We start from the raw sequence: 55,546 nt of genomic DNA, 5'->3' as shown, positions 1-55,546 counted from the left end.
CCGCGCACGCCGTCCGAACGCGTCGCGAAGGGCGAACTGCGGAAGGTCGCCGACCTGCGCGCCGGTTCCTGGGACCGCAGCACCGGGGAGTGGCGATGAGCAGCGCCGAACGCGTCCGGGCGGCCGCCGTGAAACTGTTCGCCACCAAAGGTTTCCACGGCACAGGCATTCGGGATCTGGCCCAGGAAGCCGAACTTTCTTCGGCGACGCTCTACCACTACATGGGCACCAAGGAAGATCTTCTTGTCGAGATCATGACGACCTCGCTGCACCGCCTGATCGACGCGGTCGCGAAGGCCACCGCGGGCAGCGACGATCCGGTGGCCCGGATGCGCACGCTGGTCGCGCTGCACGTCCTCGCGCACGCCGCCCAGCCGGGCGAAACCCGGGTGGTGGACAACGAAGTCGACGCGCTTTCGGCTCCGGCGCGTGCCCAGGTCGTCGCGCTGCGGGACGAATACGAGCAGTTCTGGGCGAAGGCGATCGAAGACGGCGCCGCGGCGAACGTGTTCCACACCGCACAACCGGCCGTGACGCGGCTCGCATTGCTGGAAATGTGCAGCGGCGTGGCCCGGTGGTATTCCCCGAAGGGCCCGCTCAAGCTCGAAGACCTGGCCACGCACTACGCGGAGCTGGCATTGCGGGCCCTCGGACATCCGGTCGCGGTGCGTGCGCACGACCTCCGGCAATGCCTCGAAGTGGTCGCCCAGGTGTGGGACTTGCCTGTCCAAGAGGGCTTTTAGCGCCGTACGCCTTGCTCAGACGGCGAACGTGGGGGACGCTCGAAGGGTGACTGAGCAAACGATCCAACTCGAACTGGACGACTCGGGTCTCTCTCCTGGCCTGCCCGCGCCTTCAAACCCGCGCGATCAGGTCCAGGACGTGCCGTATCGACCAGTCGAGTTTCGTGACGACGACCTGCCCAGCGCGCTCGAGCGCTGCGCAGTCTGGCTGCGCCAAGCGCAGGAGTGGCTGGGAGAACCGCTCGACGTCCTCGCGATCCACCTAGACTACGACGAGCGACAGGGTTCGCCCTACTACGACGTGAAATTGCTGTGCAACGAGGAGGACCTAGCCGGGGTCCCGATCGCGATGCGCGACAAGAACAAGTCTTAGCACTCGTCATCTCCGCCGCGAAGGCCCTCTCGGACTCCGAGGGGGCCTTCGCCGCGTTCGCCGGTAGGGGCATGACAAACCTCGGCGCGCCCGGGCAAGATCGGAGGCGGACGAGGGAGGGTATGCCGGTGACCGAAATCGTGGTGCGCTGGTCCGAACCGCTGCCCGCGGAGGACCGCTACCTGAAGCTGCTGGACGACCTGGAGAGAGGCCGCTACGACGCGTACCGGCTCGAAATCGACCAGCGCCGCTTTCTGACCGGCCGGGTGCTCGCGAAGACCCTCGTCGCGGAACGGCTCGGCGGCGGGGCGGAGTCCGTGCGCTTCGACGCGACCTGCGACGACTGCGGCAAACCGCACGGCCGTCCGCGCGTGCCGGGTTCGGACCTCGTGCTGTCGATCTCGCATTCGGGCAATCTGATCGGCCTCGCGGTCGCCGACGGCGTGCCGGTAGGCCTCGACGTCGAAACCGCCAGCCGCAAGGCGGACGCGTCGCTCGTGGAGTACGCGCTGAGCCCGGCCGAGCGGGAAGCGGTCGCGGGCCTGTCGGACGAGGAGCGTTCGGCAGCCTTCTTCATCTACTGGACGCGCAAGGAAGCGGTGATGAAGGCCACCGGCAAGGGGCTGAAGATCCCGCTGCAGAGCATCACGTTCTCCCGCTACGACGCTCCCGCCGAGCTGATGGCCTCCGGTGACGAGGCGCTGGACCCGGCGCGCACCCGGCTAGCCGACCTCAAGGCGGCGGACGGGCACCGGGCGGCGGTCGCGGCGCTGACCTCGGACAGCCTGAGCGTCACCGAGGAGCACTGGCTGCCGTAAGCTCACGACGCGCTGTCGTCCAGCCCCATCGCGCCGAGCAGCGTGCGGAACTTCGCGATCGTCTCCTGGTACTCGGTGTCCGGGTCCGACGCGGGCACGATGCCGCCGCCCGCGAAGAGCCGCATCGACTTCTCGGCCACCTCGGCGCAGCGGATCGCGACGGCCCACTCGCCGTCTCCCGCCGCGTCGACCCAGCCGACCGCGCCCGCGTAGTACCCGCGGTCGAACGGCTCCAGTTCCTGCACCAGGTCGCGCGCGGCGACGGTCGGGGTGCCGCAGACGGCCGGGGTCGGGTGCATCGCGGCAGCGAGGTCGAGAGCGGTCACCGAGCGGTCCGCCAGCTCGCCGGTGATGGACGTCCGCAGGTGCCAGATGGCGGGCGTGGAGACCAGCTCAGGGCCGGCCGGGACGTCGAGTTTGCGGCAGAACGGCCGCAGCGACTCGACGACGTAGTCGATCACCAGGTCGTGCTCTTCCCGGTCCTTCGCGGACGCGAGGAGGGCTTCGCCGTTGGCCCGGTCGGTCTCCGGGTCGGCCGAACGCGGCATCGACCCGGCGTGCGGGGTCGTGAACACGGAGTCGCCCGTTCGGGAAAGCAGCAGCTCAGGGGTGGCCCCGACGAGCGTGCGGCCGCCGGGCAGTTCGGCGGCATAAGTGAAGTGGCGCGGGTTGCCGCGCGCGAGGTTGCGCACGATCGCCTCGACCGGGATCGGCGCGTCGAATTCCAGCTCGAGCGCACGGGCCAGCACAGCTTTGCGCAGGTCACGGTCGCGCAGAGCGGCGACGGCGGCCCGCACGTTCTCGCGGTGGCCGTCGGCGGAAGGAAGCCGCCGGGTGGCCGCCGGAGCGGGCAGGTCGGCGGCGGGCGGCGCGGCCGAGGCCTCGCCTTGGGCGCGGTGCACCGTCCGGGGCAGCACGAGGTGCCCCGGCGAGGCAGCGCCGGGTCCGGTGTCGAACGGCAGCACGCCGACGGCGAGCGGCACGCCGGAACGGTCCAGCTCAGCGGCTGCCGAGCGGGCGAGGCGGCGTGGGTCGGCGTCGGTGACTGTCCCGAGCGCACCGCGGGCGAGCAGGGCACGCCGGGCGGTCGCGAACAAGAAGTCGCCACGCTGGTAGCGGACGGTGGTCTCGGCCGGGGTCGCCGGCGCGGTACTGGTCGTCACTTCACCAGCGTCTCAGGATCCGGGAGCGCCGCGGGGAAAGTGTCGCCGGTGCAACACCTCGCGCCACCTTCCCCGCGGCCGCCGGATCAGCGTTACTTGAGCGCGTCGATCAGCGCTTCGCGCTGCCGTTCGCCCAGGCCAGCGGCCCGGCGGTCGGGGTCGATCCCCGCCTGCTCGAGCAGCGCGGCGACCTTGACCGCGCCCAGGCCGGGCACCGCCTTGAGAAGCTGCGTGACCTTCGTCTTGCCGACGGTCTTGTTCTCCTTGGCCCGCTTGAGCACCGACTCGATGCTCTCCTTGCCGGACTTGATCGAAGCGAGCAGCTCCGAACGCGCCTTACGAGCCTCTGCCGCCTTGGCGAGGGCCTCGGCGCGCTGCTCCGGAGTCAACGTGGGCAGAGCCAACGTAATGTCCTTTCCTCTCAGGTCTCCGCTTTCGCGGCCGACGGTCTCAGCCGATGCTTGCAGCTGCAAGCGCTGGCCAGCCATCACTTACCACGGCCCCAGTAAACGCCACGTGCCCGCAGTACGCGCAACCGACACGCACTTATCACCCGTCGACGGGCGCGGCGGACCTGCGCGAGGGGACCCCTCGCGACCTGTGAAAACGGCCTCGATGGGCTCATTTCCACCCCCATTACCTCACCCGAACGAGAGTGTATTTCACCGCAGTTAACACAACGCATTTTCTTGTCCCGCAACGGGAATCGCGACAGAAGTGGATCATGGAAGCGCGGGGCCGCCACCCGATGGCGGGAGAGGGCCGACAAGCCGTGACCGAACTTGTTCGTGCCCGATCCGGCGGATCCGCATTAGAGTCGGGCGCACCCCAGTTCACCGGCGAACGAGCACCACGGGAGTCACCCATGTTGAGCACGATGCAGGACGGACAGCTGTCGCTCGCGAAGCTGCTGCGCCACGGCACGAAGGTGCACGCGAAGAGCGAAGTCGTCACCTGGACCGGTTCAGAAGCCCGCCGGGAGACCTATGCGGAGCTCGGCAAGCACGCCGCCCGGCTCGCGAACGCGCTGCGCGGTCTCGGCGTCACCGGCGACCAGCGGGTCGGCACGTTCATGTGGAACAACGCCGAGCACCTCGCGGCCTACCTGGCAGTGCCCGCCATGGGCGCGGTGCTGCACACGCTGAACATCCGGCTGTTCCCGGAGCAGCTGGTCTTCGTGGCGAACCACGCGGAAGACCACGTCATCATCGTCGACGGCACGCTCGTGCCGCTGCTGGCGAGCAACCTGCCGGGGATGAAGACGGTCAAGCACGTGATCGTGGCCAACGGCGACGCGTCCTCGCTGACCGCGCCCGAGGGCGTCACCGTGCACTCCTACGACGAGCTGCTGGCCGGGCAGTCCGACGAGTTCGACTGGCCGGAGATCGACGAGCGGGCCGCCGCCGCGATGTGTTACACCTCCGGCACCACGGGCGACCCGAAGGGCGTCGTCTACTCGCACCGGTCGATCTGGCTGCACTCGATGCAGGTCTGCATGACCGACAGCATGCGGCTCGCCCAGGAAGACCTGGCGCTGGCGATCGTGCCGATGTTCCACGCCATGTCGTGGGGCCTGCCGTACGCGGCGATGATGGTCGGCGCCTCGCTGCTGATGCCGGACCGGTTCCTGCAGCCCGCCCCGATCGCCGCGCTGCTGGCCGCGGAGAAGCCGACCTTCGCCGCCGCGGTGCCGACGATCTGGCAGGGCCTGCTCGCGCACCTGGACGCGAACCCGCAGGACATCAGCCACGTGCGCGAGGTGGTCGTCGGCGGGTCGGCCGCGCCGCCGTCGCTGATGCACGCCTTCGAGGAGCGCTACGACGTGCCGATCCTGCACGCGTGGGGCATGACCGAAACGTCGCCGCTCGGCAGCGTCGCGCGTCCGCCTGCCAGCGCGACCGGCGAGGAGCGCTGGGCCTACCGCTACACCCAGGGCCGCTTCCCGGCGTCCGTGGCGGCCCGGCTGATCGGCGACGACGGCGAGGAACTGCCGTGGGACAACGAGGCGGTCGGCGAACTGGAGGTGTCCGGTCCGTGGATCGCCGGCGCCTACCACGGCGGGTCGGACATCGACCCGGAGAAGTTCCACGACGGCTGGCTGCGCACCGGTGACGTCGGCAAGATCAGCCCGGACGGCTTCCTCACGCTCACCGACCGCGCCAAGGACGTGATCAAGTCCGGCGGCGAGTGGATCTCGTCGGTGGACCTGGAGAACGCGGTGATGGGCCATCCGGCGGTCGCCGAGGCGGCGGTCGTCGGCATCCCGGACGAGAAGTGGGACGAACGCCCGCTGGTCGCCGTCGTGGTCAAGGAGGGCCAGCAGGCCACCGCCGAGGAACTGCGCGAGTACCTGTCGGACAAGGTCGCGAAGTGGCAGCTGCCGGAGAACTGGACGTTCGTGGAGGAGGTGCCCAAGACGAGCGTCGGCAAGTTCGACAAGAAGCGGCTGCGCGCGTCCTACTCCGAGGGAAAGCTCGACATCTCACACCTCTGAGCGGTAAATCTCCGGCGAGTTGTCGGCCTGGGAAGGGCTTCGTGAGGGAATCTGTTGCAGGCAAGGAGCCCTTCCCAGCACGTCGGAGGAGAACTGGGGATGCAGCAGCGGAGCAGGAGGTCGTTCCTGTCGTTGGCGGGAACGGCGGCGGTGGGCGCGGTCGCGGCCGCGTGCGGGTCGAACACCGGGCGTCCGGGGGATCCGCCGCCGTCCACGGCGATGTCGGCGGGAGCCTCGACCCCGTCGCAGGCCCCGAAGGTCACGCTGCAGCAGTGGTACCACGCCTACGGCGAGGACGGCGTGCAGCAAGCCGTCAAGAACTACGCGGCCAGCTATCCGGGCGCGAAGGTCAACGTGGTGTGGAACCCCGGCGACTACGACTCGAAGATCGTCACCGCACTGCAGAACAGCCCGGTGCCGGACGTTTTCGAGGCGCAGGTGAAGATCGACTGGGTCCGGCAGAACCAGGTGGTGGCGCTCGACGACATCATCGGACCGGTCAAGAACGACTTCAGCCCCGCCGTGCTCGCCGCGCAGACCGTGGAGGGCAAGGTCTACGGCATTCCGCAGGCCACCGACACGCAGGTCCTCTTCTACCGCAAGAGCATGCTGCAGGCCGCAGGCGTGCAGCCGCCGCAGACCGTGGACGAGCTGATCGACACCGCGAGCAAGCTGTCGAAGGACGGCGTGAAGGGGTTCTTCGCGGGCAATGACGGCGGGGTCGGCACGCTCACCGGGCCGCTCATGTGGTCGGCTGGGCTCGACTACCTGAAGAACAACAACCGCGAGGTCGGCTTCGACGATCCGCGCGCGGCCGCCGCGTTCAGCAAGCTGCACACGTTGAACGCCAACGGTTCCCTGCTGCTCGGCGCGCCCGCCGACTGGTCGGATCCGGGCGCGTTCGTCGACGGGCTCTGCGCGATGCAGTGGACCGGGCTGTGGAACGTCCCGAAGATCCGCGACGCGCTCAACGACGACTTCGGCGTGCTGCCGTTCCCGAAGCTGGACGACAGCGGCAAGCCGTCGGTCCCGGTCGGCGCGTACGGCGCGATGGTCAACGCGAAGAGCGCGCACGTCAACGAGGCCAAGGCGTTCGTGAAGTGGCTGTGGATCGACCAGACCGACAGCCAGCTGGAGTTCGCCACCCGCTACGGCTTCCACGTGCCCGCCCGGCAGAGCCTCATCGACAAAGCGCAGACGCTGCAAAGCGGTCCGGCCGCGGACGTGGTGAAGTTCGTCAAGGAGAACAGCCACCTCATCGGCGGTCCGGTGTGGACGCAGACGTCGAACACCGCGTTGTCGGACGCGGTCGCGAAGATCGCCAAGGAGGGCGCGGACCCGGTGGCGCAGACGAAGGCCGCGGTCACCGTCGCGCAGGCCGAGCTGAAACGCCTGTTCGGATGAAGCTGTCCCGGAAAACCCGGGACACGCTGGCGTTCTGGGGGTTCGTGGGTCCGTTCCTGCTCGGCCTGGCGATCTTCGCCTACGTGCCGATCGGGTGGAGCCTGTACCTGTCGTTCTTCGACGCGCGCAACACGGTCACCCCCAGCGTCTTCGTCGGACTGGACAACTACGCGCACATGCTCTCCGACGGCCCGTTCGTCGCGAGCCTCGGCACGTTCAGCGTCTTCGCCCTGTTCATCGTCCCGCTGACGTTCGTGCTGTCGCTGGCCTTGGCGGTCGGCGTGAACCAGCTGCGGTTCGCGAAGGCGTTCTTCCGTTCGGTGTTCTTCCTGCCGTTCGCGTGTTCGTACGTGGTGGCGTCGCTGATCTGGAAGACGTCGCTGTTCTCCGGCGTCCGCTACGGTCTCGCGAACACCGTGCTCGGCGTCTTCGGCATCGACCCGGTGGCGTGGACCGGCACCGTGCACCCGCCGCTGTACTGGGTCGTGCTGGTGACCGCCCGGCTGTGGCTGCAGCTCGGCTTCTACATGATCCTTTTCCTCGCCGCGCTGCAGCGGATTCCGCAGCATCTGTACGAGGCGGCGTGGCTCGACGGCGCGAAGCCGGGATGGCAGGTTTTCCGGCACATCACGCTGCCGCAGCTGCGCGCGACGTCGGTGGCCGTGCTGCTGCTGAATCTGATCAACGCCTACCAGGCGTTCGACGAGTTCTACAACATCATGGGCGATTCCCGGGGTTATCCGCCGTTCGCGCGGCCGCCGCTGGTGTACCTCTACTACACCTCGCTCGGCTCCGGCGGCCAGGATCTGGGCCGCGGCAGCGCGGGCGCGATCATCCTGGCGCTGCTGATCGCCGTGGTCACCCTCCTCCAGGGCAAGCTCTTCCGGTTCGATCGGAGCGCGACATGATCCGCGCGGTGCTTCGCTGGACAGCGCTCACAGTGTCCGCGTTCCTCTTCCTGCTGCCGTTCTACCTGTTGCTGCGCAACGGTCTCGCGTCGCGCGCGGAGCTCACCGCGCCGGGCTGGACGCTGTGGCCGAAGGAGATCCACTGGGAGAACTTCACGAAGCTGTTCGACCAGCAGGACGTGCCGTTCGCGCGCAGCATCGTGAACTCGGTCGTCGTCGCGGTGCTGCAAACCGTGGGTTTGCTGGTGGTGTGCTCGCTCGCTGGCTACGGCCTGGCCCGGGTGCCGTACCGGTACTCGAAGCCGGTGTTCTACGCGGTGCTGGCGACGCTGATGATCCCGACGTCGGTGACGTTCGTGCCGAGTTTCGTCGTGGTCTCGACGCTCGGCTGGCTCTCGGATTTCCGCGGCCTGGTCATCCCTGGCCTGTTCAGCGCGTTCAGCGTTTTCCTGTTCCGGCAGTACTTCCTGGACTTCCCGAAGGAACTGGAAGACGCCGGCCGCGTCGACGGCCTGTCCCGCTGGGGCGTCTTCCGCAAGATCGTGGTGCCGAACTCGCGGGGCTTCTTCGCCGCGATCGCGGTGATCACCGTGATCGGCAGCTGGAACGCGTTCCTGTGGCCGCTGATCATCGCGCAGTCGCCGGACTCGTGGACGGTGCAGGTCGCCCTGTCCGGGCTGCTGACCGCGCAGAACCCGCAGCTGAACCTGCTGTTCCTGGCCGCGGTGCTGTCGATCGTGCCGATTGTCCTGCTCTTCGCGTTCCTCCAGCGATATCTGGTACGCGGGGTCACCGAATCCGGGTTGAAAGGCTGAAAACCGTCACATCGACCCGCGACCGCGCGTAACGTTTCGCCGTTAGCCGCCGACGACTCACCGTCGCGACAGTCGCAGCAGGAGTGCACCCATGACGGACCCGTATCAGCAGCAGCCTTACCCCGGCCAGGACCCGGCGCAGGGGCATCCCTCCGGACCGGTGCCCGCGCCGGGGTATCCGGCCACGCCTGGATACGGTCAGGCGCCGGTGCCCTACGGGGCGCCGATGTACGGGGCGCCGTACGCGGCTCCGTATCCCGGGGTCACGCCGTTGAAGACCAGCGGGCTCGCGATCGCCGGGATGGTGGTCGGGATTGTCGCGTTGATCTTCTTCTGGGTTCCGTTCTTCGACGTGGTCGCGGCGATTACGGCGATCGGGTTGTCGTGGGCCGGGATGGTGCAGGGCGGGAAGCCTGGGTGGACCGGGCAGGGGATGGGGATCGCCGGGCTGGTGTGCGGGATCTTGGCGGCTATTCCTGCGGTGATCTTTCTGGTTTGGTTCTTTGTGTCGTTGTCTGCGGTGGGGGCTACTTGCGCGTTTTACTGCTGAGGGGGTTCTTCGGCTCGTCGCCTGGCGGCGACATCGCTTGTGGTTGCGTGGGGCACCCCGAAGCTTGATTGTGATGACGGTCTGAGGGTGCTTGTCAAGGCGGGAAAGATGCCTTGACAAGCACCCTCAGACCGCATTTTGGCTTCGTATCGGGGTGCGGGGGTGGTGTGGGTGCAACGCTCGTTGGGTGCATCGGCGGCGGTTTCGTTCGGGGTGGGGCTTGCGCCCCAATGTGGCGTTGGGTGCATCTGACGCACCCAATGTGGCGTTCGGTGCGTGGGACGCAACCAATGCCGCATTGGGGCGCATCCGGGCGGCGGCGGGGCGAGCCGAGGGCCGTGAAGGGCCCCTTCGGGGAATCTAAGTCCCTCAAGGAGCCCCTCACGGACTGCCGGGCGTGGGTCGTGAGGGGAACCCTGGGGGAATCAGCGGCTGTGAGGGTGGCCCTCACGTACGACTGCCACCGTGATCTCGCCCTCCGTTCGGCGGTAGTGGCATGCCTCTCGGATGTGACAGAGTCTCCCGCATTGTCACGGCAAATGTGAGAGACCTTCGCGTTCTGCTTCGGCTTAGTTCACCGGCCCGTCATGGGCGTCCGGGAGCGTCGAGGGGCGGCGAGACGGGGAGTGAAAAACATGGCGGAACTGACCAGGCGGGCGTTCACCACCGCGGGGGCGGCTGGGGTGGGGTTGTTGCTGTGCACTCCCACGGCCAACGCGCTGGATCGGGCGTTGAGGCGGACCACGCAGCGGGCCGTGCGGACTGTGGGGACCACGCTTGACCAGGCTGCTTCCGGGGCGTCCACCGGGTACTCGCGGTTGTCCGCCGGGCCTGGGTGGCCGGTTGCGGTCCGGGCGGATCTCGTGGCGGGCAAGGCCGGGCGCGACGATCGGCGGACTGCGCTCGGGGCGTTCGTGCAGTTCACTGACCTGCATATCACCGACACCGAATCGCCTGCTCGGTTCGAGTATCTGCATCCGTTCATCGGGTCCGCGCATCGGCCGCAGGAAACGCTCGGGCCCGTCGCGACCAGTGCGCTCGTCAAGCGGGTCAACAGCCTTCGCGCGGGGCCGTTCACCGGGCGGCAGTTCGACTTCGTCATGACTACCGGCGACAACACCGACAACCACGAGCTGCTCGAGCTCGACTGGTTCCTCACCACGCTCAACGGTGGCGCGATCACGCCCAACTCCGGCGATCCGAACCGTTACGAGGGGGTTCAGGCGTCGGGCAATCCGGAGTTCTGGAATCCGGGCACGCGGCTCGCCGACGACTACACCAAGAAGGGCTTTCCCCAGGTCCCCGGGCTGCTCGAGGCCGGGATCGCACCGTTCACCGCGCCTGGGTTGAACTTGCCGTGGTACTGCACGTTCGGCAATCACGACGACAGCGTCGTCGGCACGTTGCCGGAGGGCATCCCGGGCATCGAGGGCTGGTACACCGGCAAATACAAGGTCATCGGCAAGGACGAGAGCAGCGCCCGCAAGCTCGGCACCGCCATCCAACAGGGCAAGAGTGTGCCGCTCGGCGAGTTGTTCGGCGGGGGCACCATTCGCGAGGTCACGCCGGATGCGCGGCGGCGTCCGTTCAGCACTTCGGAGTTCGTCAAGGCGCATCTGGCCGCGAAGAACACCGGGCCCGGGCCGGTCGGGCACGGCTTTACCGACGCCAACTCCGACGGGCGCAACGTCTACTACACCTTCCGGATCGCGCCTGGCGTCACCGGGATCAGCCTCGACACCACCACGCAGGGCGGGTTCGCCGACGGTTCGATCGGGCTCGCGCAGTTCAACTGGGTCGAGGCGACGCTGAAGCGCAACAGCTCGACGTACTACGACTTCTTCGGCCGCAAGGTCACCCACTCCGTCACCGACGAGCTGTTCGTCCTCTTCAGCCACCACACCAGCGGCACCATGGGCAACCTCCTGCCCGACGCGCGCCACCTGCTCGATCCGCGGCTGGGCGGCGACACGTTCGTCGCGATGCTGCAGCGCTTCCCGAACGTCGTGGCGTGGGTCAACGGGCACACCCACCTCAACAAGATCACCCCGCACGTCGGCAAAACCCCGGCGCAGAGCTTCTGGGAGATCAACACCGCCAGCCACATCGACTTCCCGCAGCACGCGCGGATCATCGAGCTGGCCGACAACCACGACGGCACGCTGTCGGTGTTCACCACGCTCATCGAGGCTGACGCGCCGTACGCCGTGGACTACTCCGCCCGCACCCCCGACGCGCTCGCCTCGATGTACCGCGAGTTCTCCTACAACGACATCCACGCGAACCTCAGCCACGTCGGCGAGGCGGGCGACCGCAACACCGAGTTGCTGCTGACTAACCCGCTCAGCTGATTACCTTCGAGGTAATCGACGCCACGCGCCCGGCTGCGGTTGACTGCTCGGCATGACCGACGTCGAAGGCACGCAGCTGTTCCACCAAACGATGCCGTTCAGCGAGCGGCTCGGCATCGAGGTGCTGGAGCACGGCCCGGACCTGGTCCGCAGCCGGCTCGCGTGGGACGAATCGCTGTGCACGCTCGGCGGCGTGCTGCACGGCGGGGCGCTGATGGCGCTGGCCGATTCGACCGGCGCGGTCTGCGCGTTCCTCAATCTTCCCGAGGGCGCGCAGGGCACGACGACGCTGGAGTCCAAGACGAACTTCCTGCGCGGCGTCCGTTCGGGGTACGCCACCGCGTCGTCCAGACCACTGCACGCCGGACGCCGCGTCGTGGTCGTCGAGACCGAAATCCGCGACGACGACGGCAAGCTCGCCGCGAAAATCACCCAGACGCAAGCAGTGTTGTAGCGGCGGCTCTTTACTTACCCGCTCCGGAAGGCGAAAATCTTTGGCTACCACTGGGGTCTGGGGACGGAGCCGGAATGCGGGTTCGCGGGTTGGTCACGTTACTGTCCATCGTCATGCTCACGGCTGGTGCGGCACAGGCCGCCGCGGAACCGCGGCACGCGCGTAACGACGAGGCCATCGACTACCACGAATGGTCGTCCGGCTCGTTCTTCGCGGGCAGGCTCGACGGGCTCGGCTTCGGCTACGGCGGCCTGCGGATCACGCATCCGGCCGGCAGCGTCGCGCACACCGAACCGGGGCTCGGCACCACGCGCACCTACGACTACGGCACCTGGACGTCGCCCAAGTACCGGCAGGGCTTCGACGCGACGCAGCTGATCGCGTCGTGGAACGCGCGCACCCCGGCCAAGACGTGGCTCGAGGTGCAGGCCCGCGGCCGGACTTCCGCCGGGGCCGAGACCACTTGGTACACGATGGGCCGCTGGGCCAGCGGGGACGCGGACATCCACCGCACCAGCGTCGACGGGCAGAGCGACGACAACGCCTCGGTCGACGTCGACACGCTCGCCACGAAGGCAGGCGTCACGCTGCGCTCGTACCAGCTGCGCGTGACGCTCTACCGCGAGCAGGGTTCGCCGACCACGCCGACCCTGTCCTCGCTCGGCGCGATGACCTCGAACGTTCCGGACCGGTTCGACGTACAGACCACCAAGCCCGGCCGGGCGCGCGGGATCGAGCTGAAGGTGCCGCCGTTCGCCCAGAACATCCACAAAGGACAGTTCCCGCAGTACGGCGGCGGCGGAGAAGCCTGGTGCAGCCCGACCTCGACCGAGATGGTCGCCGAGTACTGGGGCCGCAAGCCGACCGAGCAGCAGATGGACTGGATCCCGGCGGACTACCCGGACCGGTCGGTCGTCTACGCCGCGCGCGGCACCTACGACTACGCGTACGACGGCACCGGCAACTGGCCGTTCAACACCGCGTACGCCGCTTCGCTCGGACTGCGCGGGCACATCACGCGACTGCACGACCTCAACGAACTCGAGGACTACATCGCGCGCGGCATCCCGGTGATCACCTCGCAGTCGTTCCTGGCCAGCGAACTCGACGGCGCGGGCTACGGCACGGCCGGCCACCTGATGGTCGTCGTCGGCTTCACCCAGGCGGGCGACGTGATCGCGAACGACCCGGCGTCCAGCTCGGACGGCCGCGTGCGCACGGTGTACAAGCGGGACCAGTTCGAGAAGATCTGGCAGCGCACGAAGCGGCACACCGAAAGCGGCGCGGTGGCCGGCGGTCCGGGCGGGGTCGTTTACCTCATCACGCCCTGATTATTGGCTGGTTCGCCCGGCCGCCGCGGGGCTAAGGTGCCGTCCGTGACCGAGCCTCCGGACAGTCTGTCGGACCCCCGCGAGCTGCTGCTCGCTTACCTCGACTACTACCGCGACACGCTGCTGCGCAAGCTGGACGGCCTGTCCGACGACGAGTTGCGCACCAGCAGGCTGCCGTCGGGCTGGACCCCGCTCGAGCTGCTCAAGCACCTCGCGTTCGTGGAGCGCCGGTGGCTGCGCTGGGGATTCCTGGGCGAGCACATCGATCCGGTCTGGGGAGAGAACGACCCCGAGACCGGGAAGTGGTCGGTCGGCGCGGAGGAATCGGCGGACCAGATCCGGACGCTCTTCCTGGACGCGTGCGCGGACTCCCGGGCGATCGTGTCCGGTGCGCGGCTCCAGGACATCGCCCGCGGCGGCGGTCGCTTCGATTCGCCGGAGCGGCCCCCGGCGTTGAGTTGGATCCTCTTCCACGTGCTGCAGGAGTACGCACGGCATGTGGGGCAGTTGGATGTGGTCCGCGAGCTCGCCGACGGCGCGACTGGCGAGTAGTGGAACCGATCCGGGCTATGGCGATATGCGCATGATCCGTGATTAGCTGCGCTCGAGAACGCCGTCGCGGTGAAAGGTTGTGCGCATGCCGTACGAGGTCCAGGGAGTGGTGTCACGGGCCAAGGGTGAGCCGGTCACGCTCGAGACAGTGGTGGTGCCGGATCCCGGACCGGGCGAGGCGGTCGTCTCGGTGCAGGCGTGCGGGGTGTGCCACACCGACCTGCACTATCGCGAGGGCGGGATCAACGACGAGTTCCCCTTCCTGCTCGGGCACGAGGCCGCGGGGCGGGTCGACAAGGTCGGCGCGGGCGTCACCGATCTCGCGCCCGGCGACTACGTGATCCTCAACTGGCGTGCGGTCTGCGGCACCTGCCGGGCCTGCAAACGCGGCAAGCCCTGGTACTGCTTCTCGACTTTCAACGCCGAGCAGCCGATGACCCTCACCGACGGCACGAAGCTGTCCCCCGCGCTGGGCGTCGGCGCGTTCCTCGGGAAGACACTCGTCCACAGTGGACAGTGCACCAAGGTCGACGAGCGGGCCGAACCCGCCGTCGCCGGGTTGCTGGGCTGCGGCGTGATGGCCGGGCTCGGTGCGGCGATCAACACCGGCTCGGTCGGGCGCGGCGATTCGGTCGCGGTGATCGGGTGCGGCGGCGTCGGCGACGCGGCCATCGCGGGTGCGCAGCTGGCCGGGGCGACCACGATCGTCGCCATCGACACCGACGACCGGAAACTCCAGTGGGCCAAGGACTTCGGGGCCACGCACACGGTCAACAGCCGCGGCCTGAGCGAGGAGGACGTGGTCGCCGCGATGCAGGACGCGACGAACTCGTTCGGCCCGGACGTCGTGATCGACGCGGTCGGCCGCCCGGAGACCTGGCGGCAGGCGTTCTACGGCCGCGACCTCGCCGGCACCGTCGTGCTGGTCGGCGTGCCCACGCCGGACATGAAGCTCAACGACCTGCCGCTGATCGACTTCTTCTCGCGCGGCGGTTCGCTGAAGTCGTCGTGGTACGGCGACTGCCTGCCGTCGCGGGACTTCCCGATGCTGGTCGACCTGTACCTGCAGGGCAGGCTGCCGCTGGACAAGTTCGTCACGGAGCGGATCGGCGTCGACGGCGTGGAGCAGGCTTTCGAGCGAATGCACCACGGCGACGTGCTGCGCAGCGTGGTGGAGTTCTGATCCTTTTCGCCGACGCGGACTATCCGGCCGACCCGTACCCGGGAACCCGGCCGGATTGTTCGTTCGTGCACCTCGACGGCGCGGGCCACGCCTTGGACACCGCGCCGCCGGGGTGGCGTTCGCGCACGCCGGTGCTCGCGTACGGGTCGAACGCGTGCCCGTCGAAGATCACCTGGCTGCGCAGCCAGCTCGGCCTGACCGGGCCGGTCGTCGCGGCGCGCGTGCAGTGCACCGGGCTCGCCGCGGTGTGGGCCGCCGGGCTGCGGCAACGCGACGGCCAGCGCCCGGCAACGCTCACCGCGCTGCCGGGAGTTACGGAGGACCACTTCGTCTGGTTCGCGACGCCGGAACAGCTGGCGGTGCTGGACGTCTGCGAGGGCCGCGGCAATCGGTACGACCTGGCGATGCTGGACCACGCCGACATCCGGCTCGACGGCGTGCTGCTGTCCGGAGTGCACGCTTACGTCGGTGCCGCGCCAATCCGGTTTCCGTTGCTGGTCAACGGATCCCCGGTTCGCGTCGCCGACGTCGCCCAGGCGGACGCGGCCTCGCTTAGCGGCGAACCGGCGGCTGGACACGGTCTCGCCTGCACCGTCCTGCCGCCGGAGCGCACCTTTAGCTGACCCGCGGAATCGCGCGCACGGTGAGGAAGCCGAGCGGTTCCCGCGCCAGCCGGGCGTGCCGCTCCGGATCGACCAAGGCAGCCTCGTCGGACGGACGTCCCTCGCGCAGTTGCTCGATCAGGAACCCGGCCTCGCGCAACTCCTCGCAGGTGCGTTCCAGCGGAGCCAGCCAGTACCGCACCTTCCAGCCGCGGCTCCAGACCTCCTCGATCACCCGGACGTCGAAGTAGTTGCCGCCGTGCCGGAGCCAGTCGCCGGTCGGATGCTGCCTCGACAGCACCAGCGCGCCGCCCGGCCGCAGCACCCGGCGGAACTCGCGCAGGGCGCCGACCCGGTCGTCCACATACTCCAGCGCGAGGGCGAAGAGCACCTGGTCGACCGACGCGTCCGGCAGCCAGCTCAGCGGTTCGGCCAGGTCCTGGACGCGGAACTCGCCCGCCGGCACCCGCTCGCGGCTCAGCTCGACCATGCGCGGGCTGAGGTCGAAGCCGGTCACTCGTGCGCCGCGGGCGGTCAGTTCTTCGGCGTAGAGGCCGGGACCGCACGCGGCGTCGAGGACGTGCTGCCCGGCGACGTCGCCCAGTAATTCCAGGCAGGCCGGACGGTCGTAGTGCGCGTTGTAGAACCCGTTCTGCGCGTGGTCGAGGAATTCGTCGGCGAACACTTCGTATTGCGGAAAGGAACCCACTGCATCGCTCACCCGCGCCAGTCTGCCCGCGCGAGCGCGTTCAGCCGAGCAGTTTTCCGGGGTTCAGGATCCCGGTCGGGTCCACCGCGGACTTGGCCGCGCGCAGCACGTCCAGCCCGATCCGGCCGATCTCCGCCTCCAGGTACGGCGCGTGGTCGACCCCGACCGCGTGGTGGTGGCTGATCGTCCCGATGCCGGTGATCGCCTCGCACGCCGCCGCTTTCGCGCGCTGCCACTGTCCGACCGGATCGGTGTCGTCGCGCGAGGTCAGCACGGTGAAGTACAGCGACGCACCGGTTTCGTAAGCGTGCGAAACGTGGCACATCACGATCGACCGGCCCAGCGAGGCCACCAATGCCGCGCGCACCGCGTCGTGCAGTTCGTCCAAATTGGACCAATACGCCGCGGTCTCAAGGGTTTCCACGCACACGCCCAGATCCAGCAACGCGTCGCGCTGCCGAGGGCCGTTGAACCGGCCGTGCCGCCAGGATTCGCCGAGCACCTTGCCGATCCGCACGGCACCGCAACACTTCAGCATGGCTGACGTCCGGCGGCGGCGCCGAGCGACGTCGCCTTCCCAGCCGACGATCAGCAGGCACGGGTTCTTGATCCCGCGCGCCGCCAGGTACGTCTTGAGTGCCGTGGTCTTCAGCCCGGCGTTGAGCGAGAACGACACGTTCGTCTCGTCCACATCGGACAGCCGGGTGACGTCCGCCAGCGCGTGGTCCTGCGCGAGCTTCCGCACCGCCGCCGCTCCGGCCTCCCAGCCGTCGACGATCCAGCCCTCGTAATGCCGCTGCTCGGGCAACGGCCGGACCCGCAGCGCGACCTCGGTGATCACGCCGAGCGTGCCCTCGCTGCCGACCGCGAGCTGCCGCAGATCCGGTCCGGCCGCGGACGCCGGCGCGACGCCGAGCCGCCACTCGCCCTTCGGCGTGGCCAGCCGGACCCCGGCGACCATGTCCTCGAACCGGCCGTAACCGGACGACGCCTGCCCGGCCGACCGCGTGGCCGCGAAGCCGCCGATGGTCGCGCGCTCGAACGACTGCGGCACGTGGCCGAGCGTGTACCCGTGCGCCGCGAGCAGCCGCTCCGCCTCCGGGCCGCGCACGCCGGCCTGCAGCACCGCGATCCGCGACACCGGGTCCACCGACACCAGCTCGTCGAGCCGCACCAGGTCCAGCACCACCACCGCGGCCTTGTCGCCGCGCAGCGCCGCGACCCCGCCGACCACCGACGTGCCGCCGCCGAACGGGACCACCCCGATGTCGTGCCGCACGCAGACGTCCAGCACGGCCTGCACCTGGTCCGGGTCCGCGGGCAGCAGCACCGCGTCCGGCACCGGCACCTCGTCGCCTGCCCGCGCGTGCAGCAGGTCCAGATAGGACAGACCACCGGTGCGGCCGAGCCGCTCCTGAGGATCGACCAGCACGTGGTCCGCGCCGAGAAGTTCCTCGAACTCGGTACGGACGGGCACAGTCAGCGCGGAGTCCGCGACCGGCCTCGGAGCGCTGGTTTTCTCTCCTCGATCCGGGCCGACCTGGCCGATACGCTGGCCAAGCCACCGGACGGCGCGGTCGGGCAGACCGGCCGAGGCCGCGCCTTGTTCGGTCCACGAACGCCGGATGCGGTGGTTGATGAGATCGCTCACGACTACAGTGTGACACATGGACGTCAAACGTCACTCCCGCCCGGGAGCGGCCCCCTCCGCGCTCGCGGACGCCCGCAGCCGCCCGACCTCGGCTCGCGTCGCCGACGACGAGCTCCTCGACGCCGCGCGCCAGTGCGTGCTCGCGGTCGGCGTCCGGCGCACCACGCTGGCCGAAATCGCCCGAACCGCGCAGGTCAGCCGCATGACGGTGTACCGGCGGTTCCCCGATGTCCGCAGTGTCCTCGCCGCGCTGATGACGCGCGAGTTCAGCGGCCTGCTGCAACGGGTGACCGAGACCGGCGACCAGACCGCGCACGCGCGCGACCGCATCGTGCACCTGGCGGCGGCGAGCGTCGGCGCGCTGTCGGCCGATCCGCTGTTCCGGACGCTGCTGGACGTCGACGCCGAGCTGGTGCTGCCGTACATCGTCGAGCGGCTCGGTGCGACTCAGCACTTCGCCGAGCACGTGCTCCGAAGCCTGCTCGAAGAAGGGCACCGAGACGGCTCGGTGCGCGTCGCCGGGGTCGCCGCGCAGGCGCGATCGGTGCTGCTGGTCGTGCAGTCGTTCGCGTTCTCGCTGCGCCCGGCCACCGCCGACGTCGACGAGGCCGCGCTGCTCGCCGAATTCCGGCACCTGGTCGAATCGGGGTTGAAACCATGAGCACCGGATCCCTCAACGCGCGCCGCCGCGAGCGCGAACTGTCCCGGCTGGTCGACGGCGAACGCGTCGACATCCTGGTGGTCGGCGGCGGGGTCACCGGCGCGGGCATCGCGCTCGACGCGGCCGCGCGGGGGCTCTCCGTCGCGCTGGTGGAAGCGCACGACCTCGCGTTCGGCACGTCACGCTGGTCCAGCAAACTCGTGCACGGCGGATTGCGATACCTCGCGAAGGGCGAACTCGGGCTCGCCCACGAGAGCGCCGTGGAGCGCGGGATCCTCATGACGCGCACCGCGCCGCACCTCACGCGCGCGATGCCGCAGCTCTTTCCGCTCTACCCCGGCACTTCCGCTGCGCAGCAGGCATTGATCGCCGCCGGTCTCCGGGCAGGCGACGGGTTGCGGCGCGCCGCGCGTACCCCGTCGTCCGTGCTGCCCGGGCCGCGCCGGATCCCCGCTGCCGAGGCACTGGCCCTCTCCCCCGGCCTCGCCCCCGGCGGCCTTCGCGGCGCCCTGCTGGCGTACGACGGTGCTTTGGTTGACGACGCGCGCCTCGTGGTCAACATCGCCCGTACCGCGGCGTTGCTCGGTGCCCGGATTCTTCCGCGCTTGTCGGCGGTTTCCTTGTCTGGCAACGAGGCTCAGGTAAGTGACGGCACTTCGTCGTACACGCTGCGCGCGCGGCAGGTCATCAACGCTACCGGCGTCTGGGCGGACACCCTGACTGACTCTGTGCAGCTACGCCCGTCCCGCGGATCGCACCTGGTGCTCGCGCCGGACACCGTGCGGGTCGGAGCGACGTCGGTCAACATCCCGGTTCCCGGAGAGACCAACCGGTTCGTGTTCCTGCTGCCGCAGCTCGACGGACGGGTCTACTTAGGACTCACCGACGAGCCGGTATCCGGCGGAGTCCCGGACGTGCCGACGGTTCCCGAGTCCGATGTGGACTTCCTGCTGTCGACAGCGTCTTCGGTCCTGGACCGCCCGTTGACCGCTTCCGACGTGATCGGTTCCTACGCCGGATTGCGGCCGCTGGTCTCCGGTTCCGCCGGACGCAGCGCGGATCTCTCGCGGAAACACGCGGTAGTCACCGGTTCCGACGGCGTACTCACGGTGGTCGGCGGGAAGCTGACGACGTACCGACGCATGGCCGAGGACGCCGTCGATGCCGCCTTGACACATGCCGGATTGCCCGCTGGCCCGTCGCGGACCTCGAAGCTGCCGCTGCTCGGTGCCGCACCGCGCTCGCGACTGTCGCTTGTGGACGCTCCTGCGCGGCTGGTGGCCAAGTACGGCACCGAAGCACCCCGCGTGGCAGCGCTCGGCGAACTGGAGCCGGAATTCGCGGCCCCACTGTGCGCGTCGACGGAAATCACCGCGGCCGAGGTGGTGTGGGCTGTCCGCCACGAGGGCGCGACGACCGTCGAGGATGTCCTCGAACGCCGCACCCGCCTGGCCCTCGTCCCGGCCGACGCTGAAGCCGCTCGTGAGCGGGTGGCAGAACTGGTGGAGAAAACGCTGGCCGGACTGTCCTGACCCTCGCGGCGAGCGCAGCCCCAATGTGGCATTGGGTGCGTCAGATGCACCGAACGCCACATTGGGTGCGTCGCATGCACCCAATGCCACATTGGGGCCAGCAACCCGACCGGGTGGTTGTCGCGGTATTCACGCACGAGGGGACCGCTCGCGCGCGTTTTACTCGCGCATTTCTCAATGACCCCACAATCTGGACGGATGCGCAAAGGAAACTGGGAGCGGCACCCGGTGCTGCACGAAGCCGCGGGGAAGGTCGTCCGAACCGCCGAGCTTGAGGAGCTGGGCATGTCCAGGAGCAGCATTTATCGGCGCTGTCTCCCCGGCGGTCCCTGGCGACGGATCTTGCCTGGTGTCGTGCTGCTGCTCCCGTGCGAGCCGGATTCAGCACAGCAGATGGAAGCAGCGTTGTTGCGAGGCGGCCCTGGCTCGATGGTGACAGGCATGTGGGCGGCACGGATGCACGGACTCAGCCGGGTCCCCGAACCCGACCAGATTCACCTGCTGGTTCCGGACAGACGGGAAGTAAGCAGCGTGGGCTTCATGCTCGTGGAACGCACAACTCGACTTCCCCACCCCGTCGTCAGGAACGGGGTGCCGGTAGCGCCCGCGTACCGCGCGGTGCTGGACGCAGTCAGGCGAATCCGCGATTTCGATGCCGTCCGAGCGCTCTTGGCCGAGTCTGTCCAACGACGGCGTTGCACGTTAGAGCAACTGACTCGCGAGCTAAGCCGTGGAAGCCAGCGCGGGTCTGCGCTGCCACGCCGCGCACTGACCGCGCTTCTAGCAGGTACGCAGTCTGTCGCGGAGGCCGATGCTTGGGAAATCTGGAAAGCGACCGGCCTGCCCGAAGCCGAGTGGAACGTCGTAGTCACTACCGACGCGAGCGAGTTCGTCGCCAGACCCGATGCATGGTGGGACGACGTGGCATTCGCCTGGGAGATCGACTCACGAGCCTGGCACGAGAAATGGGACGACTACTCCGCCACCCTCGAGAGGAATGCGCGCTACGCAGCGTCGGGCATTGTCGTTCTCCAGACGCTTCCGATCAGGTTGCGCACCGAACCAGCCCAGGTAGCGGCAGAGCTCCGCGCCGCGCACGAAGCCGCGGCACGCCGCCCACGTCCATCCGTGATCCGCCATCACGCGGCCTGACCGGCAAGCGCCCCAATGTGGCATTGGGTGCGTCAGATGCACCGAACGCCACATTGGGTGCGTCGCATGCACCCAATGCCACATTGGGGCGGACAACTACCGGCAAGGCAGCTTGACGGGTCGTTGGGTTTTTGCAACAGTGCGGTCCATGAGCCCGGTGCGGCGTGGCAAGGTGCTGCCGATCCACAACCGGCTGGCGGGGTTGCGTGCGGAGCGCGGGATGAGCCGGGCGGAGCTCGCCGGGGCGGTCGAGGTCAATCCGCAGACGATCGGGGCGCTGGAGCGCGCGGACCATTACCCCAGTCTCGACCTGGCGTTGCGCATCTGCGCGGTGTTCGACCTGCCGGTGGAGGCCGTGTTCAGCCGTGCGCCGCTGGAGGGGAACGCGTGACGCTGGAGATCGACCGGATCAGCAAGCGGTTCGGCACGAAAACCGCGCTCGACGGCGTCAGTTTCACCGCGGCGCCCGGCGAGTTGTTCGGGTTCGTCGGCAGCAACGGGGCGGGCAAGACCACCACGATGCGGATCGCGCTCGGCGTGCTGGCCGCCGACTCCGGCGAGGTGCGGTTCGCCGGGCAGCCGGTCACGCACGACACCCGCGCGCAGATCGGGTACATGCCCGAAGAGCGCGGTCTGTACCCGAAAATGAAGGTCATCGACCAGCTCGTCTACCTCGCCGAACTGCACGGCCTCAGCACCAACGACGCACACCGCGCCGCCGAGTTGTGGATCGCGCGGCTTGGGCTCGGGCCGCGGCGCAAGGACGACATCCAGAAACTCAGCCTCGGCAATCAGCAACGCGTGCAGCTCGCCGCCGCGCTGGTGCACGACCCGGCGCTGCTCGTGCTCGACGAGCCGTTTTCCGGTCTCGACCCGCTCGCCGTCGACGTGCTGAGCGGCGTGTTGCGAGAGAAGGCGGCGACGGGCGTGCCGGTCGTGTTTTCCAGTCATCAGCTCGACCTCGTGGAGCGGCTGTGCGACCGGGTCGGCATCATCCGCGACGGCCGGATGGTCGCGGTCGGCACCGTGGACGAGCTGACCCGCGACGCCGCGCGCCGGTTGGTGGTCACCGCGCCCAGCGCCAATCCTGGTTGGGCGACAACGGTTCCCGGTGCCCGCGTCGTCGAGAACCGCGGCAGTACGACGGTGCTGGAGCTGTCGCCGAGTGCCGACGACCAGGCCGTGCTCGCCGCCGCGCTGGCTACCGGCCCGGTGACGGAATTCAGCCACCGCCGCCGTACGCTGGCCGAGCTGTTCCGCGATTCCGTCGCCACGCCGGGAGCACCTCGGTGAACCGGATCCGTCCCACCCGCGCGGTGCGGCTGGTGGCCAAACGGGAACTCAACGCGCGGCTGCGCACCCGGTCCTTTGTGGTCAGTACCGCGGTGATGCTGTTGCTGCTGCTCGGTTACGTGACGCTGCAGGTGTTCCTCGCCCACGACCGGTCGACCACGAAAGTCGCGCTCGCCGGGCAAGCGCAGGGCATCGCCACGCAACTGGAGAACAACGACCGGAACCTCAAGATCGTCCTCGTGCAGTCCGAATCGGACGGACTCACCCAGGTCCGCGACGGCGACGTCGACGCGCTCGTGTCCGGCAGCGCCTCCCGGCCGCGCGTGATCGTCAAGTCCACTTTGGACCCGAAGCTGCGGACGACGCTGGACGCCATCGCACAACAACAGGTCCTCGACGCTCAGCTGTACTCGGCGAACCTCGACCCCGCGGCCGTGCACCAGGCAGTGTCCGCCACCCACGCCGACGTCCAGGCTCTCGAACCGGCGGATCCGCAAGCCGAGACGAAACTCGTGACCGGGATCGTGGTCGCGATTCTGTTGTACGTCAGCATCATGACGTATGGCATGTTCGTCGCGCAGGGCGTGGTCGAGGAGAAATCCAGCCGCGTGGTGGAGATCCTGCTGGCGACGGTCCGGCCGGCGCATTTGCTGCTGGGCAAGGTCATCGGGCTCGGCTTGGTCGGGTTGACCCAGCTCGCGATCCTCGCCGCGGCGGGTTTGGTGGCCGGTGGCGTTTCGGGAGTGTTCTCGATTTCGAGCGTCGCGTTGGGGACGCTGGGCTGGGGCCTCGTCTGGTACCTGCTCGGCTTCCTCCTCTACGCCATGCTGTACGGCGCGGCTGGTGCTCTCGTGTCCCGCCAGGAGGACACGCAGGCCGTCGTCGGGCCGGTGAATATCGCGCTGGTCATCGGCTTTGTCGCGGGGATCAACCTGCTGACGCAAGCACCGCAAGGGGCGGCGACGCGGATCGTGTCGCTGATCCCGTTGCTGTCGCCGGTTCTGATGCCTGCCCGGATCGCACTCGGCACGGTCGAGGCTTGGGAAATCGCGCTGTCGCTGGCGCTGACGGTCGCGCTGATCGCGGTGGTCACCTGGGCGGGGGCGCGGGTCTACCGGAATGGGGTACTGCGCGTCGGCAGCCGGGTGCGGCTGGTTGACGCGTTGCGCCGTTAGGACCTGTGGAGAGTCCCGCGGCCAAGGAGGCCCGGATGAGTTCGATCCGGCGGACGTGCTCAGTCAGACACTGCCAGTACGCACACGACTGGCGGATCCAAGTCGAGCATTTCGGTGCGGAGCCGGGAAAAGCCAGCCTCCGCGAGTACCCCGGTCAACTCCTCGACCACCGCAGCCGAGGTGACACCAGGCTGCCGTGGTTGAGATACCAGTGCAATGCGCCCGCCAGGACGCAACAACCGGGCCAGTTCTCGCAGCCGGGCAACCGGCTCCGGCCACATGCCCAGCGTGTTGACGGCCAACGCGGCGTCGAACGACCCCTCGCCGAACGCCAGATTCTCGACCGACGCACACACCAAACGCACCCGTCCGGCCCGGACCGCCGACCGGTTTCGGTGCCGTGCTTGCCGAATCATCACCGACGAGTGGTCGACGCCGACCACCAGCGCCGCCCGGTCCGCCAGTGCGGCAACGGCCACGCCCGGACCGCAGCCGAGTTCGAGAACCCGTTCGGACGGCTGGATGTCGAGCAACCGCACCGCCCACCGATTACGCGTCACATTCGACGACCGCCGCCCCATGATCAATCCGGCGACGTGTCCCGGAATCCCGGTCGGCCGGTGGAACTGCGCGATCCCGCCACGCGGGCCCCACCAGCGCAGAGCGCGCTCCAAAACGTTCATGGGGCGAGCGAACCACTTCGAGTACGCTTGAAGTCAAATGACTGCGACCCTGTCCATCGGCGAACTGGCCGAGCGCACCGGCGTACCGACGAGCGCGCTGCGTTACTACGACGAACTCGGTCTCGTACGCCCAGCGGAACGGGAAGCGGGCCGGCGGCGTTACGCCGAGTCCGCGGTCAAGGACGTCGGTGTGCTGCTGTTCTTCCAGGAAATCGGCTTCACGCTGTCCGAAATCGGCCGTTTCCTCACCGGAGAACAGCCGAGCCGCCAGGAAATGATCGACGGCAAACTCGCCGAACTGGCCGAGCAGCAACGCCGCATCGAGGTCGCCCGCGCCGCGCTCGAACACGGGCGGCACTGTCCGGCCAGCGATCCGCTGAAGTGCCCGCGGTTCTGGACGATCATCGAGGAACGGCAACGCGGCCTGTCGCTGGCGGAAAGCCACGAACGGGCACACGACACTAAGACCCCGTAATCGCCCCATACCGCTGCAACGCGACCTGCCGCTCCTCCGCGTGGTCCACGATCGGATCCGGATACCCCTCCGGCCGCTTCTTCAGCACGTGCACCGCTTTCCCTTCCACGCCACGCAATTCCGGCACATACCGGCGCACGTAATCGCCCTGCGGGTCGAATTTCTGGCCCTGCGTGGTCGGATTGAAGATCCGGAAGTACGGCGCGGCGTCCGTCCCGGAACCGGCGACCCATTGCCAGTTCAGCTGATTCGACGCCAGATCGCCGTCCACCAGATGTTTCATGAAGTGCCGCGCACCCCACCACCACGGCAGATGCAGGTCCTTCACCAGGAAACTCGCCACGATCATCCGGACCCGGTTGTGCATCCAGCCCTCGGCCAGCAGCTGTCGCATTCCGGCGTCGACGATCGGGTAGCCGGTCCGGCCTTCGCACCACAGCGCGAACATCTCCCGCGCGGTTTTCCCGGTGTCGTAACGCATTCCGTCGAACCGCCGGTCGTAGTTCTGCCGCGCGGTTTCCGGTCGGTTCCACAGGACGTCGGCGTGGAACTCGCGCCAGCACAGTTCGGACCGCAACGCCTGCGCGCCCTCGGAGCGTTTCCCGGCCAGGTCGGCCAGCATCGTCCGCGGATGGATCGCACCCCAGCGCAGGTAGGGCGAAAGCCTGGTGGTGCCAGCATGATCCGGACGATCGCGTTCGGTCGCGTAATCCGCGAGACCGTCGGAAAGGAACTCCTGCCACACCGCCAACGCGGCGTCCTCCCCCGCTGGCGGAAGCTCGCACTCCACCTCCGGAGTTTCCGGCAACGGATCCGAAGAAGAAGGCTTGACCCAGTCCACAATAGACACATCGGTGTCCGCCGGACGGGGCCAGCCGTGCTGCGCCCAAGCCCGGTAGAACGGAGTGAACACCCGATACGGGGTACCGTCCGGCTTCGTGACCCGCCCCGGCGTCACGGCATACGGAGACCCGGTCGGCACCCACTGAATTCGATGCTCTGCCAAGGCTTCGGCCACGGCATCGTCACGCTCGCGTCCGTATGGTGCGGTATCCGCGGAGACGTGCACCGCTGCCGCCCGGATCTCCTGTGCCGCGGCCACGACCTCCCGCACCGGATCGCCGTAGCGCACCATCAGCCGACCGGACAACGCTTTGTCCAGCTCCCGCAAGGAATTCAGCAGGAACGCGACCCGCGGCGAGCCGGCCGGCTTGAGGAGCCGGTCGTCCAGCACGTACAGCGCCAGAATGTGCTTGCTGTGCTTGGCCGCCTCGAACAGCGCGGCGTGGTCCCGCACCCGGAGATCCCGGCGGAACCACAGCACGACCGGCGCTTCCATCGTCATGCCGCACAACGATAAACGCCCCGCCGCGCAACAGCACGGCGGGGCGTTTCACCAAGCAGTGGCTCAGCGCTCCGACATCGGGGTGTAGTCCCGGGAGGCGTAGCCGGTGTAGATCTGGCGCGGGCGGCCGATCTTCGTCTGCGGGTCGTTGATCATCTCGCGCCAGTGCGCGATCCAGCCGGGGAGCCGGCCGAGCGCGAACAGCACGGTGAAGAACTTCGTCGGGAACCCGAGCGCGCGGTAGATCAGACCGGTGTAGAAGTCCACGTTCGGGTACAGCTTGCGCTCGACGAAGTAGTCGTCGGAAAGGGCGGTTTCCTCGAGCTTCTTGGCGATGTCGAGCAGCTGGTCGCCGCCCTTGAGCTTGCCGAGGATCTCGTCCGCGGTGTTCTTGATGATCTTCGCGCGCGGGTCGTAGTTCTTGTAGACCCGGTGCCCGAAGCCCATGAGCTTGACACCTTTTTCCTTGTTCTTCACGCGGTTGACGAACGTCGCGACATCGCCGCCGTCGTCGCGGATGCCCTCGAGCATCTCCAGCACCGCCGCGTTCGCGCCGCCGTGCAGCGGGCCGAACAGCGCGTTGATGCCCGCCGAGATGCTGGCGAACAGGTTCGCCTCGGACGAGCCGACGAGCCGCACCGTGGAGGTGGAGCAGTTCTGCTCGTGGTCGGCGTGCAGGATGAACAGCAGGTCGAGCGCCTTCGCGACGTCCGGGTCGACCTCGTACGGCTCGGCCGGGAAGCCGAACGTCATCCGCAGGAAGTTCTCGACCAGGCCCAGCGAGTTGTCCGGGTACAGCAGCGGCTGGCCGACGGACTTCTTGTACGCGTACGCCGCGAGCGTCGGCACCTTCGCCAGCAGGCGGATGGTGGACAGCTCGACGTTGGGCTCGTCGAACGGGTTCAGCGAGTCCTGGTAGAAGGTCGACAGCGCGGAGACGGCGCTGGACAGCACCGGCATCGGGTGCGCGTCGCGCGGGAAGCCGGAGAAGAACGCCTTGAGGTCCTCGTGCAGCAGGGTGTGCCGCTGGATCCGCTCGGTGAAGTCGGCCAGCTGGGCCTCGGTCGGCAGCTCGCCGTAGATGAGCAGGTAGGACACCTCGATGAAGGTGGACTTCTCCGCCAGCTGCTCGATCGGGTAGCCGCGGTAGCGCAGGATGCCCGCATCACCGTCGATGTAGGTGATGGCCGACGACGCGGCGCCGGTGTTGACGAACCCGGGGTCGTAGGTGATGTACCCCGTCTGCGCCAGCAGCTTTCCCAGCTCGATCCCCGGCGCGCCCTCGACCGGGTTGACGACCTTGAACTCGTGCTCGCCACTCGGCAGGCGCAGCGTCGCGGTTTCGCCGCCGGACTGCCCCGCATTCGTCGCGTCGGACATGCAGGTCCCTCTCACGTTGGGCACGGGACGGCGGCGCCTGCAAGGTTCCGCAGTAGCCACGTGTTCACGCGAGGAAACACGCGCCTCGCTGCACACCGCCCCGCTGGGTATGAATTCACCACTACGCTAGTCGAAGGGTGGGTCAGTCCGCACTCGCTGCGTTGCCCCAAAAGGCCCCATTGGGACCAGGTTCACACGGTGGCCGCCATATCCGCGGCGGTCGGCGGCTCCGCTCCGCTGCGGGAGACCGTGATCGACGCCGCTTTCGCCGCATAAGCAAGCGCTTCGGTCCACGCGCCGGCGTCGAGTGCGGCCAGGTCGCGCACGGTGCGCTCGTGCAGCCAGGCGAGCAACGCGCCCTGCACAGTGTCGCCGGCGCCGATCGTGTCCGCGACCTCGACCTTGCGGGACGGAACGTGTGCCAGCTCACCAGCCGAAGTGATCACAGACAAGCCGTCCGCGCCCCGGGTGAGCACGACGGCGTCCACACCGGACTCCACCCACGTTTTCGCGGCGGCCACCGGGTCGGCCCCCTCGGCGAGCCACGCGGCGTCGTCGTCAGAGATTTTCAACAGCCGCACGTCGGGCAGCCACGAGGCGAAACGCGCGCGATAGGCCGCCGGGTCGGCGATGAGCGCCTCCCGGATGTTCGGGTCGAGCACAGTCAGGGTCCCACGCGCGGATTCGCGGCGCAGAATCTGCTCGTACGCACTCGCGCCGGGTTCGAGCACCATGCCGAGCGTTCCGAGCGACAGCGCGGTGGTTTCTTCCGGCAGCGCACCGGGATCGGAAACCAGCCGATCGGCGGTTCCCTCGACGTAGAAGGTGTATTGCGCGGCGCCGCGTTCGTCGAGCGCGACGACGGCGAGCGTCGTCGGCTCGTTGCCGCGCTGCAGCAAGGAAGTGTCGACGTTCGAAGCGGAAAGGCGCTCCGCCAACGCGACGCCGAACCGGTCGGTGGAAATCCGGGACAGGAACGACGTGGGAACGCCGAGCCGGGCCGCGGCGAGCGCGACGTTGTATGGACCACCGCCGAGCCGGGGCAGCAGCGCGCGCAGCCCACCGTCCACAGTGGAATCCAACGGTTCGCCAGGAACGAGGTCGACCAGCGCCTCTCCACCCACCACGATCACAAGCGGCGAGTGTAGAGGAACGGGCGCTGACAATTCCTGTCCCGATGCGGACAAATCAGTTCTTGTCGAGCCCGCCGAGCAGAAGTTCGCCGAGCGCGGTGAAAGCCTCCGCGTCGGACACGTCGGTGCGCCTGCCGAGCACGCCGGTCTGAATGCCCTCGATGATCAGTCCGGTCATTTCGGCCACGAGCCGCGCGTGCACGTCGCGGAACACTCCGTCGGCGACGCCCTTGTCGATGAACGCGCGGATCCGGCGCGCGGCGGCGCGGCTGTTGAGCTGATAGGTGTCACGGGCGGGCGCGAAGGCGGCGATGTCGGCCATGAACTCCGGCGACGCCCGGTTCAGGTGCTCGGAGACGCCGGAGAGGTACTCGCCGATCAGCTCGCGCGCGTCGTCGATGCCCGCGATCCGCTTTTCCAGGCGTTCGGCGGCGTCGCGGAAGAAGTGCGCGACGACCTTGACCGCGAGCTGCTCCTTGCTCGGCGCGAGCGCGTACAGCGTCGATTTCGAGCAGCGGAGCCGGGCGGCCAGGTCGTCGAGCGTGAAGCCGGCGAAGCCCTCCGCCAGGAACAACGCCTCGAGCTCGCGCAGCAGCGCCTGCTGCCGCGCGGTGGGCCGGCGACGGGCTTCAGGGGTGGACATCACGTCACTATCTCCTACCGATCAGGGACAGTCCCGCTCCGGATACGGTACTCTCAATCATCCGTCAGTACTGTTTTCAGTACCGCCGCCTGGGAGGAAGCCATGCCGGTCGACCGTCTGCTGCCGACGCCGGAGTCCGAAGACCTGCTCACACTCGTCACGGAAATCGCCCGTGACGAGCTGAAACCGCGCGCTTCGGCCGACGAGGAGGCCGAGAAGTTCCCGCGCGACCTGTTCACCCTGATGGGCAAGTCCGGACTGCTGGGCCTGCCGTACCCGGAGCGCTGGGGCGGTGCCGAGCAGCCGTACGAGGTCTATCTGCAGGCGCTCGAGGAGATCGCCGCCGCGTGGATGAGCGTGGGCGTCGGGCTGTCGGTGCACACGATGTCCTGCTACGCGCTCGCGCACTACGGCACGGAAGAACAGCAGGACCGCTGGATGCCGGACATGCTGGGCGGCTCGCTGCTCGGCGCGTACGCCCTGTCGGAAACGCACGCCGGCTCGGACGCGGCCGCGCTGTCCACCCGCGCGCGGCTTTCCGACGACGAGTACGTCGTCAACGGCACGAAAGCGTGGATCACCCACGCCGGAGTCGCGGACTTCTACACGACGATGGTCCGCACGAGCGACGACGGCGGGCACGGCATCTCCTGCCTGCTTGTCGACTCATCGACTCCGGGCCTGTCGGCGGCTCCGCGCGAGCGGAAAATGGGCCTCACCGGGTCCCCGACGGCGCAGATGCTGTTCGAGGACGCCCGCGTCCCGGCCGACCGGCTCATCGGCGGCGAGGGTGCCGGCCTGAAGATCGCGCTGTCGTCGCTCAGCTCGGGACGGCTCGGGATCGCCGCGTGCGCGGTGGGCCTGGCGCAGGCGGCCCTCGACGAGGCCGTGGAGTACGCGAAGGGTCGCACGCAGTTCGGCCGCCCGATCGCGGATTTCCAGGGCTTGGAGTTCCTGCTGGCGGACATGGCGGCGACAGTCGAATCGGCCCGCGCGACCTACCTGGACGCCGCTCGCCGCCGCGACCGCGGGCTGGACTTCCAGCGGCATTCGTCGATCGCGAAGCTGGTGGCGACGGACGGCGCGATGAAGGTGACGACGGACGCGGTCCAGGTCCTCGGCGGTGCCGGGTACACGCGGGACTTCCCGGTGGAGCGGTACATGCGGGAGGCGAAGGTGCCGCAGATCTTCGAGGGGACGAACCAGATCCAGCGGATGGTGATCGCGCGTTCTCTGAAGAACGCCTAGTCTTTCCTGTCGTCATAAGCCACGCGGGCGGCCTGCACGCGGCCCGCGTTGGCTTTCGACCAGTCGGCGATCGCGCCGGTCAAGGCCCCGACGTCCCGGCCCAGATCGGTCAGCGCGTACTCCACGCGCGGCGGGATCGTCGGGTAGATCGTGCGGGTGACCATTCCGTCGCGTTCGAGGTTGCGCAGCACCTGGGTGAGCGATTTCTGTGTCACGCCTTCGACGCCGCGGCGCAGCTCGGTGAACCGCAGCGGCCGTTCGTACTGGCGGAGGAGGCCGAGGACGTAGAGAGTCCACTTGTTCGCCAGCACGTCCATCACGGTGCGCGAGGGGCACGCTTTCGCATACTTGGTATCCATTGGGTACCTATGGTTCGTTGAGGTGCCTTCTTCACAAACGATACTGGCGGCGAGCAGTCTTGGTCGCATGATCTTGGTTACCGGTGCTACCGGGAAAATCGGCAGCGAAGTCGTCCGCCTGCTCGGACCTGTCCGGACGCTCGTCCGCACCCCTTCGGGCGGCACTGATGAGGTGGTCGGCGATTTCGACCGGCCGGACACCCTTGACGCGGCCCTGCGTGCGGTCGACACCCTCGTGCTGATCGGACCCGCGGTGGCGTCGCAGCTGACGGTGCTCGACCGCGCGGCCGCGAACGGCGTGCGGCACGTCGTGCGGGTCACCAACCACAAGGCTGTTGACGATTCGCCAGTCGCCCGGCGGCGGGAGCACGCGCGGATTGACGCGCACCTCAAGGCGTCCGGGATGCAGTACACGCTGCTGGCGCCGAACTTCTTTATGCAGAATCTGCTCGCCCTCGCGCCGGAGATCGCGGCGACGGGCGGCTTTTCTTCGCCCGCGGGCGGTGGCCGGATCGGAATGATCGACGCCCGAGACGTCGCGGCCGCGGGTGCCACGATCGCGACGGCCCCGGCGGAGCATGCCGGTCGGACGTATCTGCTGACGGGGCCGGAGTTGGTCACGTTCGCCGACGTGGCCCGGGAATGGGCTGCGGTTATCGGCCGTCCGGTGGAGTACCGGCGGATTTCGGCTGCGGAGCATCAGGCCGTGATGGAGTCGAACGGGGTGCCGGAGGCGGGGTCGAATGCGCAGGTCTTCGAACTGCTGGCGGCCGGGGACGGGGCTTGGCTGAGCGACGATTTCGCCGCGGTGACCGGGGGTTCGCCGCGGGGGTTGGGGACGTTCCTGGCGGACTGTGTTGGCGGAAAGTGTCGTACCCCTCGCTTACCGTGAGCGGCATGGACACCAGGACACTTCCGCGGCAGTTGCTCTCGATCAAGGAATACCTCGCGCTCGGCGAGGTCGAGCCAGGATTCACCGAACTCGTCGAAGGCCGTCTGGTCTTCTCTCCGTCGCCGGGCGCATGGCACAACCACGCGACGTACGCGCTCGCCTTCCAACTGCATGATCAGCTGCCGGACGAGTTTTCCGTGGTGCCACGCGTGGATATCGATCTAGGGCTCGCGCCGGACGGGGCACCAGGTTTTTCCCGGTGCCCCGATCTCCTGGTCACCACGTCGGCCGCGATCGCCCGGACTCCCGAGGAGGACGCACTCCGCGCCGAAGACCTCGTCTTGGTGGTCGAGGTCGCGACGCCGGGGTCGAAACGCACCGACTACGTCACGAAGCACAAGGAGTACTCCGACGCCGGAATCCCGTTCTACTGGATCCTCGACCTCGACGACCCGGTCTCCCTTGTCGCCTGCCACCAGGCCGGGGAACTCGGCTATCGGAACTCCCCCGCCGTCACGGGGAAATTCCGCACCGCCGAGCCGTTCCCGTTCGAGCTGGACCTCGCCGCACTGCTCGATTGAGGCGGCCGACCAGGCCGCCTCAACCAGCCTCAGCGAGCTTCCCGATACCGCCGATCCGCCGAAACGCCCTCGCCGGTCGTCTCGTCGAAGTGGTAGACCTCCTGGCCCCGCACGAACACCCGCATCGCGCGGTTCATCACGTCCAGCGGGTCGCCGGACCACAGCACCACGTCCGCGTCCAGGCCGGGGGTCAGGGTGCCGATCCGGTCGTCCAGGCCGAGCATCTGCGCCGGGTGCAGGGTCAAGGCCTTCAGCGCGGTCTCCGGGTCCAGGCCGTCCTTCACCGCCAGTGCGGCTTGGTACACCAGGAAGTTGATCGGGATGACCGGGTGGTCCGTGGTGATCGCGATCTTCACCCCGGCGCGCGCGAGGATTCCCGCCGAACGCAGGGTGCGGTTGCGCAGTTCCACCTTGGACTTCGTGGTGAAGAGCGGGCCGAGAATCACCGGGATGTCGCGTTCGGCCAGCAGGTCCGCGATCAGGTGGCCTTCAGTGCCGTGGTTGATCACCAGTTTGTAGCCGAATTCGTCGGCCAGCCGGATCGCGGTCACCATGTCGTCGGCGCGGTGCACGTGCTGGTCCCAGTACAGCTCGCCGTCCAGGACCTTCGCCAGGGTTTCGTTCGTCAGGTCCGTTTCGAACGGTTTGCCCTCGGACCGCGTGTGCTCGCGCTTTTCCTGGTAGTTGCGGGCCTTCGTGAACGCCTCGCGCAGGATCGCGGCCACCCCGAGCCTGGTCGAGGGCGTGACCTTCTTCTCCCCGTAAACCCGCTTCGGGTTCTCGCCCAGCGCGCTCTTCACGCTCACCTGCTCGGCGAACACCATGTCCAGAATGGACCGGCCCCACGTCTTCACGCCGATGGTCTGCCCGCCGATCGGGTTGCCCGACCCCGGCTTGATCACCACGCTCGTGACGCCGCCGGCCAGCGCGTCGTCGAAGCCCGGTTCGTACGGGTCGATCCCGTCGATCGCGCGGAAGCGGGCGCCGTTCGGGTCGGTCATTTCGTTGGTGTCGTTGCCCGCCCAGCCCTCGCCGTCCTCGTGGACGCCGAGGTGCGCGTGCGCGTCGATGAATCCCGGCAAGACCCAGCTGCCGGACGCGTCCACCAGTTCCGCGTCCTCCGGCACCTCGACGTCGGCCTCAGCCCCGACGTGGGTGATCCGGCCGTCTTCGATGAGCACGGTGCCGCCCTCGATCGGAGCGGCGCCGACGGGGACCACATAGCCCCCGACAATCGCCTTGTAAGCCATAGTTTGACACGCTAACGAACTCACCCGGGTTCGCGCATCCGGGGTTTTTCCAGGTGCACCAACTGATAGTCCGCCTCCGGCGACCGATGCGTCTCGCGGTAACCGAGCTTTCGGTACAAATAGAGCGGCCCGGCCGAACGTTCGCCGGTGAACAGCCGGAACACCGTCACCTCCGCCGGGGTCGCCTCCTCCGCGGCCGCCAGCAGCGCGGTGCCGAGTCCCTCGCCCTGACGATCCGGCGCCACCACGAGCCTGCCGATCTCGCCGACCGGGCCGGACACTCGCATCCGCACGCTCGCCACGAGCCTGCCGCCGTCGCGGAATCCCCAGACCGTGATCGACGGGTCGGCGATGGCCGCGCGCACGTCGTCGAGGGTGTCCAGCAACGGCGGCAGGTCGAAGTTCTGGTGCGCCCGCGCCTCGGTGATGTACGCGGCCTGCTGCAAGGTCAGCAGCTCGCCCGCGGCGGCCTCGGTCAGCAGTTCGAGTTTCACGGGACCCGGATTCCCCAGCTGCCCGTCCACGACGTCGCCGGTTCCAGTTCGATCAGGTCGGTGCCGGTGTTGAGCGCGTCCGCCGGGCAGGTCATCGGCTCGATCGCGACCGCGCGGCCGCGGCCGACCAGGTCGTCCGGCGTGAACACCTGCACCCAGCGGAAGTCCGGACCGGTCCAGACCACCAGCTGGCGGTCGCCGTGGGACAGCACGTAGTGGTGGGTGCGGTCCGCGGCCAGTTCCAGCCCGCCGAACGCGGTGTCCAGGTCGACGCCTTCGAGCAGCTTGCCCTGCCGGAAGTCGTATTCGGTGCCCTCGACGTCCTGCTCGTCCGCGTACGGCATCTGCTGATCGCCCTCGTACGGCCGGACGCGCGTGGCGGGCAGCGTGAGGGTCAGCTCGTCGGTCGGCGCGTCGCCGATCCGGAAGTACGGGTGGGTGCCGACGCCGACGCCGATCGGCTTCTCCCCCTCGTTGCGGATTTCGTGGGTGATCACGAGCTCGCGCGGCTGCAGGTCGTAGGTGATCGTCGCGCGCAGCGGCACCGGCCACCCAGGCTGGACCTCGACGTCGATGGCGAGCGTGATCGACGTTTCGGCGTGCTCCAGCAGCTCCCACTCCTGGTGCCGGGTCAGGCCGTGGATGGCGTTGCCGCGCGCTTCCTCGGTGATCTCCAGCTGCTGCTCTTCGCCCTCGAACTCCCACTTGCCGCCCTTGGTGCGGTTCGGCCACGGCAGCAGCACCTGGCCGAGTCCCTTCGGCGGCTTCTCGTCCTCGGCGAACGTCTCGACATACGGCACTCCGCTGATCTCGAACGCGCGCAGTCCGGCACCGATCTCGGTGATGACGGCGCGCGCGTTGCCGCGGGTGATCTCGAACTGTTCTCCGGTGGGGTTCGCCATGGCGCTGAGATTACCGATCGGCCGCGCCGCGCGGGCACGCCTCGAAACTAACTAGACCGGTCGTCATAGTTTGAGCTACGGTAGGCGCATGGTCAACCGCACCGACACGCGCCGCCGGATGCTCGAATCGGCGGCTGAGCTGTTTCGCACCCAGGGCTACCACGCCACCGGGATGACCCAGCTCGTGTCCGAAAGCCGGGCCCCGAAGGGCTCGCTGTACTTCCATTTCCCCGGCGGCAAGGAACAGCTGGCCGCCGAGGCGGTGCAGCTTTCCGGGGAGCGGCTGGCCGGGCAGTTCCGCGAAATCACCGCTGGCGCACCGGATCCGGCCACCGCCATCGATCTCATCGTCACCGCACTCGCCACCTCACTGTCCGAATCGGACTATCGCTGCGGCTGTCCCATCGCGACTGTCGCGTTGGAAGCCGCCGACAGCGAGCCGATCCGTGCCGCCTGCGACCAGGGTTACGAAGGCTGGCTGCGGGATATCTCCGCCTACTTCACCTCGCACGGCCTCGCCGAGGACCGTGCCGCTTCGCTGGCGACGATCGTGCTGTCCGCGATCGAAGGCGCGCTGCTGCTCGCGCGCACTCGGCGGGATACCGCGCCGCTGCAGGCCGTCGCCGCTCACCTGCACACCACCGTCGAAAGGGAGTTCGCCTAATGCGCGTACACCACTTCAACTGCGGCACCATGCGTCCGATCGGCGGCAAGCTGGTCGACGGAAAGCCCGGGCTGCTGCGCCGCGCCACCCTCGTGTGTCACTGCATGCTGGTCGAAACCGGCACCGGACTGACTCTCATCGAGACCGGAATGGGTTCGCCCACCGTCACCGACGCCGCGCGCTGGCTCGGTCCGCGCTTCCTGCGCACGTCGAATCCGATGACGGACGAAGGCGAAACCGCGCTGAGCCGCATCCGCGCGCTGGGCTTCGACCCGGCCGACGTCCGCGACATCGTCCTCACCCACCTCGACCTCGACCACGCGGGCGGGCTCGTCGACTTCCCGCAGGCGCGCGTGCACGTCTACGGCAAGGAACTCGACGCCTACCGCGCCGGAAACCCGCGGTACCGCGACGTCCAGTTCCGGCACGGTCCACAGTGGAAGTCCTATTCGGACGCCGGCGACAGCTGGTTCGGCCTCGACGCGGTCCGCGAGCTGGACGGGGTCGAGGGCGTCGCGCTCGTACCGCTCGCCGGGCACACCGTGGGACACGCCGGGGTGGCCGTCGACACCGGGTCCGGCTGGGTGCTCAACGCTGGTGATTCTTATTTCTTCCACCGGGAGATCGACGCCGAGCCCTATTGCCCGCCCGGATTGGCTATGTTCGAACGGCGGGTCCAGACGCTGCCCGGGCCCCGGCGCGAGAACCAGCGCCGGTTGCGCGAGCTGCGCCGGGACCACGCCGCCGAGGTGACCGTGTTCGCCTCGCACGACCTGACCGATTTCGTCCGGCTCAGCGAGAGGAGCACGGTATGAAGGTGCACCACCTCAACTGCGGCACGATGCGTCCGCTCGGCGGCAAGGCGCTCGACGGCCGCCCCGGGATGCTGCGGCGCAGCACGATCGTGGCGCACTGCCTGCTCGTGGAGACCGCCGACGCGCTCGTGCTGGTCGACACCGGGTTCGGCACTCGCGGGGTCACCGAATCGCGGCGCTGGCTCGGCGGTCCGTTCATGGCGATGGTCGGGGCGAAGCCGACCATGGAGGAAACCGCGGTCGCGCAGATCCGCGCGCTGGGCCACGATCCGGCCGACGTCCGGCACATCGTGATGACCCACCTCGACGTCGACCACGCCGGCGGGCTCGCCGATTTCCCCGACGCCACCGTGCATGTCCGCACCACCGAACGCCGCGCGGCGGACAACCCGAAGAGCTTCCCGGAGAAAACGCGATACCGGGCCGAGCAATTCGCGCACAGTCCACTGTGGAGCACCTACGACGAGGCCGGCGAAAACTGGTTCGGCTTCGACGCGGTGCGGCCGCTGCGCGGTCTGCCGCCGGAAATCCTGCTCGTCCCGCTGCCCGGGCACACGCACGGGCACTCCGGCGTCGCGGTCGACACCGGCGACGGCTGGCTCCTGCACGCCGGCGACGCGTACTTCTTCCACGGCGAAGTCGCCCCGGTCAGCCCGCATTGCCCGCCCGGCATGCGCGCGTTCGAGGTGATGAACCAGATGGACGGCTCCGCTCGCCGCGCCAACCTCGCCCGGCTGCAGACCCTCGCCCGCGAACACCAGGACGAGATCTCGGTGTTCAGCGCGCACAGCCCGGTCGAATTCCAGGCACTGCGCCGGAATACCGCGCAGCCTTCCGCGAGTTGACTACCCGCATGACGCGCATCCGGTACGTCGGCGGTCCGACCGCCCTCATCGAGTACGGCGGGACCCGCCTGCTCACCGATCCCACCTTCGACGGCCCCGGCGATTACCCGATCGGTGCCCGGAAACTGGCGAAAACCGCCGGTCCCGCGGTCACCGCGGCGGAGGTCGGCGAGGTGGCCGCGGTACTGCTTTCGCACGACCAGCACCCGGACAACCTGGACGCGGCGGGGCGGGAGTACGCCCTCTCCGCCCCGCTCGTCCTGTCCACCGCCTCGGCGAGGGAGCGGATCGGCGACCCCGTTCGGGCGCTGGCGAACTGGGAGTCGTACGACCTCGGCGGCGTCCGCGTCACCGGAGTGCCCGCGCAGCACGGGCCCGACGGCAGCGAGCATCTCGTCGGCGAGGTCACCGGTTTCGTGCTCGAAAGCGAGGGCCAGCCGACCGTTTACGTCAGCGGGGACAACGCTTCCCTCGACGTGGTGCGGCAGATCGCCGAGCGCTTCGAGCGGATCGACATCGCCGTCCTGTTCGCGGGCGGAGCGCAAACTCCGCTGGTCGGCGACGCGTACCTCACCCTGCCCAGCGACGACGCGGCTGAGGCGGCCCGGATCCTGAACGCGCGTCAGGTCGTCCCGCTGCACTTCGAGCATTGGGCGCATTTCACCCAGGGCCCGGACACTCTCCGACCGGCTTTCGCGCAGGCCGGGCTCGAAGAGCGGCTGCATCTGCTCAAGCCAGGAGATCAGGTCAGCTTCCAGTAAGCACGAACCCTCCGTCGACGGTGATCACCGCACCGGTGACGAAACGGTTCTCCATCAGGTACACGTTGGTCGCCGCGACCTGCTCCGCCTCGCCGACCGATTTGGTCAGCGTTCGTTCCGTGAACGCGGCGACCATCGCGTCCAACTGCGGTTGCGGAAGGCCGTCCCACATCGGCGTGTGGACCGGCCCCGGGCGGACCGTGTTGACCCGCACCGGGGCCAGGTCGACGGCGAGGCCGCGCGCCAGCCCCTCGACCGCGCCGACGGAACCGGCCGCGAGCGCCGCACCGGGTGTCGGGCGGACGCCGATGATCCCGGACGTCAGCACGATCGAACCGCCCGGGCGGATCCGCGGCGCGGCGTGCTTCACCGCACTGACGACACCCCAGAAACGGACGTAAAACAGGCTCTGCACGGTCTCGAGAGGCAGCTCTGTCCAAGGCCGTTGATCCAGCGTGTCACCCGCGGTGTACACGAGATGGTCCAGCGAGCCGACGTGCTCGAACAGAGCCGCGACGTTCGCTTCGTCGCGTACGTCGGTGACGAATCCTTCGCAGGTATCCGGCAATTCGGCGAGCGCCGCGTCCAGCCGTTCCTTGCCGCTCGCCGCGATCGTGACGGCCGCGCCCGCTTCCGCGGCGGCCCGAGCGGTCGCCAATCCCATTCCCGAGCTGCCGCCGATGACGACAACCCGCTGGTCAAGCAAAGACATGAGGGGTCCTTCCGGAGGGTGATGACACATTGAGACATCAACAGTAGCAGTGATGACCCACTGTGTCATCACTGCTAAGATGGCTGCATGCCGCGCTGGGATCCCGAAGCCAAGGAGCGGCTCCGCGCGGCCGCGCTGGAGCTGTTCGCCGAGCACGGCTACGACAACGCCACGGTCACGCAGATCACCGAGCGCGCCGGATTGACCCGCCGGACGTTCTCGCGCTATTTCGCCGACAAACGTGACGTGCTGTTCGCCGGGTCGGAGCGACTCCCGGCCGCGATGGCCGACGCGGTCCGACGCGCCGACCCCGCGCTGCCGCCGTTCCAGGCGGTATTGGCCGCGATGGTCGACGCTGGCGATTTGTTCGCGGGCCTGGTTTCGCATGCCGCGCAACGCCGGGCGATCGTCGCGTCCAGCCCGGAGCTGCAGGAACGCGAGCGCACGAAACTCGCGGCCATCACCACCGCGGTCGTCGAAGCACTGCAGGAACGCGGGGCGACCGAATCGAGCGCGAAGATGCTCGCGCAGGTCGGTATCGCGATCTTTCAAACCGCGTTCGAGCGATGGACCGAACAGCCCGAGGGCCCAAATTTTGCCGAACAGGCGCGGAAGGCGGCCGACGAACTCGCCGCCCACCTCACCCCGTGATCAGGCTTTCTCGCGTACCAGCGTCGAATCTTCCAATTCCACTTCCGCGGCCTGCTTCGTCCGTCCGGTCATTCGCAGCACCAGGTAGGCCACCACGAGCAGGACGAAGAACGGGATCCCGAACTTCCACGCCGGGTCGAGCCCTTCGATCCAGAACGTCGAAATCAGTACGGTGGCGAGGAAAGCGATCACCACGACGTTCACCACCGGTGCGCCCCACAACCGCACTGGCGACGGCGGCAGCCCGGCGCGGCGACGGCGGATCCGGAACGCCAGGTGCGTCACCAGAATGATCATCCACACCACGAGCGCGGCGAAGATCGAAATGCCGAACAGCACGAGATACGCGTTGGAATCGGAATTCTTGGACAGGATGGTCGCGATCACCAGACCGGCGGTAGACAGCACGAGTGCGTTGCGCGGCACTCCAGAACGCGTCAGCCGTCCGGCCCAGGCCGGGGCGAATCGGTGCTCGGCAAGGGAATGCAGCATGCGCGTCGTGAGATAAAGGTTGGTGTTCGCGCTCGACAACGCGGCGGTCAGGACCACGAAGTTCATGATCGTTGCCGCCGCCGGAACGCCAGCAGCCTGGAAGACGCGGACAAACGGGCTGGCCGTAATGGACCCGCCTTCGCCGGTGACCGTCCACGGCACCACCAGCACGACGATGAGCATCGCGGCGACGTAGAAGATCGCCAGCCGCACCACCATGGCCCGGGCCGCGCGCGGAATGTCGCGAGTCGGGTTTTCCGATTCGGCCGCGGTCACCGAAACCACCTCGGTGCCGATGTAGCTGAACAGCACGAACACCATGGCCAGCAACAGACCGGACACGCCGTTCGGCAGGAATCCGCCGCCCGCGCTGAGATTCGCGAGACCGGGCGCGGGCGCCTTCGGCAGGCCGAAGAAGACGAGAATCAGGCCGAGCGCGACGAACACGAGAATCGCGCACACCTTGATCATCGCGAACCAGTACTCGAACTCGCCGAAAATGTGCACCGCCGCGCCGTTGACGACGATCACCAGCAGCGAGAACACCGCGACCGGAACCCACAGCGGAATCTGCGGCCACCAGAACTGGACGTACACGCCGGCCGCGATCGTCTCGCCGCCGATCGCGATCACTTGCATCGCCCAATACGCCCAGCGCACCACGAATCCGCTGCCCGCGCCGAGATACTTGTGCGCGATGCTGCCGAACGCGCCCGCGGCCGGGTGCACCACCACCATTTCCGCCAGCGCCCAGGAAATCGCCAGCGCGACCAGTCCACAAAGGACGTAGGCGAGCACCACGGCCGGTCCCGCGTGCGAGATCGCCAGGCTCGATCCGAGGAACAGGCCGGTGCCGATGGCCCCGCCGATTCCGATCATCGTCAACTGCCTGCTGCGCAGCCTCCGCTGCAACCGGTTCGGGGACGGGGACTCGGCCATGTCTGCTCCCTACTGGCTCGCCCGGTACTCGGCGATCGCCGCGACGACGGCGTCGAGATCGGACTCGACGTTGTAGTAGTGCAAGGACATCCGCAGCACGTCGCCGCGGGCACTGCACACGATCCGCCGCCCGGCGAGGAACGCCGCCAGCGCGTCGGGATCCCGGTCGGCCAAGGCGACGAGCGGACCGCGCCGCGCGTCGTCCAGCGGGGACCGGAGCTGTTCCCCAGCGTCGAGCAACCGCTGCTGCAGCTGCCCGGTCAACAGTCCAATGTGGTCACGGACCCGGTGCGCGTCCACCTGGTGCACCAGCTTCAGCCCGGCGACCGCGCCGTACGCGGACGGGATCGACGGCGTCCCGGTCTCGAAGCGGCGCGCGTGCTCGGGGTAGTCGAGGTGTCGCGGGTCGAATTCGAACGGGTTCGTGCGGCCGAACCAGCCGGTCAGCGGCGGGGAAACCGCGTCGCGCAAGCCTGGCCGCACGTAGAGGAACGCGATCCCGGAGATGCCGAGCAGGTATTTCAGGCTGCCGCTGACGAGGTAGTCGCAGCCGAGTTCGGTCACGTCGACCGGCTCGACGCCGAGCCCCTGATACGCGTCGACAAAGCTCCGTGCGCCGTTTTCCCGGGCCAGCGCGGCGACTTCGCGCACCGGGAAACGCAAACCGTTGGCGTAGCTGACCAACGGGACGGACACCAGTCGCGTCCGCTCGGTGATGAGCGCGGCGTAATCCTCGGTGTCGACCAGGCCGTCGTGGTGCGCGACGAACTGAACGTCCGCGCCGCGCCCCTGCTGAGCGAGCCAAACATGGCCCAGCGAAGGGAATTCGAGGTCGGTCGTGACAATTCCCGGCCGTTCCGACCACGTCTGGGTGGACGCGACCTGGTACGCGCCTTCGGACGCGGACGGCACCACGGCGATGTCGTCCGGGTCCGCGCCGATCAGCTGGGCGAACAAGGCCCGCGCCTCGGCGACCTTCGCCATCCACTTGTCCCACGGCGCCCCGTGCTCGCGGATCGTGTGCTGGAACTCGAAAAGCTCCGCGGTCAGCGCGTCCGACAGCGCGCCCTGGCTGCAGCTCGCGAGGTGCACCGAGTCGGCGAAGGCGGGGAAATGCGCCCGGAAAGCGGCTGGGCTGGGCTGGTCGGTCACGACACTCCGTTCCTTGACTGGCGGGCGACCGGTCCGTTCGCCACCGTAACGGCGCGAGCACCGTGCGTCGATGCTCCGTCTGGCTCCAGACGCCCTGGTCGGGGCTCCGCGTTCACTCTGACTGATCTCTGGCAGCTATTCCGTCAGTGCTGCTGAAACCGGTACTGTAGATATGGCCTTCCGCGCTGTCAACGACCGTCAAGGATCCGCAATAGCGCGCCCCGCGACCGAGAGGACGCACCGATGAGCACCCCCGCCGAAACCGGGGTCGACCAGCTCCTGACCCAGCTCGCGCAGGGCCGGCTGCGGATTGTCGACCTCACCAACAAGCTCAGCGCCGCCACGCCGACCTTGCAGTTGCCCGAGCCGTTCGCGAACCTGATCGACTTCAGCCTCGAGTCCGTCAGCGAGTTCGACGATTCCGGACCGCTGTGGCGGCACAACAACATCCACACCGGCGAGCACATCGGCACGCACCTCGACGCGCCGCGGCACTGGATCTCCAACCGCGACGGCGCGGACGTTTCGGAGCTGCCGGTCAGCAGGCTGATCGGCCCCGCGCACGTCCTCGACATCTCCGCGCGCGTCGCCGGCAATCCGGACTTCCTGCTGGAGATCGCCGACATCCAGGCGTGGGAGGGCGAGCACGGACCGTTGCGCGAGGGCGGCTGGCTGCTCGTGCACTCCGGATGGGATCAATACGCTCAGGACCGCGACGCGTTCCTCAACTTCTCCGACGGGGCCAGCCACACGCCCGGCATCTCGGCCGCCGCCGCGAAATGGCTTGCCGAGGAAACGCCGATCGCCGGGTACGGCGTGGAAACTGTCGGCATCGACTCCGGGAACGGCTTCGCGCTCGACCCGCCGATGCCCGCGCACCACCATTTGCTCGGCGCGGACAAGTACGGCATCACTTCCCTGCAGAATCTCGGCTCGCTGCCGCCGACCGGCGCGCTCGTCGTGGTCTGCCCGCTGCCGATCGTCGGCGGGACCGGCAGTCCGGCGCGCGTGCTCGCGGTAACGCCGGGAGTTGAGTCGTGAACGTTGCCCAAGCCGTCGGGATCGCGTTGGCCCGGTTCGGCGTCCGCAAGGCGTTCGGTGTGGTGGGGAGCGGGAATTTCCACTTCACCAACGGCCTGATCCAGGGCGGTGCCGAGTTCGTCGCCGCTCGGCACGAGGGCGGCGCGACCACGATGGCCGACGCCTACGCGCGGTGCAGCGGCGAGGTCGCGGCGGTATCGGTGCACCAGGGCTGCGGGCTGGGCAACGCGACCACCGGCATCGGCGAGGCGGCGAAGAGCCGGACCCCGCTGGTCATCGTCACCGGCGAAGCGACCGATCCGCTGTCTAACTTCCACATCGACCAGGACGCGCTCGCTCGATCCGTGGGGGCGAGCAGCATTCTGGTGCGGTCAGCGAAAACCGCGCTGGCCGACGTGCGGCGAGCGTTCACGCAAGCTCGGCGCGACCGGCGCACTGTCCTTTTGCGACTCCCGTTGGAAGTGCAGGCCGAGCCGTTCGATGAAAGCCTCCTCGATGGGCTGACCGCGATCGAGGCACTGCCGCAACCACGCGCCGCTGAGGAGGACGTGAAGGCGCTCGCTTCGCTCCTGCAGCGAGCCGAGCGTCCGGTATTCCTTTGTGGACGGGGTTCCCGGAAAGCCCGGGCCGAACTGGTCGCGCTGGCAGACCGTTGCGGAGCGTTGCTCGCCGAGGGTGCGGTCGCGAAAGGACTGTTCACCGGCGAACCGTGGGCGATCGGGGTGTCCGGCGGGTTTTCGTCGCCGCTGACGACTGAGCTGATTCAGGGCGCGGACGTCGTCGTCGGCTGGGGATCCGCGCTCAATGACTGGACGACCGCACACGGACGGCTGCTTTCGCCGGAAACCACGTTGGTGCAGGTCGATCTGGAGTCCGCCGCGCTGGGCCGGAACCGGCCGGTCGACCTCGGCATCGTCGGCGATGTCGGCGGTACCGCCGCGGCGGTGTCCGAACAGGTCGAAGTCCACAATGGATATCGCAGCGACGAGCTCAAGGACCGGATCGCCCGGGAAATCCGTTGGCGCGACAACGAACACGACGACGCCGGGACCGCCGAGGTCATCGACCCGCGGACGCTGTCCGCCGCGCTGGACGAACTCATTCCGGCCAACCGGGTCGTCGGTGTCGATTCCGGGAACTTCATGGGCTACCCCACGATGTACCTGGACGTCCCGGACGAGAACGGTTTCTGCTTCACCCAGGCGTTCCAGTCGATCGGCCTCGGACTCGCCACCGCGATCGGCGCAGCACTCGCCCAGCCGGACCGCTTCCCGGTCGCAGCGTGCGGCGACGGCGGGTTCCTGATGAGCATCGCCGAACTAGAAACCGTCGTCCGGCTGAAGCTGCCGATGCTCATCGTCGTCTACAACGACCACGCCTACGGTGCCGAGGTGTATTTCTTCGAGCCCGGCGGACATCCGGCCGACACCGTCACCTTCCCGGACACCGACCTCGCCGCCATTGCGCGCGGTTACGGCTGCGACGCGGTCACTGTCCGCGCCAAGGAAGACCTCGACGAGGTCGCGACGCGGGTCGCCGCCGGGCTCGACCGACCGCTGGTGGTCGACGCGAAGATCGCCGGGTTCAGCGCCTGGTGGCTCCAGGCCGCGATGACGCACCACTGAGCGCCCGCTTCACCAGGAGGTTCACCACCCATAACACGAGGCCGACGGCGAGCAGGATGCCGGCCACCTGGTAATCCTGCGCCGGGCGGCCGGACAGCGGGCTGACCAGGTACAGGCAGAACACCGCGGCCAGCACCGGCACCACCGTCGGCGCGCGGAAATGCTTGTGCGCCACCTTGTCCTTGCGCAGCACCAAAAGCGCGATGTTGACGATGGCGAACACCACCAGCAACAGCAACGCCGTCGTCCCGCCGAGCGCACTGATGTCCACAAAGGACACCAGACCGATGGCGATGACGCTGGTGAAAATGATCGACACCCACGGCGTCCGGCGAGTCGGGTGCACGCGGCCGAACACCGGCGGCAGGACGCGTTCGTTCGCCAGGCCGTACAGCAGGCGGCTGGCCATCAGCATGTTGATCAAGGCGGAATTGATCACCGCGAACAGGCCGATGGCGGAGAAGATCTCCCGCGGGAAGCCCGGTGCACCAATGTCGAGCACCCTCAGCAGCGCGTCGCTCTTCGCGCCGGCCAGTTCGGCGGCCGGGACCAGCAGCGAGGACGTCACCGAGACGAGCACGTAGATCGTCGCGGCGATGACCATGCCCCACAGCATCGCGCGCGGGAAAATCCGCACCGGGTCATGGCATTCCTCGGCCATGTTCACCGAGTCCTCGAAGCCCACCATCGCGAAGAACGCGAGCGACGTCGCCGAGGAGATGGCGACGAGCCACGTCTTGTCCGCGGTGTCGATCTCGACCAGCCGCGACGGTTCGCCGTTCCCGTTCAGCACCGCCCACACGCCGACGCCGATGATGATCAACAGCCCGGACAGTTCGATGCAGGTGAGGACGACGTTGGCCTTCACCGATTCGCCGACGCCGCGGAAGTTGATCAGCGCCAGCAGGAGCACGAACGCGATGCCGACCAGCACCGTCGGCAGCTTCACGAACGCCGCGAGGTAGGTCGCGCCGAACGCCACCGCGGCCGACGACGCGGACGTGATCCCGGAGCACATCACCGCGAACGCGACCATGAAGGTCAGGAACGGCACCCCGAACGCCTTGTTCGTGTACAGCGCCGCGCCCGCCGCGCGCGGATACTTGCCGACCAGTTCGAGATAGCTGAACGCGGTCATGAAGGCGACCACGAACGCCAGCAGGAACGGCAGCCACAACGCGCCGCCGACGCGTCCGGCCACCTGCCCGGTCAGTGCGTACACGCCGGTGCCGATGATGTCGCCGACCACGAAGAACAGCAGCAGCTTCGGGCCCATGACCCGCAGCAAAGCCGGTTCGGCGACCTTGGATGTGCCCTCGCTCACGTCCGTCATGGGCGATTAGTGTGCCTTGTCCGGACGCCTACGGGAAGTCGGCCGTCAGGCCTTGGCGACCGCCGTGTGCACGAGCGGGGTCATCATTTCCTTGGTCATCTTGACCGGTCCGGTGTAGTTGACCAGCACCGGAACCCCGTTGGACACCTTGGCCGCGGCGAGTGTGGCGGTCTTCTGCTCGTCGGTGTGGAAAACGGCGCCGTCGGGGAAGCCCGGCACGTCGACCGCGCCCGGCTTGGCCTTCTTGATCGCGGCGATCATGTCGGCGGGCTTGGCCTTGCGGCCCTCGTAGCGGGTCACCGCGAGCGCGCCGGCGGTCTTGCCTTCGACGACGTATTCGCAGCTCGTGGCCTTGCCGCCGTTGCTCGGATTGTCGTGGGCGGGTCCGGCCTTCGAGGTGATGTTCGGGATCTTGATCGCCTTGGAGACGTCGTCGGACGGCAGCAAGGAGCAGGTGTCGGCGGCCTTGGCGGCGGACGCGGACGAGGAGGCCGGCGCCTTGCTCGCGGGCGGCGGCGTCGGTGCGGCGGCCTTCTGCTCACCAGAAGAGCAGGCGGTCAGAACAGCGGCGGCGGAGATCAGCAGAGCGATCGGATATGCACGCATATCGGGCATGCTATTCCGAACGGAATAACACTACTGTCAGTGGCCCTCTTCGACCGGAGCCTGATACCGCCAGAACCCAGGCAGAACAGCCAGCGAAGCCACCACCAGCACGATCACCAGCAACCCGCCACCGGTCGCCGCGATCCTGGTCCCCCACGCCGCCGCGGACCAGCCGTGCGTGAGGTCGGCGATCCGCGGCCCGCCCGCGACGACCACGGTGAAGACGCCCTGGAGTCGTCCGCGCATCTCGTCGGTGGTGGCGGTCTGCAGGATCGCCTGCCGGTAGACGGAGCTGACCATGTCCGCCGCACCGCCGAGCGCCATGAAGATCACCGCCAGCCACAGCGAATGCGCGAGCCCGAACGCGGCCATCGCCGCGCCCCAGCAGCAGATCGCGATGACGACCGCCGCGCCCTGCCGCTGCACGCGGTGCAGCCAGCCGGAGAACAACCCGATCAGCATCGCGCCCGCGGGCAGCGCGGCGTAGAGCATGCCGAGCGCCGGACCGCCGCCGGGCGGGTCGCCGAACGTCCGCTCGGCCATCTCCGGGATCAACGCGCGCGGCATGCCGGCGACCATCGCGATAATGTCGACGACGAACGACGCCAGCAGCACTTTCTGGTGCGCCAGGTAACGGAATCCGTCGACGACCGAGCCGATTCCCGCCCGGCGCGTCCCCTCGCCGAGCGGCGGGATCGAGGGCAGCCGCCACACCGCGATCAGCGTGATCGCCAGCGCGCAGACGTCCACCAAGTACAAAGTGGACAGTCCGATCACCGGGATCAGCGCCCCGCCGAACAGCGGCCCGAACACCGCGCCGAACGTGGCCATGGTGGTGTTGAGCGCGTTCGCCGACGGCAGGAGCGGAGCGGGCACCAGCCGCGCGACGACCGCGCCGCGCGTGGGCATGTTGATCGCGAAAAACGCCTGGTTCGCGGCGAGCAGCCCGAGCACGAGCCACACCGAATGCATGCCGGTGAAGGCTTGGAGCCACAGCAGCGCGGAGGTGATCGCGACGCCGACGTTGGTGACGAGCAGCAGCTTCCGCCGGTCGACCGCGTCCGCGATCGCCCCGCCCCACAGCCCGAACACGAGCAACGGAACGAGCGCGACCGCACCGGTCAGCCCGACGTACCCGGACGATCCGGTGATATCGAAAACCTGCTTCGGCACCGCGACCGCGGTGAGCTGCGACCCGACCGCGGTCACCGCGGTGGACATCCACAGCCGCCGAAACGCCGGAATCCGGAGCGGACGAGTGTCGACAACGATCCGGCCGAGGAGCTTGCGAGCCCCGGTACGGGGCGGGCGTATCCCCGGTTCTGAAGTCACGAGCTATCAGCTTAGTTGTGCTAACGAAGCTGGCGCAGGTGATTTTCCCCGCACGGAGGCCCCCTCCAGCACGCTCCGCGTGCGAGACCCTTGGGGAAAGTCCGTGAGGGCCACCCTGAGGGAATCAGATTCCCTCAGGGTTCCCCTCACGACCCTCGACGGTCCCGCCACCCACCGAACCGCAGCCGATGCACCCAAAGCGAGGCACCCACGCGCCGTAGTCACACTAAAAAATCGGGGTGCCCCGCCTCACCGCCGGACGCAATGTCGCCGCCAGGCGACGAGCAGCAACGATCAAGGAGCCAACCGCTCCACATGCCACCCGTCATGAGTCCGGTGAAACCGCAACCGGTCGTGCATCCGATCCTCGCGCCCCTGCCAGAACTCGACAAAGTCCGGCCGAATCCGCCAACCACCCCAATGCGGCGGAGCCGGAATCTGCTCAACATCGCCGAACCGGCGCTCGATATTGCGCAGCGCGTTGTCCAACGCCCGCCGCCCCTCGACCACGCGCGACTGCGGCGACGCCCACGCTCCCAGCTGCGATCCGCGAGGGCGCTGGGCCCAGTAGGCGGCCGTCTCGTCGGCGCTGACCTTCTCGACCTCGCCGCGGACCGTGACCTGGCGGTGCAGCGGGTACCAGGGGAAGGTGGCCGACGCGTAGCGCGTCGCCGTGAGGTCGTGGCTCTTCGCCGACGTGTAGTTCGTGTAGAAAACCACTCCGCGTTCGTCGAAGCCCTTGCACAGCACCGTGCGCGAAGAAGGCCTGCCCTCGGCGTCGGCGGTCGCGAGCACCATCGCGTTGGGTTCCGCGAGTGCTTCGGACACCGCCTGGCTCAGCCAGCTTTCCAGCTGGTCATGCCACGTGGCCGCGAGCGCCGACTCGTCAAACGGCGCGCTGTCGTAAGCCACCCGCATGCCAGGCAGCCGCACGACCGCCTCGTCGATCTCCGGTGTCATCCGGCCCAACCTCCGTTACCCCTGGTGAGGGTGTCGAATCACGGCTATTCAGCGACGGTATTGGGTCGCCGGTCCCGGCGAAACCCACCGAACGGTGACTCCTGCCACGCCTGGCCGCCATCCGCTGTTCACCTGCTGGTCCGGGATCGATCCAGAGCGGTGGCCGTCACGACGTCGGGGGCCAGCGCGGTGGTCAGCATCCCGCCCGCGGCCAGCGGCGTCCGCGACCACCAGGGGCCTGACTCCGCCGGGCCGCACCCGCCGCCGAACTCGACCTCCGTCACCAGCACGCGATGTCCGGCCAGCACGGCAAGGCTCGCGTCCAAAATGGCGTCGCCGACGGTCTGCGTCTGCCGGAGTGCCGGGACTCCGCCGCAGGTCACGTGAACTGTGGAGGACAACCGGCCCGGACGTTCGCCTTCCCTGCCGAGGACGAGGACCTCGCGGGTGTGGAACCGGGCCTCCGCGGCCAGATCGGCGCGCAGGACGGCGACGTGGTCGGCGCGGGTGGTGACGACGGTCGGCTCCGGCAGGTATGCGAAGGAACCGCCGGGCTCGACGACGACCTCCACAGTGGACAAGCTGGGCACGTCGCGCAGACCGGGCAGGGCGAGGGTCGCCGCGACGCCGGACAGCTTCAGTTCCGCGCCCGCCCCGACGTGGATCTCGAGCCGGAGTTCGTCGCCGCCGAGCGGAGCGGTGGCCGAGTTGACCAGGTGCACCACCGCACCGGGGCCGCGCTGGCGGCGCGGGACGAGCGTCAGCGGTGCCATCGACTTCAGTTCTCGCAGCACCGTCCGCCCGTCGTCGCAGGCGGCGACCAGACGTGCGTGGGCTTTCACCCCTGCCGGACCGGCACCAGCGAGCGCACCCAGTCCGCCACCGCGGGCGCGTCCGGAGTGTCCACTAGGGACTGGGTGAACACCGGGAGGTCGCCTCGCATGTGGTGAGCGTCCGAGGTCATCACGGTCAGGTCGGCACCGACCAGCGGGGCGAGGTCGGTTTTGTTGATCACCAGCAGGTCGGCCGTCGTCACGCCGGGGCCGCCCTTGCGCGGCACCTTGTCCCCGCCCGCGACGTCGACCACGAAGATCTGGCTGTCGGCCAGGCCGCGGCTGAACACCGCGGTGAGGTTGTCTCCGCCGCTTTCCACGATGACCAGTTCCAGGCCGGGGAATTTCTCCTCCAGCCGTTCGACCGCGTCGAGATTCGCGGTGATGTCGTCGCGGATCGCGGTGTGCGGGCACGCGCCGGTCTGCACCGCTTCGATCCGCTCCGGGTCCAGTACACCCGCCCGGCGCAGGAAGTCGGCGTCCTCTGTTGTGTAGATGTCGTTGGTGACCACGGCCAGATTCAGTTCTCCGCCGAGCGCGCGGCACAGTGCGGCGGTGAGTGCGGTCTTGCCGCTGCCGACCGGGCCGCCGATGCCGATCCGGTACGCCCGGCCGGCGGTCGGCGCCGCGGCGTAGTGGTCCGGTTCGGCGGCGGTCGGGTCGAAGTTGACCGCGTGGAAATGCCCGTGACCGTGTTCAGCTGGCAAAGAGACGCACCTCTTCCTGGTGATGCCGAGCGTGTTCCTCGGCGAACAGATCCAGCGCCGGCGACGCTGGCGCGGGCAAATCGGCCGGATCGGCCCCGGCGGTCTCGGCGGCCTGGCCGCTGACTTCGCGCAACGGTCCGGCCAGTCGCGCGACCACCGCGTTCACGGCGAACGGATCCAGTCCGAGCAGGCGAACCGCCGCACTCGCCGGGCCGCTCACAGCGAGGTAAGCGATCGCCATGGCCGCGTCGAACGGACTGCCGCCGCTGATTCCGACGAGCGCGCCGCTGACGATCGGATGGTGCGGGCGCGGCGTCTCGGCGAGCAACTGGGACAGCACTGGCGACGGCCACGCCGCACGTCCGGCTCGCGCGGTGCCTCGGCCTTGCGCTCGCGACGCTTCCCGTTGCGCGAGCGAGGGTGTGCGGGCGTCGAGTTCCTGATCGAGCCGTCGCCAATGGACACTCTCGACGGCCCGCGCCGCGGCGTGCGCTGAGGCAGCGGCGAACGCGGCGGCGAGAAATCCCGCGGTACGCAACCGTCCAAAAAGGAATCCGGGCAGGTCGCGTTCGGACCGGACGAGACCGCGCGCGGCCACCTCTTCGAGGCCGCCGGAATGCACGTGCCCGCCGCCCGGGAACCGGGAGTCGGCGAGAATGAGAGCGACCGGGTCCATCAGAACAGGAAATACCGTTGTGCCATCGGCAATTCGGCCACCGGATGCGGTTCGATCAGTTCCCCGTCCACGCGAACCGCGAAGCTGTCCGGATCCACTCGCACCTCCGGAGTCGCGTCATTCAGCACCATGTCCGCCTTCGTCCGGCGGCGGGTGTTGGCGACCGGCGCCAGCGGGCGGGCGATGCGGAATTGCTCCGCCAAACCGGAATCCAGCGCTTCCGGGGCCACGAAATGCAGACTGGACGCGGCCGCGACGCCAGGCGCGGCACCGAACATCGGCCGCGCGAGCACCGGTTGCGGCGTGGGAATCGAAGCGTTCGCGTCTCCCATCTCCGCCCACGCCGGGAAGCCGCCCTTCAACACCACATGCGGGCGCACGCCGAAGAACTTCGGTTCCCACAGCACCAGGTCGGCGAGTTTGCCGACCTCCACCGAGCCGATCTCCGCGTCCATTCCGTGTGCGATCGCCGGGTTGATCGTGTACTTCGCGACGTAACGACGGGCGCGCAGGTTGTCCGCGGCACCATCGCCGGGAAGCGCGCCGCGGCGACCCTTCATCACGTGCGCGGTCTGCCAGGTCCGGATGATCACCTCGCCGATCCGCCCCATCGCCTGCGAATCGGAACTCATCATCGAGATCGCGCCCAGATCGTGCAGCACGTCCTCGGCGGCGATCGTGCTCGGCCGGATCCGGCTTTCCGCGAACGCGAGATCCTCGGGCACCGACGGGTTCAGGTGATGGCACACCATCAGCATGTCGAGGTGCTCGTCGAGAGTGTTGACGGTGTGCGGCCGGGTCGGATTCGTTGACGAGGGAAGGAAGTTCGCCATTCCGGACACCTCGATGATGTCCGGCGCGTGTCCGCCGCCAGCCCCCTCGGTGTGGTAGGCGTTGATCGACCGGCCGCCGATCGCCTCCACAGTGGACTCCAGAAACCCGGCCTCGTTGAGCGTGTCCGTGTGGATCGCGACCTGCACGCCGGATTCGTCGGCGACCGTGAGGCAGGCGTCGATCGCGGCCGGCGTCGAACCCCAGTCCTCGTGCAGCTTGAACCCGCCCGCTCCGCCCGCCAACTGCTCGCGCAGAGCGTCTTGCCGGACAGTGTTTCCTTTGCCCAGCAGCAACACGTTCACCGGCTGTCCGTCCATTGCGGACAGCATCCGGCCGAGATTCCAGGCACCGGGGGTCACCGTGGTCGCCTTGGTGCCCTCGTTCGGTCCGGTGCCGCCGCCGACCAAAGTGGTCAGTCCGGCCGCGAGCGCGGTGTCCACCAGTTGCGGGCAGACGAAATGCACGTGACAGTCGATGCCGCCGGCGGTGAGGATTTTCCCGTTGCCCGCCAGCACTTCCGTCGCCGGGCCGATCACCAGCGCCGGATCGACACCGTCCATAGTGTCCGGATTACCCGCCTTGCCGATGCCGACGACGCGCCCGTCGCGGACGCCGACGTCGGCCTTCACCACTCCCCAGTGGTCGAGGATCACCGCGCCGGTGATCACCAGGTCCGGCGCTCCCTCGGCGCGGGTCGCCATGCCCTGGCCCATCGACTCGCGGATCACCTTCCCGCCGCCGAAAAGCACCTCGTCGCCGCTGCCGCCGGGACCGATCGACCGGTCCTCGGTCACCTCGATCAGCAGATCGGTGTCCGCGAGCCGGATCCGGTCCCCCGCGGTCGGGCCGAACAGTTCGGCGTAGCGGACGCGGTCGATCTCCGGCATCAGAACTCCCCGGCGTATTCGACCCGCAGCCCCGGCACCCGCCGGTTTCCGCTGAGCGGAACCAGGTCGACCTCGCGGCCGATGCCCGGCTCGAACCGCACCGAGGTCCCGGCGGGCACGTCGAGCCGGTGCCCGCGGGCGGCTTCGCGGTCGAATTCCAGGCCGGGATTCACCGCGGCGAAGTGATAGTGCGAACCGACCTGCACCGGCCGGTCGCCGAGATTGCGCACGCGCAGCCGGATCCGGACGCGCCCCGGATTCAGCGGCACCGGCTCGTCGCCGGGAATGATCTCGCCTGGCCGCACGAATTCCTCCTCAAGCAATCGGCTCGTGCACCGTGACGAGCTTGGTGCCGTCCGGGAACGTGGCTTCCACCTGCACGGAATCGACCATTTCCGGCACGCCGTCGAGGACTTGCGCCCGGGTCAGCACGGTGCGTCCGCCCGCCGCCAGTTCGCTGACCGTGCGTCCGTCGCGAGCGCCCTCCACGACGTAATCGGTGATGAGCGCGACGGCTTCGGGATAATTGAGCCGAAGACCGCGTTCGAGCCGTTTGCGAGCAACGTCCGCCGCGACGTGGACCAGCAGTTTGTCGCGTTCCTGCGGGCTCAGGTGCATGGCAAAGGTCTACCACCGGAGCGACCGCTCCGCCTGATTCGGCAACACAGTGTTTACGCGGTGCGGACCGCGGTTGTTCGTGGAACTCGAAAAGAATTCGGACAAGCCGGAAAGGCCGCGGCGAGGATTCCGCAATTTCACCCCGGTGCACGGCCTGCCACTTCGGAGCACGCCGGGCGCCCGTCCCGCTCACTGAGAGTGACCTCCGCCTGCCTCCGCAAGCCGGGGTTCACCTCCACGCCACCGGGGTACCAGTCTGCGGTCACCTCACCGGACGGGAGAAAGTGGCGTCCAGCGCTCACCTGGACTGAATCGTTCTCGTAATCGTGACCGAAACCACGACATCTTCCGTTGCCCCGGCCGGGCAAAGGGAGCATGGTTTGTCCCACCGTGCGATGAGGCGCGCAAGGAGGCAGCGTGTATCCCGTCCGCGCGTGCACAACACAGCCGGGGAATGCGCATCGAAAGGGTTCGCGAAGAGTGACTACCTCCACGATCAGCACCACGAACGACGCCGACGACGGGTTCCGGCCCGGGCTCGAGGGCGTCGTCGCGTTTCGGACCGAAATCGCCGAACCCGACCGGGACGGCGGTGCGCTGCGCTACCGCGGCGTCGACATCGAGGACCTCGCCGGGAAGGTGACCTTCGGCGACGTATGGGGTCTCCTGGTCGACGGGCGGTTCGGGACCGGGCTTCCGCCCGCCGAGCCGTTCCCGCTTCCGGTGCACACCGGCGACGTCCGCGTCGACGTCCAGGCCGCGCTCGCCATGCTCGCCCCGATCTGGGGTTACCGGCCGCTGCTCGACATCACCGACGAAGAGGCGCGCGACCAGCTCGCCCGCGCTTCGGTGATGGCGCTGTCCTACGTCGCGCAGTCCGCGCGCGGCATCGGACAGCCCGCGGTGCCGCAGTCGCGGGTCGACGAGGCCAAGTCGATCACCGAGCGGTTCATGATCCGCTGGCGCGGCGAGCCGGACCCGGCGCACGTCAAGGCGGTCGACGCGTACTGGGTTTCCGCCGCCGAGCACGGCCTCAACGCCTCCACCTTCACCGCGCGCGTCATCGCCTCCACCGGGGCGGACGTCGCGGCGGCGCTGTCCGGCGCGATCGGCGCGATGTCCGGCCCGCTGCACGGCGGCGCCCCGGCGCGCGTGCTGCCGATGATCGAGGAGGTCGAGCGCACGGGTGACGCCCGCGCGCTGGTCAAGGGCATCCTCGACCGCAAGGAGCGGCTGATGGGCTTCGGCCACCGCGTGTACCGCGCGGAGGACCCGCGTGCCCGCGTGCTGCGCCGGACCTGCAAGGAACTGGGCGCGGAGCGCTACGAGGTGGCCGCCGCGCTGGAGCAGGCCGCGCTGGCCGAGCTGCGCGAACGCCGTCCGGACCACCCGATCGAAACGAACGTCGAGTTCTGGGCCGCGGTGATCCTGGACTTCGCGAAGGTGCCGCCGCACATGATGCCCGCGATGTTCTCCTCCGCGCGCACCGCCGGCTGGGCGGCGCACATCCTGGAGCAGAAGCAGACCGGCCGCCTGGTCCGTCCGTCGGCGAAGTACGTCGGCCCCGGCCCGCGCACGCCGTCCGAGGTCGACGGCTGGGACAGCGTCACCCAGATCTGAGCCAGCGAGCGCCCCAATGGGGATTTTTCATCCTGGTTTGTGCTGGTCATGGCGGGTTGACGGGGTGTGGTAGTTGTCAGGCCGGGGTGGGCTGGGCGGTGTCGCGGACGGCTTGTTCGTGCTGGGTGAGGACGAGCAGGGCGC

The 55,546-nt window shown here is 68.6% G+C and carries 59 protein-coding genes (1 of these 59 cut by a window edge); 33 read left to right on the top strand and 26 right to left on the bottom strand.

Annotated elements, in window-relative coordinates; all coding sequences use genetic code 11:
- The 4 genes from PUT80_RS00295 to PUT80_RS00280 all read left to right on the top strand — a co-directional run.
- A protein-coding gene (locus PUT80_RS00295) for an ATP-dependent acyl-CoA ligase (protein ID WP_275290676.1) crosses the window boundary here: on the top strand, window positions 1-99 show its 3' portion. It extends 1,437 nt beyond the left edge of the window; only the last 99 of its 1,536 coding nucleotides appear in the window; the start codon falls outside the window, past its left edge; it ends in the stop codon at window positions 97-99.
- Window positions 96-743 carry a TetR/AcrR family transcriptional regulator gene (locus PUT80_RS00290; protein ID WP_037810989.1) on the top strand — a complete coding sequence of 216 codons (648 nt, stop codon included), beginning with the start codon at window positions 96-98 and terminating at the stop codon, window positions 741-743. The genes PUT80_RS00295 and PUT80_RS00290 overlap by 4 nt, the downstream gene beginning before the upstream one ends.
- Before the next feature lie 46 nt (window positions 744-789).
- Window positions 790-1,116: a hypothetical protein gene (locus PUT80_RS00285; RefSeq protein ID WP_037810987.1), complete on the top strand. Its 327-nt coding sequence runs from the start codon at window positions 790-792 to the stop codon at window positions 1,114-1,116.
- Window positions 1,117-1,244: 128 nt separating this feature from the next.
- Window positions 1,245-1,934: a 4'-phosphopantetheinyl transferase superfamily protein gene (locus PUT80_RS00280; RefSeq protein ID WP_037811207.1), complete on the top strand. Its 690-nt coding sequence runs from the start codon at window positions 1,245-1,247 to the stop codon at window positions 1,932-1,934.
- 2 nt (window positions 1,935-1,936) lie between these two features.
- Here the strand turns inward: PUT80_RS00280 and PUT80_RS00275 are convergent, their stop codons facing one another.
- On the bottom strand, window positions 1,937-3,097 hold the full coding sequence (locus tag PUT80_RS00275; protein ID WP_134665314.1) for an isochorismate synthase: 1,161 nt from the start codon (window positions 3,095-3,097) through the stop codon (window positions 1,937-1,939).
- A gap of 92 nt (window positions 3,098-3,189) precedes the next feature.
- Window positions 3,190-3,501, bottom strand: a complete 312-nt coding sequence (gene mihF, locus PUT80_RS00270) for an integration host factor, actinobacterial type (RefSeq protein ID WP_020664542.1) — start codon at window positions 3,499-3,501, stop codon at window positions 3,190-3,192.
- 461 nt (window positions 3,502-3,962) lie between these two features.
- Between mihF and PUT80_RS00265 the strand changes: the two genes are divergently transcribed.
- The 11 genes from PUT80_RS00265 to PUT80_RS00215 all read left to right on the top strand — a co-directional run bounded on the left by PUT80_RS00265 (window position 3,963) and on the right by PUT80_RS00215 (window position 15,762).
- Window positions 3,963-5,591, top strand: a complete 1,629-nt coding sequence (locus PUT80_RS00265; RefSeq protein ID WP_275290675.1) for a long-chain fatty acid--CoA ligase — start codon at window positions 3,963-3,965, stop codon at window positions 5,589-5,591.
- Between the two features lie 99 nt (window positions 5,592-5,690).
- The gene (locus PUT80_RS00260) at window positions 5,691-6,995 is read left to right on the top strand and encodes a sugar ABC transporter substrate-binding protein (RefSeq protein WP_275290674.1); all 1,305 of its coding nucleotides are present in this window, start codon (window positions 5,691-5,693) and stop codon (window positions 6,993-6,995) included.
- Window positions 6,992-7,903, top strand: coding sequence for a sugar ABC transporter permease (locus PUT80_RS00255; protein WP_037810979.1), 912 nt, complete (start codon window positions 6,992-6,994; stop codon window positions 7,901-7,903). The genes PUT80_RS00260 and PUT80_RS00255 overlap by 4 nt, the downstream gene beginning before the upstream one ends.
- Entirely contained in the window at window positions 7,900-8,718 is an 819-nt protein-coding gene (locus PUT80_RS00250; RefSeq protein WP_275290673.1) for a carbohydrate ABC transporter permease, read from the top strand. The genes PUT80_RS00255 and PUT80_RS00250 overlap by 4 nt, the downstream gene beginning before the upstream one ends.
- Before the next feature lie 91 nt (window positions 8,719-8,809).
- On the top strand, window positions 8,810-9,268 hold the full coding sequence (locus tag PUT80_RS00245) for a DUF4190 domain-containing protein (protein ID WP_037810976.1): 459 nt from the start codon (window positions 8,810-8,812) through the stop codon (window positions 9,266-9,268).
- A gap of 635 nt (window positions 9,269-9,903) precedes the next feature.
- A complete protein-coding gene (locus tag PUT80_RS00240; RefSeq protein ID WP_275290672.1) occupies window positions 9,904-11,619 on the top strand; it encodes a TIGR03767 family metallophosphoesterase in 1,716 nt (571 codons plus the stop codon).
- A gap of 52 nt (window positions 11,620-11,671) precedes the next feature.
- On the top strand, window positions 11,672-12,073 hold the full coding sequence (locus PUT80_RS00235) for a PaaI family thioesterase (protein ID WP_037810973.1): 402 nt from the start codon (window positions 11,672-11,674) through the stop codon (window positions 12,071-12,073).
- Window positions 12,074-12,147: 74 nt separating this feature from the next.
- The gene (locus PUT80_RS00230; protein WP_275290671.1) at window positions 12,148-13,404 is read left to right on the top strand and encodes a peptidase C39 family protein; all 1,257 of its coding nucleotides are present in this window, start codon (window positions 12,148-12,150) and stop codon (window positions 13,402-13,404) included.
- A 45-nt stretch (window positions 13,405-13,449) separates the two neighbouring features.
- Window positions 13,450-13,956 carry a DinB family protein gene (locus tag PUT80_RS00225; RefSeq protein WP_275290670.1) on the top strand — a complete coding sequence of 169 codons (507 nt, stop codon included), beginning with the start codon at window positions 13,450-13,452 and terminating at the stop codon, window positions 13,954-13,956.
- Window positions 13,957-14,041: 85 nt separating this feature from the next.
- Window positions 14,042-15,139, top strand: coding sequence for an S-(hydroxymethyl)mycothiol dehydrogenase (locus tag PUT80_RS00220; RefSeq protein ID WP_037810970.1), 1,098 nt, complete (start codon window positions 14,042-14,044; stop codon window positions 15,137-15,139).
- Between the two features lie 65 nt (window positions 15,140-15,204).
- Window positions 15,205-15,762 carry a gamma-glutamylcyclotransferase gene (locus tag PUT80_RS00215; RefSeq protein WP_275290669.1) on the top strand — a complete coding sequence of 186 codons (558 nt, stop codon included), beginning with the start codon at window positions 15,205-15,207 and terminating at the stop codon, window positions 15,760-15,762.
- On the opposite strand, the gene PUT80_RS00210 is transcribed toward PUT80_RS00215, so the two are convergent.
- Complete coding sequence (locus PUT80_RS00210) at window positions 15,755-16,462, bottom strand: class I SAM-dependent methyltransferase (protein ID WP_134665328.1); 708 nt, start codon at window positions 16,460-16,462, stop codon at window positions 15,755-15,757. The genes PUT80_RS00215 and PUT80_RS00210 overlap by 8 nt on opposite strands.
- Before the next feature lie 28 nt (window positions 16,463-16,490).
- On the bottom strand, window positions 16,491-18,101 hold the full coding sequence (locus PUT80_RS00205) for an FAD-binding oxidoreductase (RefSeq protein WP_275290668.1): 1,611 nt from the start codon (window positions 18,099-18,101) through the stop codon (window positions 16,491-16,493).
- A gap of 16 nt (window positions 18,102-18,117) precedes the next feature.
- Here PUT80_RS00205 and PUT80_RS00200 point away from each other — a divergent pair, with 16 nt between their 5' ends.
- From PUT80_RS00200 to PUT80_RS00175, 6 genes are all read left to right on the top strand, one after another.
- Window positions 18,118-18,762, top strand: a complete 645-nt coding sequence (locus tag PUT80_RS00200; protein ID WP_037810967.1) for a TetR/AcrR family transcriptional regulator — start codon at window positions 18,118-18,120, stop codon at window positions 18,760-18,762.
- Window positions 18,759-20,294 (top strand): glycerol-3-phosphate dehydrogenase/oxidase, encoded by a 1,536-nt coding sequence (locus PUT80_RS00195; protein ID WP_275290667.1) that lies wholly within the window; start codon window positions 18,759-18,761, stop codon window positions 20,292-20,294. Before PUT80_RS00200 ends, PUT80_RS00195 begins: the two co-directional genes overlap by 4 nt.
- A gap of 198 nt (window positions 20,295-20,492) precedes the next feature.
- The gene (locus PUT80_RS00190) at window positions 20,493-21,446 is read left to right on the top strand and encodes a hypothetical protein (protein ID WP_275290666.1); all 954 of its coding nucleotides are present in this window, start codon (window positions 20,493-20,495) and stop codon (window positions 21,444-21,446) included.
- Between the two features lie 148 nt (window positions 21,447-21,594).
- The gene (locus PUT80_RS00185) at window positions 21,595-21,837 is read left to right on the top strand and encodes a helix-turn-helix transcriptional regulator (protein ID WP_275290665.1); all 243 of its coding nucleotides are present in this window, start codon (window positions 21,595-21,597) and stop codon (window positions 21,835-21,837) included.
- 2 nt (window positions 21,838-21,839) lie between these two features.
- The gene (locus PUT80_RS00180) at window positions 21,840-22,739 is read left to right on the top strand and encodes an ATP-binding cassette domain-containing protein (RefSeq protein ID WP_343076867.1); all 900 of its coding nucleotides are present in this window, start codon (window positions 21,840-21,842) and stop codon (window positions 22,737-22,739) included.
- Complete coding sequence (locus tag PUT80_RS00175) at window positions 22,736-23,914, top strand: ABC transporter permease (RefSeq protein WP_275290663.1); 1,179 nt, start codon at window positions 22,736-22,738, stop codon at window positions 23,912-23,914. Before PUT80_RS00180 ends, PUT80_RS00175 begins: the two co-directional genes overlap by 4 nt.
- Before the next feature lie 59 nt (window positions 23,915-23,973).
- Here PUT80_RS00175 and PUT80_RS00170 read toward each other — a convergent pair whose 3' ends face one another.
- On the bottom strand, window positions 23,974-24,597 hold the full coding sequence (locus PUT80_RS00170) for a class I SAM-dependent methyltransferase (protein WP_275290662.1): 624 nt from the start codon (window positions 24,595-24,597) through the stop codon (window positions 23,974-23,976).
- Between the two features lie 37 nt (window positions 24,598-24,634).
- Between PUT80_RS00170 and PUT80_RS00165 the strand changes: the two genes are divergently transcribed.
- Window positions 24,635-25,072 (top strand): MerR family transcriptional regulator, encoded by a 438-nt coding sequence (locus PUT80_RS00165; RefSeq protein ID WP_037819884.1) that lies wholly within the window; start codon window positions 24,635-24,637, stop codon window positions 25,070-25,072.
- Here PUT80_RS00165 and PUT80_RS00160 read toward each other — a convergent pair.
- The 4 genes from PUT80_RS00160 to PUT80_RS00145 form a co-directional block, all read right to left on the bottom strand.
- A complete protein-coding gene (locus PUT80_RS00160) occupies window positions 25,059-26,417 on the bottom strand; it encodes a deoxyribodipyrimidine photo-lyase (RefSeq protein WP_275290661.1) in 1,359 nt (452 codons plus the stop codon). The two genes, PUT80_RS00165 and PUT80_RS00160, sit on opposite strands and share 14 nt — an antisense overlap.
- Before the next feature lie 63 nt (window positions 26,418-26,480).
- Window positions 26,481-27,797, bottom strand: coding sequence for a citrate synthase (locus tag PUT80_RS00155; protein ID WP_009083788.1), 1,317 nt, complete (start codon window positions 27,795-27,797; stop codon window positions 26,481-26,483).
- A gap of 191 nt (window positions 27,798-27,988) precedes the next feature.
- Window positions 27,989-28,930: a carbohydrate kinase gene (locus tag PUT80_RS00150; RefSeq protein WP_275290660.1), complete on the bottom strand. Its 942-nt coding sequence runs from the start codon at window positions 28,928-28,930 to the stop codon at window positions 27,989-27,991.
- Between the two features lie 55 nt (window positions 28,931-28,985).
- On the bottom strand, window positions 28,986-29,573 hold the full coding sequence (locus tag PUT80_RS00145; RefSeq protein ID WP_037369544.1) for a TetR/AcrR family transcriptional regulator: 588 nt from the start codon (window positions 29,571-29,573) through the stop codon (window positions 28,986-28,988).
- Between the two features lie 102 nt (window positions 29,574-29,675).
- On the opposite strand from PUT80_RS00145, the gene PUT80_RS00140 reads away from it, so the two are divergent.
- Entirely contained in the window at window positions 29,676-30,821 is a 1,146-nt protein-coding gene (locus tag PUT80_RS00140) for an acyl-CoA dehydrogenase family protein (protein WP_275290659.1), read from the top strand.
- Here PUT80_RS00140 and PUT80_RS00135 read toward each other — a convergent pair.
- The gene (locus tag PUT80_RS00135) at window positions 30,818-31,180 is read right to left on the bottom strand and encodes a helix-turn-helix domain-containing protein (RefSeq protein WP_275290658.1); all 363 of its coding nucleotides are present in this window, start codon (window positions 31,178-31,180) and stop codon (window positions 30,818-30,820) included. The genes PUT80_RS00140 and PUT80_RS00135 overlap by 4 nt on opposite strands.
- Before the next feature lie 67 nt (window positions 31,181-31,247).
- Between PUT80_RS00135 and PUT80_RS00130 the strand changes: the two genes are divergently transcribed.
- Both PUT80_RS00130 and PUT80_RS00125 read left to right on the top strand, forming a co-directional pair.
- On the top strand, window positions 31,248-32,072 hold the full coding sequence (locus PUT80_RS00130) for an NmrA family NAD(P)-binding protein (protein WP_275290657.1): 825 nt from the start codon (window positions 31,248-31,250) through the stop codon (window positions 32,070-32,072).
- A 5-nt stretch (window positions 32,073-32,077) separates the two neighbouring features.
- The gene (locus tag PUT80_RS00125; RefSeq protein ID WP_238604093.1) at window positions 32,078-32,653 is read left to right on the top strand and encodes a Uma2 family endonuclease; all 576 of its coding nucleotides are present in this window, start codon (window positions 32,078-32,080) and stop codon (window positions 32,651-32,653) included.
- Window positions 32,654-32,682: 29 nt separating this feature from the next.
- Here the strand turns inward: PUT80_RS00125 and PUT80_RS00120 are convergent, their stop codons facing one another.
- The 3 genes from PUT80_RS00120 to PUT80_RS00110 are packed head-to-tail and all read right to left on the bottom strand — an operon-like array spanning window position 32,683 to window position 35,299.
- The gene (locus tag PUT80_RS00120; protein ID WP_134665353.1) at window positions 32,683-33,903 is read right to left on the bottom strand and encodes an amidohydrolase; all 1,221 of its coding nucleotides are present in this window, start codon (window positions 33,901-33,903) and stop codon (window positions 32,683-32,685) included.
- 20 nt (window positions 33,904-33,923) lie between these two features.
- Window positions 33,924-34,427 carry a GNAT family N-acetyltransferase gene (locus PUT80_RS00115; RefSeq protein WP_043830565.1) on the bottom strand — a complete coding sequence of 168 codons (504 nt, stop codon included), beginning with the start codon at window positions 34,425-34,427 and terminating at the stop codon, window positions 33,924-33,926.
- Window positions 34,394-35,299: an aldose 1-epimerase family protein gene (locus PUT80_RS00110; protein WP_275290656.1), complete on the bottom strand. Its 906-nt coding sequence runs from the start codon at window positions 35,297-35,299 to the stop codon at window positions 34,394-34,396. The genes PUT80_RS00115 and PUT80_RS00110 overlap by 34 nt, the downstream gene beginning before the upstream one ends.
- Window positions 35,300-35,387: 88 nt before the next feature.
- Between PUT80_RS00110 and PUT80_RS00105 the strand changes: the two genes are divergently transcribed.
- From PUT80_RS00105 to PUT80_RS00090, 4 genes are read left to right on the top strand one after another with little or no spacing between them, the layout of a single operon-like run.
- Entirely contained in the window at window positions 35,388-35,963 is a 576-nt protein-coding gene (locus tag PUT80_RS00105) for a TetR/AcrR family transcriptional regulator (protein ID WP_037819906.1), read from the top strand.
- On the top strand, window positions 35,963-36,778 hold the full coding sequence (locus PUT80_RS00100) for an MBL fold metallo-hydrolase (protein WP_275290655.1): 816 nt from the start codon (window positions 35,963-35,965) through the stop codon (window positions 36,776-36,778). The genes PUT80_RS00105 and PUT80_RS00100 overlap by 1 nt, the downstream gene beginning before the upstream one ends.
- Window positions 36,775-37,623: an MBL fold metallo-hydrolase gene (locus tag PUT80_RS00095; RefSeq protein ID WP_275290654.1), complete on the top strand. Its 849-nt coding sequence runs from the start codon at window positions 36,775-36,777 to the stop codon at window positions 37,621-37,623. The genes PUT80_RS00100 and PUT80_RS00095 overlap by 4 nt, the downstream gene beginning before the upstream one ends.
- An 8-nt stretch (window positions 37,624-37,631) precedes the next feature.
- Window positions 37,632-38,384: an MBL fold metallo-hydrolase gene (locus PUT80_RS00090; protein ID WP_275290653.1), complete on the top strand. Its 753-nt coding sequence runs from the start codon at window positions 37,632-37,634 to the stop codon at window positions 38,382-38,384.
- Here the strand turns inward: PUT80_RS00090 and PUT80_RS00085 are convergent.
- Window positions 38,371-39,096: an SDR family oxidoreductase gene (locus tag PUT80_RS00085; protein WP_275290651.1), complete on the bottom strand. Its 726-nt coding sequence runs from the start codon at window positions 39,094-39,096 to the stop codon at window positions 38,371-38,373. The two genes, PUT80_RS00090 and PUT80_RS00085, sit on opposite strands and share 14 nt — an antisense overlap.
- 87 nt (window positions 39,097-39,183) lie before the next feature.
- Between PUT80_RS00085 and PUT80_RS00080 the strand changes: the two genes are divergently transcribed.
- The gene (locus PUT80_RS00080) at window positions 39,184-39,747 is read left to right on the top strand and encodes a TetR family transcriptional regulator (RefSeq protein ID WP_275290650.1); all 564 of its coding nucleotides are present in this window, start codon (window positions 39,184-39,186) and stop codon (window positions 39,745-39,747) included.
- Here the strand turns inward: PUT80_RS00080 and PUT80_RS00075 are convergent, their stop codons facing one another.
- Together PUT80_RS00075 and PUT80_RS00070 are read right to left on the bottom strand one after the other, a co-directional pair.
- On the bottom strand, window positions 39,748-41,178 hold the full coding sequence (locus PUT80_RS00075) for an amino acid permease (RefSeq protein ID WP_037819920.1): 1,431 nt from the start codon (window positions 41,176-41,178) through the stop codon (window positions 39,748-39,750).
- Window positions 41,179-41,187: 9 nt separating this feature from the next.
- A complete protein-coding gene (locus PUT80_RS00070; RefSeq protein WP_037819923.1) occupies window positions 41,188-42,330 on the bottom strand; it encodes an aminotransferase class V-fold PLP-dependent enzyme in 1,143 nt (380 codons plus the stop codon).
- Window positions 42,331-42,573: 243 nt separating this feature from the next.
- Between PUT80_RS00070 and PUT80_RS00065 the strand changes: the two genes are divergently transcribed.
- Both PUT80_RS00065 and PUT80_RS00060 read left to right on the top strand, forming a co-directional pair.
- A complete protein-coding gene (locus PUT80_RS00065) occupies window positions 42,574-43,371 on the top strand; it encodes a cyclase family protein (RefSeq protein ID WP_051729778.1) in 798 nt (265 codons plus the stop codon).
- Entirely contained in the window at window positions 43,368-44,996 is a 1,629-nt protein-coding gene (locus tag PUT80_RS00060; protein WP_275290647.1) for a thiamine pyrophosphate-binding protein, read from the top strand. Before PUT80_RS00065 ends, PUT80_RS00060 begins: the two co-directional genes overlap by 4 nt.
- Here the strand turns inward: PUT80_RS00060 and PUT80_RS00055 are convergent.
- From PUT80_RS00055 to PUT80_RS00010, 10 genes are all read right to left on the bottom strand, one after another.
- Window positions 44,956-46,329, bottom strand: coding sequence for an APC family permease (locus tag PUT80_RS00055; RefSeq protein ID WP_134665377.1), 1,374 nt, complete (start codon window positions 46,327-46,329; stop codon window positions 44,956-44,958). The genes PUT80_RS00060 and PUT80_RS00055 overlap by 41 nt on opposite strands.
- 45 nt (window positions 46,330-46,374) lie before the next feature.
- Window positions 46,375-46,935 carry a hypothetical protein gene (locus PUT80_RS00050; RefSeq protein ID WP_275290643.1) on the bottom strand — a complete coding sequence of 187 codons (561 nt, stop codon included), beginning with the start codon at window positions 46,933-46,935 and terminating at the stop codon, window positions 46,375-46,377.
- Window positions 46,936-46,971: 36 nt separating this feature from the next.
- A complete protein-coding gene (locus PUT80_RS00045) occupies window positions 46,972-48,267 on the bottom strand; it encodes an MFS transporter (protein ID WP_255443303.1) in 1,296 nt (431 codons plus the stop codon).
- A 294-nt stretch (window positions 48,268-48,561) separates the two neighbouring features.
- The gene (pdxH, locus tag PUT80_RS00040) at window positions 48,562-49,227 is read right to left on the bottom strand and encodes a pyridoxamine 5'-phosphate oxidase (protein ID WP_037819929.1); all 666 of its coding nucleotides are present in this window, start codon (window positions 49,225-49,227) and stop codon (window positions 48,562-48,564) included.
- A gap of 128 nt (window positions 49,228-49,355) precedes the next feature.
- Complete coding sequence (locus PUT80_RS00035) at window positions 49,356-50,069, bottom strand: urease accessory protein UreD (RefSeq protein ID WP_275290638.1); 714 nt, start codon at window positions 50,067-50,069, stop codon at window positions 49,356-49,358.
- Window positions 50,066-50,767 (bottom strand): urease accessory protein UreG, encoded by a 702-nt coding sequence (gene ureG / locus PUT80_RS00030; protein WP_037819931.1) that lies wholly within the window; start codon window positions 50,765-50,767, stop codon window positions 50,066-50,068. The genes PUT80_RS00035 and ureG overlap by 4 nt, the downstream gene beginning before the upstream one ends.
- Entirely contained in the window at window positions 50,757-51,443 is a 687-nt protein-coding gene (locus tag PUT80_RS00025; protein WP_134729443.1) for an urease accessory UreF family protein, read from the bottom strand. The genes ureG and PUT80_RS00025 overlap by 11 nt, the downstream gene beginning before the upstream one ends.
- Window positions 51,443-53,164 carry an urease subunit alpha gene (locus tag PUT80_RS00020; RefSeq protein ID WP_275290634.1) on the bottom strand — a complete coding sequence of 574 codons (1,722 nt, stop codon included), beginning with the start codon at window positions 53,162-53,164 and terminating at the stop codon, window positions 51,443-51,445. The genes PUT80_RS00025 and PUT80_RS00020 overlap by 1 nt, the downstream gene beginning before the upstream one ends.
- Window positions 53,164-53,469, bottom strand: coding sequence for an urease subunit beta (locus PUT80_RS00015; protein WP_275290632.1), 306 nt, complete (start codon window positions 53,467-53,469; stop codon window positions 53,164-53,166). The genes PUT80_RS00020 and PUT80_RS00015 overlap by 1 nt, the downstream gene beginning before the upstream one ends.
- Window positions 53,470-53,479: 10 nt before the next feature.
- On the bottom strand, window positions 53,480-53,782 hold the full coding sequence (locus tag PUT80_RS00010; protein ID WP_275290631.1) for an urease subunit gamma: 303 nt from the start codon (window positions 53,780-53,782) through the stop codon (window positions 53,480-53,482).
- A 480-nt stretch (window positions 53,783-54,262) separates the two neighbouring features.
- On the opposite strand from PUT80_RS00010, the gene PUT80_RS00005 reads away from it, so the two are divergent.
- Window positions 54,263-55,402 (top strand): citrate synthase 2, encoded by a 1,140-nt coding sequence (locus PUT80_RS00005; RefSeq protein WP_037819940.1) that lies wholly within the window; start codon window positions 54,263-54,265, stop codon window positions 55,400-55,402.
- Window positions 55,403-55,546 lie beyond the last annotated feature (144 nt).

Origin of the sequence: Amycolatopsis sp. La24 (assembly GCF_029087445.1) — a bacterium.
GTDB lineage: Bacteria > Actinomycetota > Actinomycetes > Mycobacteriales > Pseudonocardiaceae > Amycolatopsis > Amycolatopsis nivea.
The sequence above is the reverse complement of the archived record's forward strand: the minus strand, read 5'-3'. Positions and strand labels throughout refer to the sequence as shown.

Excerpts from the sequence above, each read along its gene's own strand:
- PUT80_RS00290 (WP_037810989.1), top strand. The coding sequence starts at position 96 with ATGAGCAGCGCCGAACGCGTCCGGGCGGCCGCCGTGAAACTGTTCGCC.
- pdxH (WP_037819929.1), bottom strand. The coding sequence starts at position 49,227 with ATGACACCGGAGATCGACGAGGCGGTCGTGCGGCTGCCTGGCATGCGG.
- PUT80_RS00155 (WP_009083788.1), bottom strand. The coding sequence starts at position 27,797 with ATGTCCGACGCGACGAATGCGGGGCAGTCCGGCGGCGAAACCGCGACG.
- PUT80_RS00220 (WP_037810970.1), top strand. The coding sequence starts at position 14,042 with ATGCCGTACGAGGTCCAGGGAGTGGTGTCACGGGCCAAGGGTGAGCCG.
- PUT80_RS00165 (WP_037819884.1), top strand. The coding sequence starts at position 24,635 with ATGACTGCGACCCTGTCCATCGGCGAACTGGCCGAGCGCACCGGCGTA.
- PUT80_RS00140 (WP_275290659.1), top strand. The coding sequence starts at position 29,676 with ATGCCGGTCGACCGTCTGCTGCCGACGCCGGAGTCCGAAGACCTGCTC.
- PUT80_RS00135 (WP_275290658.1), bottom strand. The coding sequence starts at position 31,180 with ATGGATACCAAGTATGCGAAAGCGTGCCCCTCGCGCACCGTGATGGAC.
- PUT80_RS00065 (WP_051729778.1), top strand. The coding sequence starts at position 42,574 with ATGAGCACCCCCGCCGAAACCGGGGTCGACCAGCTCCTGACCCAGCTC.
- PUT80_RS00110 (WP_275290656.1), bottom strand. The coding sequence starts at position 35,299 with ATGGCGAACCCCACCGGAGAACAGTTCGAGATCACCCGCGGCAACGCG.
- PUT80_RS00085 (WP_275290651.1), bottom strand. The coding sequence starts at position 39,096 with ATGTCTTTGCTTGACCAGCGGGTTGTCGTCATCGGCGGCAGCTCGGGA.
- PUT80_RS00020 (WP_275290634.1), bottom strand. The coding sequence starts at position 53,164 with ATGCCGGAGATCGACCGCGTCCGCTACGCCGAACTGTTCGGCCCGACC.
- PUT80_RS00025 (WP_134729443.1), bottom strand. The coding sequence starts at position 51,443 with ATGGACCCGGTCGCTCTCATTCTCGCCGACTCCCGGTTCCCGGGCGGC.
- PUT80_RS00105 (WP_037819906.1), top strand. The coding sequence starts at position 35,388 with ATGGTCAACCGCACCGACACGCGCCGCCGGATGCTCGAATCGGCGGCT.
- PUT80_RS00050 (WP_275290643.1), bottom strand. The coding sequence starts at position 46,935 with ATGCGTGCATATCCGATCGCTCTGCTGATCTCCGCCGCCGCTGTTCTG.
- PUT80_RS00195 (WP_275290667.1), top strand. The coding sequence starts at position 18,759 with ATGAGCACCGGATCCCTCAACGCGCGCCGCCGCGAGCGCGAACTGTCC.
- PUT80_RS00260 (WP_275290674.1), top strand. The coding sequence starts at position 5,691 with ATGCAGCAGCGGAGCAGGAGGTCGTTCCTGTCGTTGGCGGGAACGGCG.
- PUT80_RS00080 (WP_275290650.1), top strand. The coding sequence starts at position 39,184 with ATGCCGCGCTGGGATCCCGAAGCCAAGGAGCGGCTCCGCGCGGCCGCG.
- PUT80_RS00125 (WP_238604093.1), top strand. The coding sequence starts at position 32,078 with ATGGACACCAGGACACTTCCGCGGCAGTTGCTCTCGATCAAGGAATAC.
- PUT80_RS00265 (WP_275290675.1), top strand. The coding sequence starts at position 3,963 with ATGTTGAGCACGATGCAGGACGGACAGCTGTCGCTCGCGAAGCTGCTG.
- PUT80_RS00095 (WP_275290654.1), top strand. The coding sequence starts at position 36,775 with ATGAAGGTGCACCACCTCAACTGCGGCACGATGCGTCCGCTCGGCGGC.
- PUT80_RS00190 (WP_275290666.1), top strand. The coding sequence starts at position 20,493 with ATGCGCAAAGGAAACTGGGAGCGGCACCCGGTGCTGCACGAAGCCGCG.
- PUT80_RS00145 (WP_037369544.1), bottom strand. The coding sequence starts at position 29,573 with ATGTCCACCCCTGAAGCCCGTCGCCGGCCCACCGCGCGGCAGCAGGCG.
- PUT80_RS00255 (WP_037810979.1), top strand. The coding sequence starts at position 6,992 with ATGAAGCTGTCCCGGAAAACCCGGGACACGCTGGCGTTCTGGGGGTTC.
- PUT80_RS00200 (WP_037810967.1), top strand. The coding sequence starts at position 18,118 with ATGGACGTCAAACGTCACTCCCGCCCGGGAGCGGCCCCCTCCGCGCTC.
- PUT80_RS00130 (WP_275290657.1), top strand. The coding sequence starts at position 31,248 with ATGATCTTGGTTACCGGTGCTACCGGGAAAATCGGCAGCGAAGTCGTC.
- PUT80_RS00240 (WP_275290672.1), top strand. The coding sequence starts at position 9,904 with ATGGCGGAACTGACCAGGCGGGCGTTCACCACCGCGGGGGCGGCTGGG.
- PUT80_RS00055 (WP_134665377.1), bottom strand. The coding sequence starts at position 46,329 with ATGACGGACGTGAGCGAGGGCACATCCAAGGTCGCCGAACCGGCTTTG.
- PUT80_RS00010 (WP_275290631.1), bottom strand. The coding sequence starts at position 53,782 with ATGCACCTGAGCCCGCAGGAACGCGACAAACTGCTGGTCCACGTCGCG.
- PUT80_RS00120 (WP_134665353.1), bottom strand. The coding sequence starts at position 33,903 with ATGGCTTACAAGGCGATTGTCGGGGGCTATGTGGTCCCCGTCGGCGCC.
- PUT80_RS00170 (WP_275290662.1), bottom strand. The coding sequence starts at position 24,597 with ATGAACGTTTTGGAGCGCGCTCTGCGCTGGTGGGGCCCGCGTGGCGGG.
- PUT80_RS00160 (WP_275290661.1), bottom strand. The coding sequence starts at position 26,417 with ATGACGATGGAAGCGCCGGTCGTGCTGTGGTTCCGCCGGGATCTCCGG.
- PUT80_RS00230 (WP_275290671.1), top strand. The coding sequence starts at position 12,148 with ATGCGGGTTCGCGGGTTGGTCACGTTACTGTCCATCGTCATGCTCACG.
- PUT80_RS00075 (WP_037819920.1), bottom strand. The coding sequence starts at position 41,178 with ATGGCCGAGTCCCCGTCCCCGAACCGGTTGCAGCGGAGGCTGCGCAGC.
- PUT80_RS00100 (WP_275290655.1), top strand. The coding sequence starts at position 35,963 with ATGCGCGTACACCACTTCAACTGCGGCACCATGCGTCCGATCGGCGGC.
- PUT80_RS00245 (WP_037810976.1), top strand. The coding sequence starts at position 8,810 with ATGACGGACCCGTATCAGCAGCAGCCTTACCCCGGCCAGGACCCGGCG.
- PUT80_RS00185 (WP_275290665.1), top strand. The coding sequence starts at position 21,595 with ATGAGCCCGGTGCGGCGTGGCAAGGTGCTGCCGATCCACAACCGGCTG.
- PUT80_RS00235 (WP_037810973.1), top strand. The coding sequence starts at position 11,672 with ATGACCGACGTCGAAGGCACGCAGCTGTTCCACCAAACGATGCCGTTC.
- PUT80_RS00250 (WP_275290673.1), top strand. The coding sequence starts at position 7,900 with ATGATCCGCGCGGTGCTTCGCTGGACAGCGCTCACAGTGTCCGCGTTC.
- PUT80_RS00090 (WP_275290653.1), top strand. The coding sequence starts at position 37,632 with ATGACGCGCATCCGGTACGTCGGCGGTCCGACCGCCCTCATCGAGTAC.